This window comes from Bacillus sp. RCC_6_1 (assembly GCF_041360755.1).
In the GTDB taxonomy this organism is placed as follows: domain Bacteria; phylum Bacillota; class Bacilli; order Bacillales; family Bacillaceae_G; genus Bacillus_A; species Bacillus_A cereus.
Map to the genome: position 1 here is coordinate 1 of NZ_JBFUPV010000008.1, position 57,671 is coordinate 57,671.

The following is a 57,671-nucleotide window of genomic DNA, read 5'->3' on the forward strand; positions in this document are numbered from 1 at the left end:
AAAAATGAACTTCTTTCTATAAATGACACAAATTTTTCGTTTTGGGGGCATTATAAAATTTAAACTTGATAGCGATGTGCATTAATCCTTTTAATGCGCTATTTCGTACCAGAATCATATTTTTTATTTAATACAACTCTCGAAAAAACGATTGCTTCTACTTCTATTAATGTAGAAATGATTCAAAACATGCTCTTGTCGACGTTTGTATTATTGAAAAGCTTATTTACAATCGGCAATTTATTGAATCCTTCCTTTTGGTTATTTTTATTTATCGCCATTTGCATTTCCGCACATATCGCTTTAAGTAAACCAGATATTAAAGGATCAATAGACGGTGTTATCGTCATGTTTATCGTGTTATTTTTATTCAACATAATAGCAGGACTGTTTCAATACGACAGTAATCAGCTAATTGGACAGGTTATGAAATATAATATGTATCTCATTGCGTTTTCTAGTGTGGCACTGCTGTTCTCTTGTCTTTCTACACTCGTTAGTTTTTCGTTTTATAAAATAAGAAGAGGGCGTTCTTTTTGAACGCCCTCTTCTTATTAATTATTCCCCTTATAATCACAATGCTCAACAGGCACACGAGCATGCCCCTCTTCATCGGTACACCATGACTGTGATTGGAAGGCAAGAAAGATACCGATCCATTCTTCTTCCTTTTCAAAGTGAATGAGTATTCCTCCATCTTGCCATATGCCATCATCACCTTGCCATTTTTCTACATTCCCTTGATTCATATGAATATCATGTATACCGTTTCCTGGTTTGAAATGAAAATAGGAATCTGGTGTATTTTCTTCTGGTCCCCATCTTTCACCAAACGCGTAAATAATTGCTTTTTCTTCTATTGCTCGTTTTATATAACGTTCTATTTTTTCATTTAAATCATTATCTGCTCCTGCTTTTTCGGGAGGCAAAGGAATCATTTGATTTGAGTCAAATAGATTTCCTCTTACATAATCTAAAGCTACTTTCGGTTCATTGTTTTTTATTTCTGTAAAACCGAATGGTAATGTCGGTAAAATATGAATCGCCTCTGACTTAATATTGTTACTCGCAAAATATAAAACTTCTGACGGATAGCTTTGCGATTTTACGTTAATTGCAATACGATAATTTACTCCTGTCTCGCCCTGTAAATGAACTTGATAATGAGGTGTTTTCCCTTTTCCAATCTTTGATTGTATAACTGTACCTTTTAACACACCGTAGTTTTTTAGGGGCATACATTTCATCTCCTATTCATTTAGTAGAAGCTATTCATATTTAAATCATTATCCACTCATAAAAAAAATCCTCCTATGTTAGGAGGATTTTTAATTTCTCAACATATACCAAACAATAACTTCTACCACTACAAGCAAAACCGCACCAAAGATCATTAACGTCGTCTTCTTTAATAGTTCATTTTCACGGTAAGGGATATTACATAAGTAAGCACCTAGTGTAATCCGTGATGGACAAGCAATTGTCGCTACTGATGATGCGGTGTTTTGAAGTGTTGTGACATATTGCCACGGGAGTGCTACGTTTTGTGCGGTTTGCATTTGTAGTTTTATAAACATTGCATTTGATCCTGCGTTACTACCTGTTAAAAATCCACCAATAGCGCCAATAAACGGAGCAACGAAAACGAAAAAGGTTCCAAATGTTTCACCAGCTGTCTTTGCGAGTAATGAATGCATGCCAGATGCACCCATTAGTTCTGAAATGGCGATAAACATTGTCGTCGTAATAGCAAATGGAATCCATTGTTTAATCGTTTGTGAGAGTGATTGTTTAATAATATTAGACGGGATGCGGAAGAAAATAATAGTAAATAAGCAAGTCATACCGAGCCAAAATCCTGGTGAATATAGTAACTCTAGTTTGTAAGAGTATGATTTCAAATCAAGAACCGCATATGATCTGAACAAATCATGTAATGCTGGAACGAGGCGAGAAAGTAAAATACAAACTGTTAGAAATATATAAGGGCTAATAATTTTTATAATGGATACTTCTCTCTCCGTTGCAGCCGCATGTTCTGTTATAAGATTTTGTCCACTTTTTCCTTTTAATTTAATGATAAAAAAGCCAAAGGTAATCGTAACGATAGAACTTAATATCCCGGCTAGTTCAACACTTACGTACGCATTAGAAAGATAGATTCCGAGAGAAAATAATAGAAAGAACCCTACTCCTTCTTTCCACTTTTCTATAACCGCTTGCCAGCCGCCAACAACGTGTAAAGAAAGAATAACGAAGTAAGCAAACATCGGAATACTTAATAGCGCTGTATTTGTGCCAAGTGTTGTAAGAGGCATATTTATTAGCTGCGAACCGATAATCGTACCAGTTGCCATTGCGCCCCATGAACTAGCTAGTAAGCCGATGAATGAGAGTAGTACAGCTTGAAATGGTTTATATCCTAGTGAAAGAAAAATAGGTGCTGCAACCATAAAGCCAATACCGAATCCACTTACTGATTCAATAAGCGGGCAAATGCCAAAACACATAAGCAGCATTTGTAATAAGCGATCCTGAGTAACTGCTTCTAGAAAACGTGCTACTTGATCGATGTACCCCATTTTGTTCATGAGGTGAAATAAAAAAATACCGAAAAATAAAACGTACCCGACAATAAAACAAATTAACCATCCTTTAATCGTTGCGTGCACAGTTTCACTTATCCCTAATTGAAACATTGGCGAGAGTAAAACGATTCCAACAGACACAGCATAAGAAATTAACGAGGACCTTAATGACGTTTGTTTAAATAAAAATAAACAAATGAAAATCATCATAATTGGGATAAGTGCCAAAAATATGGCCATGTTATCATCTCTTTTCATTAAAAATACAATTTTTAACTATTATATAACAGATGTCATAATTTTCAATTGTTTTTACAACAGATTTAAAAAAGGAGCCAAATGACTCCTTTCACTCCCATTTTCTTTTATCCTGAAAAACGCTCTGCTGTCCGACTATTTTGTCTAACACAACAAACACAATATAAGCACATATTACTTGCAATACAACATTTCCAAATTTCATTAATTCGAATGAATGGATCCAGCGAAATAATTCGTTTAATAATACAATCGAAACGATACTAAATAATTCTATACTAATCGAAAATAGACATATTTCTAAAATAGACTGTTCTTGAATGCGATTTAAGTTGGAAAAGATGAATACATACCCTAAAAATAGAGCCATTAACTCTATTTTCGTCATGCTAATGAGCCAAGCGTATAGCGGTACAGTTAAAAATAGATATAGTAGTTTACGTCTTAGCATGCCTTCTCACCCTCTAAATTATATGTATTTTCTGTATATTTTAACATTTATTACGCAAAACAAAAAGAAGAGACTACGCCTCTTCTTTTTGTTTTGTTGCATATATTAATTCACATATTTCTTCTTGCTTTTCATTTTCTAAAAGCTCAATGATCTTACTTCCAACGACAACTCCGTCGCATATTGTAACCATTTCTTCTACATGTTCTTTTGTTGAGATGCCAAATCCAGCGACTACTGGTAAGTTGACGTGTGATTTTACTTTTTCTAAGTAACTATGAATCTCCTCTTTAAAGTTTTGACGTACTCCCGTTACGCCCGCTACTGTAACAGCATAAACGAACCCTTCTGATTCACTCGTAATTTTTTCAATTCTTTCAATAGGACTCGTTACGGTAACGAGTGGAATGAGCGCAATGTTTGCCTCTCGAAGTAACGACGCAATAATATTTTGTTCTTCATACGGTAAGTCTGGAACGATGATGCCGTCTACACCTGCTTCTATACAGTTCTCAATGAATCTCTCTTTTCCGAATGCAAGTACCGGATTTAAATATGTCATAAGAACAAAAGGCATTTGTACTTCTTTCCTTACCTCTGCTAACGCTTGAAAAATGCCTTTTAATGTTACGCCGCTATCTAGCGCTCGCTTTCCTGCTCTTTGAATCGTTGGGCCGTCCGCGACTGGATCTGAAAACGGAATACCAATTTCAACGATGCTTGCTCCAGCTTCATCTAGAAAACGAATTCTTTCTTTTAATTTTTCAAGGCCGCCATCTCCGCCCATTACGTACGGAATAAATGCTTTCTTGCCATTTTCAAACGCTGCTTTAATTTTTTCTACTGCCATTTTTTACACCTCTTCCATATAACGTTTTATACTCTCTACATCTTTATCACCACGGCCAGATAAACAAATAACAAGTCCTTCATCTTCCTTCATTTTCGGAGCTAATTTTAATGCATATGCGACAGCATGTGAACTTTCTAGCGCCGGGATAATGCCTTCTTTTTTCGTTAATAATTGAAATGCTTCTAATGCTTCTTCGTCTGTTATCGAATGATAAGAAACGCGGCCAATATCTTTTAGCAAGCTATGTTCTGGACCAACACCTGGATAATCAAGTCCTGCTGAAATAGAGTGTGCTTCTTGAATTTGTCCTTCTTCGTTTTGCAGAAGATACATCATTGATCCGTGTAAAACACCGACGCTTCCTTTCGTTAAAGTTGCTGCATGCTTTTCTGTATGAACGCCTTTTCCAGCTGCTTCTACGCCGTAAAGAGCAACTTCTTCATCGTGTACGAACGGATAAAACATCCCCATTGCATTACTACCACCTCCAATACAAGCAACGACTGCTTCTGGTAACTTTCCTTCTAACGCCTCATATTGTTTTTTCGTTTCATTTCCAATTACACTTTGGAAATCACGTACAATTTGCGGGAATGGATGTGGTCCGAGAACAGATCCCATAATGTAGTGCGTATCATGCACATGTGAAACCCAGTAACGAAGCGCCTCATTTACCGCATCTTTTAATGTACCACTACCTGCCGCTACACTTTCTACTTTCGCTCCGAGTAATTCCATTCGGAACACATTTAATTTTTGACGTCTTACATCTTCTTCTCCCATAAAAATGACGCATTCTAATCCGAGAAGAGCACATACAGTAGCTGTTGCAACTCCGTGTTGTCCAGCTCCTGTTTCAGCGACAACTTTTTTCTTGCCCATTCGCACTGCAAGTAGTGCCTGACCGATTGTATTGTTAATTTTATGAGCTCCTGTATGATTCAAATCTTCACGTTTTAAATAAATCTTTGCACCTCCGCAATACTTCGTCAGATTTTCAGCGAAATAAAGCGGTGTTTCTCTTCCGACGTACGTTTTTAAATAATGATTTAATTCCTTTTGAAATGCCTCATCTTGCATCGCTTCTTTATATGCTTCTTCTAGTTCTAGTACAGATTGCATTAACGTTTCTGGAACGTATCGTCCTCCGTATATACCGTAATGTCCTTTTTCATCTGGATATGCGTAGTTCATTTGGAACACTCCTTCGCTTTTATAATAAATTGTTTTATTTTCTCTACATCTTTCTTTCCTTCTGTCTCTACTCCGCTGCTCACATCGACCATATAAGGCCGAACAGTTCGAATTGCTTCTTCTATATTAAGAGCGTTTAATCCACCAGCTAATATCGTTTTCTTTCGCAATTCTTTTGGCATATGCCCAAGTAGTTCCCATGAAAATGTCTTTCCATTTCCTCCATGAAACTTTTCTTTCGGGCTATCAAATAATATATAATCCGTTTCATACCCTTGAGCGTTTTTCATATCACTTTCTGAAGTTACTCCTAGTGATTTTATAGACGGAATATTCAATCTTCTAATTTGATAATTATCTTCATCTCCATGTAGTTGTACATGTGTTAACCCGCACTCATCTGCAATTTTCTGGATCACTTCTACTGATTCATTTACGAAAACACCGATTTTTAACACGTTGGCTGGAAGCTCCTGAATGATTTCTTCCGCTCTCTTTGGAGTGATTTTCCGCTTACTTTCTGCAAAAACAAATCCGAGTGCATCTGCGCCGTATTCGCAAGCACGTTTTGCTGTTTCCATATCAGTGATGCCGCAAATTTTCACTTTCATATATTCACCTTACAGTCTTCAAAAAAGTTACTAATAGAAGATGATGTCATAAGTGCCTCTCCAATTAATACACCTTTTGCTCCTGCTTTTTTAACACGAATAATATCCTCTTTTAAATGAATCCCGCTTTCACTAATCCAAAGTAGTTTCTCCTCATTCAATCTTTTTCCAAGCTTTTCAGTTTGGCTTAAATCTACTTCGAACGTTTTTAAATTACGATTATTAATACCAATAACGTGCGGATTTAATACAATCGCAGTTTCTAATTCCTGTTCATCATGAACTTCAACAATCGCTTCCAATCCTTTTTCTAACACGTAGCTATACAACTCTTTTAACTTCTCTTTCGTTAACGCTGCTACAATTAGTAAAATAATATCTGCTCCCGCTTCATACGCTCTATCGATTTGAATCTTATCGATTATGAAATCTTTACATAAAAGCGGAATGTTACTTTCTTCTCTTGCTGTTTGTAAATCGTGAAACGATCCTTTAAAAAATTGACCATCTGTTAAAACAGAAACTGCTCCTGCACCACATTTCTCATATGTTCCCACTTGTTTTCGTACGTCAACGTGTAAATTGATATCTCCTTTTGATGGTGATGCTCGCTTTACTTCTGCAATGACAGTAAACTGCTGTAACGCTTCTACAAGTGAATGTGCCTTTCTTTTTGTTTTTACTGGTGTATATATTTCATATAACTCCGCAACTTCCTTTTTCTTCTGTTCTACAATTTTATCTAAAATCGTCCCCACTTTAGTTCACCCTTTCTAATTTTTCGTTGCTTGCTGCAATTAATAAGTTTAATTTGGTTAATGCTTTTCCAGAGTCGATGCTATGTGCCGCGAGTTTAATTCCTTCTTCAATCGTTTCCGTTTTTCCATTTGCGAAAAGAGCTAGACCTGCATTTAATAAAACGGTATCGCGGTAAACACTCTTTTCTCCGCTCAATACTTCAAGCGTAATCTTTGCATTTTCTTTTGAATTCCCCCCTCTAATTTCTTCATTTTTCACTCTTGAAAAACCATACTTTTCTGGATCAATACTCATTTCTACTATTTCATTATCTTTTAAAAGGACTACGTGATTTTCCCCTTGTAATGATGCTTCATCTAAAAAACCACTTCCATTTACGACAAGCGCTTGTTTCCGGCCTAACTTTTGTAATACTTGTGCAACTGGTAATAACATATCTCGTTTATAAATACCGACAAATTGTGTTTCTAAATTCACTGGATTTGTTAAAGGGCCAATTAAGTTAAAGATCGTCGGTACGTTTAATTCTTTTCTTATTTTCATAATGCGCCTTAGTGCTGGATGCATCACTGGTGCAAATAAAAATGCAATACCTACATGCTCTAGTAAATAATCAATTTCGCTTGGCGTACTACTAATATTTACACCTAGTTCTTCTAATAAGTCTGCACTTCCTGTTTTACTAGAAACAGCACGATTACCATGTTTTGCAACCTTTACACCTGCTCCTGCCAGTACGAATGCTGATGTTGTGCTAATATTAAACGTTTGAGCACCATCACCACCCGTCCCGCAATTGTCCATTGCTCCTTGTATATGGTTCGAAAACGGCAATGCCTTTTCGCGAAGAGCTCGAACGAGACCGTATATTTCTTCTGCAGTTTCACCTTTCGCTTTCAGTAAGACTAAGAAAGCTGCAATTTCACTTTCTAATATGTTTTCACTTAATAAAAGTAATCCTGCTTTATACATTTCCTCTTCTGTTAAATGTTGACCCTCCACTAATTTACGAAGATAGTTATTCATACTCTTTCCTCCTCTTTTACTTCTGTTAAAAAGGCACGTATTAACTTTCCGCCTTCTTCTGTTGCGATTGATTCCGGATGAAACTGTAATCCGAAGAGCGGATAATAATTGTGACGGACTGCCATTATTTCTCCGTCGTCCATCGCTGTCGCTAATATGTCAAAACACTTTGGCAAGCTCGTTTGCTCTGCAACAAGGGAATGATAGCGCATTGCCGTTAGCGGCTGTGTAGCGTATGAAAAGATTGACGTTCCGTTATGTTTCACACGCGATGTTTTTCCATGTTTAATACGTTCTGCTCTAACAATGTCTCCTCCAAATGCAGCTATAATCGCTTGGTGGCCAAGGCAAATCCCTAATATAGGAACGTTCTTATAAAAATGACGGATGACGTCGATACAAATGCCAGCATCCTCTGGTTTTCCTGGTCCTGGTGAAAGTACAATTCCTCTTGGATTCATCTCTTCTAACTGTTCTATCGTTATTTCATCATTTCTTACAACTACAATTTCTTCTTCATGTTCGCCTAACAGTTGATACAAGTTATATGTGAACGAATCGTAATTATCGATAAGTACAATCATTTCATTACCTCCAAAAGCGCTCTCGCTTTATTTAATGTTTCTTCATATTCAGCTACTGGATCTGAATCGTAAACGACTCCTGCTCCTGCCTGAACGTATGCTTTTTCATCCTTTACGACCATCGTTCGAATGGCGAGCGCCATATCAAGATTTCCTGAAAAACTAACGTATCCAACTGCACCAGCGTATACATTTCTTTTTTCATTCTCTAGTTCATTTATAATTTCCATCGCTCTAATTTTCGGAGCTCCAGAAACCGTCCCTGCTGGTAAGCAATACGCTAACGCATCAAATCCGCCCATTTGTTTTCGCAATGTTCCGTAAACTTCAGATACAATGTGCATAACGTGAGAGTATTTTTCTACTTTCATATATTTATCTATCGTAACCGAGCCGATTTCGCTCACTCTACCAATATCGTTTCGCCCAAGATCTACAAGCATCATATGCTCTGCTCGCTCTTTCTCATTGCCTAACAGTTCTTTTGCGATTTCCTCGTCTTCCCTCTTCGTTTTCCCCCTCGGCCTTGTACCAGCAATTGGATTCGTCATCACTTTATCCTCCCTTACTGATAGTAAACTTTCCGGCGAAGAACCGAGTACAACATAATCTTGAAAATCGATATAGAACATATATGGTGATGGATTTGCAATTCGAAGTTTTCGGTATAACCCGAATGGATCCCCAATACATTCACTTTGTAAACGCTGTGATAGTACGACTTGGAATATGTCTCCCGCTCTTATATATTCTTTCGCAATTTCTACCATCTCACAAAACTCTTTTTCCGTTATAGAAGAAGTAAATGATAATGTGGATTGTATTGCATTTACTTTAGCTTCTTCTCCTTGTAGCACTTCCTCTTTGTATACTCGCAGCCTTTCGTATACTTCCTCATAATCTGCTGAATCATCTTCCCTGCATACATATACAAACGACAACTTTTGGCGTAAATGATCGTAAACGATAAACTCACGATATAGTAAAAGATGTACTTCTGGAATATTTAATGGGTCGTGTAAATCCGTTCCAATGTTTTCATACTGCCGAATGACATCATACCCAATATAACCAACTGCTCCTCCGCAAAATGGAAATGGACTGTCTACTTGTGATGGTGCGATTACTTCTTCTAACACTTGTAGTACGTTACCTTGTAACTTTTCTGCCCGGCCGTAAATCGTTCGTTCCACTTCCGTACCAACGCTTTTCACTTCTCCATAAGGATTACATCCTAAGTAAGAATAACGCCCTTTATCTTGATGAAGCTGTGAACTTTCTAATAAGAATTTCTTCTTCCCTTTCATACGTCTATATAAAGAAATTGGCGTAATGCTATCTCCTTCTTCTTCAGCGATTACTAAAAATGTCTTTCTCTCTCTTTTTTGTTTTATAAATTCTTCTTTCGTCATCATGTCCTTCACCTCACCCTGAAAAATAAAAAAGTCCTCTACATATCGAAAATATGTAGAGGACGATAAATATACCGCGGTACCACCTCGTGTTGGATGCAAAAGCATCCCGCTTTGTTCAGGTACAAATTTTATACCTTATCCTTGTAACGGCGGAACCCGGGTTGCCTACTAAAAATAATTGTTCAGCATACCTCTCGTAAGCCCATTCCGTATATGGCACCGTACCGGGCTCCCACCTATTCCCGGCTCTCTGTAACGTCTCCAATATACGTACTCTTCTTACTTAAACGATTTCATTTATTTGATTTTTTATACACAAAAAGGGAGTACTCATCCTATAGAAAGGACGGGTACTCCCGTGGTGCCACCTTAATTCGTTACAAATGTAACGCACTTTACCGTATCAAAAGCAATACGTGTCTCTTGTATCGATGAGATCATGTCGCCAAAGCCTACTTCTTTCGTTTCGGTTTGGAAGCTCCGAAGCCCATTCCACATCAATTCCATACTGATTCGCACCAACCATCAGCTCTCTGACATGTTCATCATGTGTACTCTTCTTCATCAACGCTTGCATTTTTTTAAGTTGCACTCATTATAGACCTGACTTTTTTCACAAGTCAATACTTTTTTAAAAATTTTATTTTTCTTTCCTTTCAATATTATATTGACAAAACAACCTCTTTTTATGTAAATATAATAAATACTCTATTAAAAATAAGGTTTTTTGTATGAATATTATATATTAAAAAAGTAAAATGACATCAAAAAACGCTTACATTTCTGAAAATTCGTATTTCTATATGGATTTTTCAGAATAATCATGATAGATTATAAAGTGAAACTTTAATCAGTAGAGGGTGTTCATCCCCACTGATTATTAGTTGAATCAATCGGGCATTAACGGACAGTTGATCTCCCACCTAACTTCCTTGCCCAGCCAATTTTAAGGTGGGAGTTTTGCTGCCCGTTAATGCGGGATAAATATGCATAACGCATCAAAAGACCTGACAAAAGAAAGGGGAACTACATGAGTACGCAGATGTTAACTTTAACTTCTATCTCTATTTACATGCTCGGGATGTTAGTAATCGGCTATTTCGCCTACAAACGAACGTCCAACTTAACAGATTATATGCTTGGCGGGCGTACACTAGGCCCCGCAGTAACAGCATTAAGTGCTGGAGCATCCGATATGAGTGGTTGGCTTTTAATGGGATTACCCGGTGCAATGTTTAGCGTTGGATTAAGTAGTAGTTGGATTGCGATCGGCCTAACACTAGGCGCATACGCAAACTGGCTTTATGTCGCTCCTCGCTTACGTACCTACTCAGAAATTGCAAACAACTCTATTACTATTCCAGAATTTTTGGAACACCGTTTCCACGACAAATCTCATATGCTACGTTTAGTATCTGGACTTGTTATTATGATTTTCTTTACTTTCTATGTAGCTTCAGGATTAGTTTCAGGCGCTGTATTATTTGAAAATTCATTTGGCATGAACTATCATGTTGGATTATTCATTGTTGCAGGCGTTGTTGTCGCTTACACATTATTTGGTGGTTTCTTAGCAGTAAGTTGGACAGACTTCGTACAAGGAATCATTATGGTGGTCGCTCTTATTCTTGTTCCTATCGTAACAATTATGAATTCGAACGGACTTGGACCTGCATTTGATACAATTCGATCTGTAGATCCAACACGTCTAGATATTTTTAAAGGTGCCTCTACTTTAGGAATGATTTCTCTATTCGCATGGGGCCTTGGTTATGTCGGACAACCTCATATTATCGTACGCTTTATGGCAATTTCTTCTGTAAAAGAACTTAAAAGTGCACGAAGAATTGGTATGAGCTGGATGATTTTCTCTGTTGTTGGAGCTATGTTTACTGGTCTTATTGGTATTGCTTACTATTCACAACAAGAGTTGACATTATCTAATCCAGAGACAATTTTCCTTGAACTTGGGAAAATTTTATTCCATCCACTTATTACTGGATTTTTATTAGCAGCCATTCTAGCAGCGATTATGAGTACAATTTCATCACAGCTACTCGTTACTTCTAGTGCTGTAACTGAAGATTTATATCGTACATTCTTCAAACGTTCTGCATCTGATAAAGAACTTGTATTTGTCGGTCGTATGGCTGTACTTGTTATTGCATTAGTTGGGTGCGCATTAGCGTTTAAACAAAATGATACGATTTTAGCTCTTGTTGGATACGCTTGGGCTGGATTTGGTTCTTCATTCGGACCTGCTATTTTATTAAGCTTATATTGGAAACGTATGACGAAGTGGGGCGCACTTGCCGGTATGATTTCTGGTGCCGCTACTGTTATTATATGGACTCAATTCAAATTCTTAAAAGATTTCTTATATGAAATGATTCCAGGTTTCGCTATTAGTTTACTAGCCATCGTAATTGTTAGTTTACTAACACAACCTTCAAAAGAAGTTAAAGAGCAATTTGAGGATTTCGAAAAACAACATCGTCATAATTTATAAAAAAATCTCTGCTGTTATCATAACAGCAGAGATTTTTTACAGTTCGACAATCTTTTTATCAAATTTAACAAATTCTTTATGTTTCGTTAAATTTAACATAACACTACTCCTTTATAGTATGAGTATCAGCACTTATACAGAAAGGGGACTCCAACATGTTAGCAGCTTTCCAGCAACAACAAACACGAAAATTTTCACCTATCACAAATACTTCTGCGTCTTGTTTAAACATGCAACCTAACCCGCCTAAAATTTCAATTGCTCCTTCTGTTATTTCAGTCATCGGTGTTCATATGGAAAAACATAAATTAAAAATAAAAACGGGACAAAACATTGTGTTATCAGCTTCCATTTTACCAATACAAGCAACGAATAAAGAGCTTATTTGGTCAAATATGAATTCTGATATCATCACCATATATCCAAAAGGTGACACCGTGACGATTACTGGAAAAAGTGCAGGTAAAGCAGTCGTAATTGTCACAACTGCTGAAGGCAAATTTCGTGACCTATGTGTCATTCATGTACAACCTTATATGACAAATCCAAAGTAAAAGAGTGGCTTCGTAGCCACTCTTTTACTTGATTTCAATATTTGAGTTTTTACTTTTTACAAGGTTAATAAAAAATTGGATATAACCATACATTTTTTTTGATGGAAATTCTACTAAACTTTCCCCGTCTTGATTTAAGTCAATGAATCTCCTCCTCTTCCCTATTACAATGAAAACAATATTAGAAAAGGAGGACATATTATGACTGAACGAAAGTACGCCTTATTTGCTAGCACATCTCTTCTTGTTATGGCATTCATTGCATTTTTCTCTTACGGTTTTGTTCATGGAAACCTCGTTATACAAGGAGATGCGAGTACAACATTCCATAATATCCAAAATTCAAATTCACTTTTCAAAGCGGAAGTTTTTGGGTGGATTATCATTTTTATCACTGATATTGTCGCTGCGTGGGCTCTTTATTTCTTTCTAAAACCAATTCATACTAGCCTCTCATTACTAGCCGCTTTGCTTCGTCTTATGTATACAGCTATACTTGGGATTGCTATATTCAATCTAATATTGGCATTATTGCTTTCAAAAAATACAATTGCAAATCCAGAAACATATACAATGTTGTTTCTCAGTGCATTCGAATACATTTGGTCTGTAGGATTGATCATTTTTGGATTGCATCTTTTCGTTTTAGGCTATGTAGCTTTTCTCTCTAAACAGATACCAAAGTTTATTAGTATACTGCTGTTCATTGCTGCTACCGGTTATATGCTAATTCACGTCATGAATACAATGTTTACACAATACGATACAATGATTTCACTCATACAATCACTATTCCAATTACCTATGATTGCAGGTGAATTAGGACTTGCGATATGGCTACTATTGAAAGGTGGTAAACACTCTAATTAAGCCGTTTCTTAATTCTACTTAATGATTCTGGTGTCATGCCAAGATAGCTTGCTAGCTGATATTGTGGAACGCGATGAATTAAATACGGGCGTTTTCGTAACAATGTTTTATATCGCTCTTCTGGTGTCGATGAGATAAATACAGCAAGTTCATCTTGTACTTCACCGAAATTGTACTCGATCATTTTACGCGTCATTTCTTCTAATTGTGAATACTTATTATACATGTCCTTTTCACTATGTAGATCACCAACAACTACAGTACAATCTTCTAAACACGTTAACGTATATGATGAAGATTTATCTTGTTTATGATGGTTGAAATTCGAAATTGCCTGCTCTTCTGTATAAAAATTTGATGTAACTTCTTTCCCTGCTTCATCTATACTATGTTGCCTAACGCATCCTTTTAATACAAAATAACATTTTAACGGAACATTTCCTTGTCTTAGGAGCACTGTTCCTTTTTTATATTCTTCAATTTGTAATTCCCTGAGGATCATTTGCTGCTCTTCTTCACTTAGTGTTGTAAATCTATTCATATACTTCTTTAATATCTCTTCCATTTTCCTCCCCCTTCTACGCCCGCATTTCTATAAAACAAAAAGAGAAGTATCATAACTTCTCTTTTCTCCCCTAACACTATAATTCCTGTGTATACACTGGCTCGTTTACGACATTTTTTGCTGTTCGCTTTTGTTGCTGCATTAAGAAAACAGATACACCAAACAATACGAGCATGCTACCGATCATTTGCATTGCATTTAATTTTTCTCCAAGTAAGAAGAACGCAAGTATAGATGCTCCAACAGGTTCTCCTAAAATACTCATTGAAATTGTCGTTGCATTTACATAATTTAATAGCCAGTTATTAATTACATGTGACACTGTCGGCACAACCGCAAGTAAAAGAAAAACAGTCCAATCCCACTTCGTATAACCTGTAAAGGGTACTTGTAATATAACATTATAAATCCCCATAAAAAGACCTGCGAACGCAAAGACTGTAAAGCTATAAATCCAGTGCGATACTTTCTTCACTGTCGTTTGCCCGATAAATAAATAACCGACAACCGCTATTACACTTAGAAAGGATAATATGTCACCATAAATTGCTTGCTTACTTAAACCTAAATCTCCCCAACCAATGCACATTACTCCTAAAATAGCGATTCCCATCGTTGCAATGGCTGAATATGTTGTTCTTTCTTTAAATAGAAAAAAACCTCCAACTAAAGATACGATTGGTTGAAGTGCCAAAATAATTGTTGAACTAGCAACTGTTGTATGCTTTAAAGATTCAAACCATAAAAGAAAATGCAGTGCTAAAAAGAAACCAGATCCAATTAAAAAGCCCCAATCTTTCATTTGAATCCTATTAAATTCCTCTCTTTTTTTCCATACGATAGGCAGCATAATAAGTACGATAATCCATAAGCGGTACATACTTAATATTGAAGATGGTGCTGAGGACATCTTTACAAAAACTGCTGCAAAGGAAATGGCAATTATAGAAATTGCTAATGGTAGTGCGATTGATTTTTCTTGTTTCAAATCCTGTCTCCCCTCTCACCTGTCAAAAATCCCACTTCATTATATCCGTTTTCTTTCGCAACTTAAATACTAATTTTTTAGATTCTTCGTACCATTATGGTAAAATAGAAATTAAGGCACCAATTAGTGAATATTTCTTTCCTTTTCACTACAAGAGTCGCTCTTACAATCGTTACAGTAAATTTTTATTTAGGGGGATCTACATGAGTCAAACAATAGGGAGAATTGAAGAAATTTCATTTTATAGCGCATCACTTCAAGAAGATGTTACACTTCTCGTTTATTTACCAGTAAATTACACACCACTGCACAAACATACAGTTGTAATTGCACAAGATGGTAGAGATTATTTTCAGCTTGGTAAAGCGCACCGTGTAATTGAGCGCCTTCGTGAAACCGAAGAAATTGACCGTACAATTATTGTCGGTATTCCATATAAAAATGTACATGATCGTAAAGAAAAATATTTCCCAAATGAAGTAAAAAATGCTGCATATATTCGTTTCCTTGCTCATGAACTTGCACCATATATTGATGAAAATTATCCAACGTACCAAATGGGAAAAGGTCGTGTTTTAATTGGTGATTCTCTTGGCGGAACAGTTTCCTTTATGACTGCACTTATGTATCCGCATACATTCGGTAAAGTCGTTATGCAATCACCATTTGTGGATGAGACAGTGATGAACTTAGCAAAAGAATTCAAAGATCCACAAGCGTTAGAACTGTATCACGTCATCGGTACAGAAGAAACGGCTGTAAAGCGTACTGATGGACAAGTATCTGATTTCGTAGGGCCGAACCGTGAGTTAAATACGCTTCTTACAGATAGAAACTTCATCACGCATTATGAGGAATTTGAAGGTAATCATACTTGGAAATATTGGCAGACTGATTTACCGAAAGCCTTCTCTCATATTCTATCAATGAAATAATAGAGAGCAGTATTCAGAATAATTTGATATAATAGATAAAGAGATTTATTTATCTCAAAATCTAACTAGACTTACAAAGGGAGGAATTGGAACATGAAATTAGGCATTGTAATTTTTCCATCTAAAATGATTCAAGATAAAGCGAACGGATTGCGTAAACGTTATGACCCGCACTACGCATTAGTTCCGCCACATATTACATTGAAAACACCCTTTGAGGCGCAAGATGAACAATTAGAGTCGATTGTAAACGAGTTACATACAATCGCAAGTAAAACGAACCCTTTCACCCTTCATGTTGGGAAAGTTGGTTCATTCGCACCTGTTAATAACGTCCTTTACTTTAAAGTAGAAAAAACACCTGAACTTACTTTCTTAAATGAAGAAATGCATAGCGGGTTATTCACGCAAGAACGCGAATATGCTTTCGTACCTCATTTAACAATCGGACAAGGCTTATCAGATGCAGAGCATGCTGATGTGTTGGGCCGATTACGTATGAAAGATTTCTATTACGAACAACCAATTGATCGTTTCCATCTTCTATATCAATTAGAAAATGGAACATGGACTGTACACGAAACATTCCGTCTTGGAAAGGGGAACAACTAATTTGCACGCACAGATTGTACAAACGGACGAACAACTAAGAGATGCATTCTCTGTACGTAAACAAGTGTTTGTAAATGAACAACGTGTCTCTGCTGAAGAAGAGTACGATGAGTTTGAAGAAACTTCAACACACGTTGTTATATATGACAATGATGTTCCAGTTGGTGCTGGACGTTTTCGCACCCTTGATGGTATAGGAAAAGTGGAACGCATTTGCGTGCTAAATTCCCATCGCAAAAAAGGGATTGGAAAAATTGTTATGGATTCTCTTGAAGCGTATGCAAAAGAAAATTCGCTACCGAAATTGAAACTTCACGCTCAAACACATGCCGAAGATTTCTATAAAAAACTTGGATATGTAACAAGTTCTGATGTATTTATGGAAGCGAATATCCCGCACGTCGTAATGATAAAAGAATTGTAATTTGAAAGCAGGAGGTGATCCCTCCTGTTTTTTTACATTGCTATTTTCTTTTTCTTCCGCTAAAGTTAAATGTTGATGCTATAGTTTTGAAGGTGAACATATGACACAAGAAAAATTTTCACAAAAATCGTTAACACACGCTGATATTCCGCGTGCGACATATCATATTCCGAAAACATCTACCCATTTAATTATGGAAGAAGATGTAGATGCGGCTTATTTCCGCGCTCTTGAACAACAAAATGTTTTTTTAAACGAAAAACAATTAGAAGCCGTGCGCACAACAGAAGGTCCTGTTCTTACACTAGCTGGTGCCGGAAGCGGGAAAACATCTGTTTTAACAACTCGCGTTGGTTATTTAGTAAATGTAAAACAAGTTCATCCACGAAATATTTTATTACTTACATTTACACAAAAAGCAGCTGAAGAAATACGAAGTCGTGTTGCGAAGTTACCAGGTATGAATCATGCAGCAAGTAGCTACGTAGTTGCTGGTACATTCCACTCTGTTTTCTTAAAATTACTTCGTAGTCAAGGTTATAATCAGCAAATTTTAGCAAATGAAAAACATAAACAAATTATGATAAAGAAAATCTTAAAAGAATTGCGTTTAAAAGACGATTATGATGCTGAAACGATGCTCGCGATGATTTCACTTGAGAAAAACAAATTAAATCGTCCGAAAGATGTAAAAGCGAAAACACCAGTCGAACAAGAATTTAAAGAAGTATACGAACGTTTTGAAGAGGTAAAACAAAGATACAATTATATTGATTTCGATGACATCTTATTGGAAACATATTATATGTTAGAAAATAATGCTCCTTTACTAACTCAATTACAACAACGTTTTCACTACATTGAAGTAGATGAGTTTCAAGATACATCGTATGCACAATATGAAATCGTAAAATTGTTAGCCACGCCAAGAAATAATTTATTTATCGCAGGTGATGACGACCAGGCGATATACGGCTGGCGAGGAGCAAGTCACCAAATTATTTTATCTTTTCCAAAAGAATTTGATAACACAACAATCATTGCACTAAATACGAATTATCGATCCAATCCCTTTATCGTCGGGCTTGGAAATGAAGTTATAAAATTAAATCAAGAACGTTTTGATAAAGAGCTATACTCTGTTCGTGAGGAAGGTGTACAACCTTTTTATGCAAGACCTGCTACGACTCTTGATGAAGCAAATCAAATTTTGCAGCTTATTCAAGAAAAAGTAGAGAGTGGTGAACGTAACTTTAAAGATTTTTGTTTACTGTATCGCACACATTCTGTAAGTCGTTCGTTACTTGATCAGCTTACCATTCATAAAATCCCGTTTATTAAACACGGAGCGAGCCAATCATTTTATGAACATTCTTTAATTAAGCCTGTATTAGATCATTTAAGACTCGTGATTGAGCCGTTTCGACTAGAATCACTTTCAAACATATTGCCGACGATGTATATCGGACGTGATGATTGTATTTCATTTATTGAACGTGAACAATGGAAATATGGTGAGGGGCGCTTCCCTTCTCTTCTTCATTTCTTACTATTAAATCCAAGCTTAAAACCTTTTCAAGTGAAAAAGGTAAATGAGCGCATCGATTTTATTAAGTTTATTAAAGAATTAGAACCGAAAAAAGCATTAAAAGAAATCATTCATGGTAAAGGAAAATATTTAGAGTACTTACAAAGTAACGATCGTTCTTCCTTTACAATGCATAAAGACATACAAGAAGAAATGTTGGAAGAATTAATGGAGTCTGCAACTCGTTTCACCGATATTCCAGCTTATTTACAATTTATCGACGAGGCGATTCAAGGTCAAAAAGAAATGGAAGCATTAAAAACAATGCCGCAAAAAGATGCCGTTTCACTTATGTCAATTCATAACGCAAAAGGCCTTGAATTTCCATGTGTCTTTTTACTTGGAGCGAGTGATGGAATCCTGCCTCATACTTCTTCTTTAAAAGATGCAAATGATCGTGTTACGGAAACTTCTGAAGCGTTAGAAGAAGAACGCCGATTACTTTATGTTGCCATTACACGTGCGAAAGAAGAACTTTACATTTCTTCTCCGCAATTTTTCAGAGGAAAGAAATTAGATATATCTCGTTTTTTATATACTGTGCGAAAAGATTTACCTGAAAAGACATCCACTAAATAAGGATGTCTTTTTTTATATCACGTTATGTACATCCCTCCTATATAAATTCCTTGTTTTTATCGTGAGAATTAACGTAATATCAGCCATATCCCACTCATATTGTAATAGTGTATGTCAGAACTCACGAGAAGGAGTGAACATAATGAGCTGCAATTGTAATGAAGATCATCAACATGAGTGTGATTTCAACTGTGTATCGAATGTTGTTCGTTTTATACATGAACTACAAGAATGTGCAACGACAACATGTGGATCTGGTTGCGAAGTTCCATTTTTAGGTGCACATAACAATGCATCAGTAGCGAATACACGTCCTTTTATTTTATACACAAAAACTGGAGAACCTTTTGAAGCATTTGCACCATCTTCAAGCCTTACTAGCTGCCGATCTCCTATTTTCCGCGTAGAAAGTATAGATGATGATGACTGTGCTGTATTGCGTGTATTAACTGTAGTTTTAGGTGATGGTACCGCTGTACCACCTGGTGACGACCCAATCTGTACGTTTTTAGCTGTACCAAATGCAAGACTAATATCAACCTCCACTTGCATTACTGTTGATTTAAGTTGCTTCTGCGCTATTCAATGCTTACGTGACGTTTCTATTTAAAACTAAATAATGAGTTAAGCATGGATTGGGTGGCAGAGTATTCTGCCACCCAATCCATGCTTAACGAGTATTCTTATGTAAATTTCTTAAAATTGGGAACTTGTCTAGAACATAGAACCTGTCCTTTTCATTAACTGAAAGTAGAAACAGATAAAGGAGTGAAAAACATGTTCTCTTCTGATTGCGAATTTACTAAAATCGATTGTGAGGCGAAGCCAGCTAGTACACTACCTGCCTTTGGTTTCGCTTTCAACGCGTCTGCACCTCAGTTTGCTTCACTATTTACACCACTATTATTACCTAGCGTAAGTCCAAACCCAAATATTACTGTTCCTGTAATAAATGATACAGTAAGTGTCGGAGATGGCATTCGAATTCTACGAGCTGGTATTTATCAAATTAGTTATACATTAACAATTAGTCTTGATAACGTACCTACTGCACCAGAAGCTGGTCGTTTCTTCTTATCATTAAATACACCAGCTAACATTATTCCTGGATCAGGTACAGCAGTTCGTTCTAACGTTATTGGTACTGGTGAAGTAGACGTATCCAGCGGTGTTATTCTTATTAACTTAAATCCTGGTGACTTAATTCAAATTGTGCCAGTTCAGTTAATTGGAACTGTAGACATTCGTGCTGCAGCATTAACAGTTGCACAAATTAGCTAGTAAAAAGCGGTATTTCTAATACAGAAATACCGCTTTTTATATATAATAAAAAACACTCACAGTAGCATGAGTGTTTCATTCTTCATATTGTTTTATTGTGTTCTTCTTTTTCCCACAATTGCATCCCTTTTTCTTCACAAATCCTTGTTGTTGTAATTGTTCTTGATATGCCTGTTGTTGTGCTTGGTGTTGTTGCTGTATATGATACCACTGCTGCAGGTCATATGAATTCTGCCTTAGATTATTGCTCACAGCAAACATCTCCTCTACTGTCAATTCTGTCTATTTACTATATGAACAACTCTTTATTTCCGTTCCCTCATTCTTTTAAACTCCGCTTTTTCTCGTATTATGAAAATATATTATTCTCCCATAAAATATCCTGTAATTGTTTCAATGATTGCTGCCGCTCCTGCAATAGCTAATAATGCAAGTAACGGTTCCGCAACGATAGGGATCCAATTATATAAGACTAATAAAAAAGCACTAACCCATACACCTGTACACCAATAACAGCTTAATAATTCGCCAATCCACTTTCTTAATCCATTACCTTTCACTTTTGTAAACGTTGATACACTTCCATCCGGCTCCGTAATCTCTAATTCATCAATAAATGGTCTTCGCAAAAAGGCTGTAATTTTATCATAAACAATTAAACGAGTGAGCCTAAAAGCAGCTAACGCAAAAATAAAAAATAAAAGCCAGCTTGTAAACAGCATAATTCCACCTACCCTTATCCTCTTTCGCCTATTTAAAAAAAAAGGTCTTGAGATTGTGACCAAATCTCCTCGACTCCAATATCTTATTAATGTAAATACAAACAAGAAGATAAGGAGTGACATTAATGAGTTGTAACGAAAATAAACACCATGGCTCTTCTCATTGTGTAGTTGACGTTGTAAAATTCATCAATGAATTACAAGATTGTTCTACAACAACATGTGGATCTGGTTGTGAAATCCCATTTTTAGGTGCACACAATACTGCATCAGTAGCAAATACACGCCCTTTTATTTTATACACAAAAACTGGAGAACCTTTTGAAGCATTTGCACCATCTTCAAGCCTTACTAGCTGCCGATCTCCAATTTTCCGTGTGGAAAGTGTAGATGATGATAGCTGTGCTGTGCTACGTGTATTAACTGTAGTATTAGGTGACGGTACTCCGGTACCACCTGGTGACGATCCAATTTGTACGTTTTTAGCTGTACCAAATGCAAGATTAATATCTACAACTACTTGCATTACTGTTGATTTAAGCTGTTTCTGTGCGATTCAATGCTTACGCGACGTTTCTATCGTAAAGTAAACTAAAAAACTATTGGGGTGGTAGAAGCTTTCTACCACCTTTACATATTTAAAAACCGGCCATACTAATCGATTGGATATCATCTATAGACAACCTAATATCTCTCATACTATTTTGCGGCATAATAGATACAATGCCATGACGATACGATATGATCGATCCAACATATGAGACTGTAGCTGTTTTTATTCTGCATCTTACTTTCGGAATGTAATGAGGGCGGTTTAGTAAAAAATGAATTTTTTCATCATTATTCATATCCTTAAATGATTTATTATACGGGACAGTTCTTACTGGTTCTGGTTCTTGCTCTTCTTGTTCTATGTGTTCTTCTTTTTCTTCTTCTATTTTTTCTTCCACTTGCTGCTCTTCTTGTTGTTCTTGTTCTATTACCTCTTCCACAGCACTTCTTACAATATTTTCTTGTCTATTACTTTTCTCTTTTTGATCTTCATTTTCAAAGTTTGTCAGGATAATCCTTTTTATTTTCGGTGCAGCAAGTTCTAAACTTACTTGCGTGATATATAACAACGGTTTTCCAACTGTTGAACTTTTATTTTTATTCTTCACACTCGTCCCTCCCACTTCCATACGTAGCTAAATAAATCGTGTACTATTATAGTTATATTCATCACGTGGTAAGAACTTTCGTTAAAAATCGTTCTTTCTAAGAACAAATAAAAAGGACAATCTCAGCATTTAGAGATTGTCCTTTAAAAATTAATATTATATTTATCCTAGGATATGATACCCTGAATCAACATGAATGTTTTCTCCTGTTACACCGCGTGCTAAATCACTGAATAGGAATACTGCTGTATCGCCAACTTCTTCTTGCGTTGTTGTACGACGAAGTGGTGCGCGCTCCTCAATTTCTCTTAAGATTGAGTTGAAATCGCCTACACCTTTTGCAGATAACGTACGAATTGGTCCTGCAGAAATAGCGTTAACACGAATACCGTGTTGACCTAAATCGTTCGCTAAATATTTCACGCTCGCTTCTAATGAAGCTTTCGCAACACCCATAACGTTATAATTTTTCACAACGCGCTCGCCGCCAAGGTATGTTAATGTTAAAATATTTCCGCCTTCTGTCATTACTTTCTTCGCTTCTCTTGCTACAGCTGTTAAAGAGAATGCGCTAATATTTTGTGCAAGTAAAAATCCATCGCGAGAAGTATCTACAAATTCACCTTTTAAGTCATCGCGATTTGCAAAAGCAATACAATGTGCTACACCGTGAATAGTACCTACTTCTTGTTTAATTGTTTCAAAGCAAGCTGTAAGTTCCTCATCATTCGTTACATCACAAGGTAATACAAGTGATTCTTGTCCTTCTAATGTGTCCGCTAATTCACGAACGTTTCTTTCTAAACGTTCTCCTGCATATGTGAATATTAATTTTGCACCTGCATTATGCAAAGAGCGAGCTATTCCCCATGCAATACTTCTTTGGTTCGCAACGCCCATAACAACAAATGTTTTCCCTTGTAATAGTTCCATGATATATCCTCCCAGAAATACTTATACTTGTTATTAGTACCTGATACTATAATTATAGTACCATAAAACCGCTTAAAGGCAAACAAAAAAGTCATTAACAGAAATTTGTTAATGACTTTTGGTTTCTATAAAAAACCGCTCTAATCCTTCTTCCCAAGACGGCATTTGTGAAAAACCATTTAATCGTAGCATGTTATGTTGAAAAATAGAATATTTGGGCCTCGCAGCCGCAGCCCCGAATTCTTCCGTTGAAACAGGTAATACATTCACTTTCATATTGGCGTACGAAAATATCTTTTGTGCAAATTCAAACCAAGAGCATGAGCCTCTGTTTGATACGTGGTATGTACCGTATAAAGAAGTATGAATGAGCTTATTAATAACCATATTCAAATCCGCCACATACGTAGGAGAGCCAACTTGATCCGCTACAACAGATATTTCATCTCTTTCTTTTCCTAATCGCATCATCGTTTTCACAAAATTATTCCCATATTTACCATATAGCCACGATGTGCGAACGATAAAATATTTATTATGTAACTCTTTGACGAACTGCTCCCCCGCATACTTAGAGGCCCCATATATATTTATCGGCGCTGGACTATGAAATTCGTCGTATCCATCTGGTCTGGCGCCTTGAAATACATAATCAGTACTAATATAAACTAGCTTCGCCCCTACTAATTGTGAAGCAACCGCTACATTTCGAGCTCCGATTGCATTTATTCTATATGCAAGATCCTGTTCTTTCTCCGCATGATCTACTTTCGTATAGGCAGCACAATGAATAATTATATGTGGTTTTATTTCTTGTACCACTTGTTGTATTCGGGATATATTTGTCACATCTAATAATTTTTTATCAAATGGATATATATCATATTCTTCAGAGTCTAACTCTTCAAATAGTTGCTTTCCTAATTGACCGTTTGCTCCTGTTATGATAACCCTCTCTTTCATTTAACATGCCCCTTACTAATCTTTTAGTGGTTTCCACCATTCCTTATTCTTTTCATACCATTTCACCGTCTCTTGTAATCCTTGTTCAAACGTATATTTCGGTTCCCAATCAAATTCATTCTTCATTTTCTCTGCATCAATCGCATAACGACGATCGTGCCCTAAACGATCTGTAACATATTCAATGTCTTTTTTTGTTTTTCCTAAAAGAGTAATAATTTGTTCCACAACTTCTACATTTGTTTTTTCATTATTTCCACCTATATTATATACTTCTCCGACACGTCCCTTATGCAAAACAACGTCAATCGCACTGCAATGATCCGTTACATGTAACCAATCTCTTACATTTAAACCATCACCATATAACGGTAGTTTTTTTCCTTCTAGTGCATTCGTAACCATTAATGGAATTAATTTTTCAGGATACTGGTACGGTCCATAATTGTTAGAACAACGCGTTACTATAACCGGTAATTGATATGTTTTATAGTAAGATAGAGCTATCATGTCCGCGCTCGCCTTACTTGAAGAATATGGACTATTTGGAGCTAACGGCGTTTTCTCTGTGAACTTCCCTGTTTTTCCTAAAGAGCCATACACTTCATCCGTTGATACTTGCACAAGTTTTATATGCGAATATTTTTTAACTAGTTCTAATAAAGTGACCGTCCCAATTACATTTGTATCATAAAAAGGAATCGGATTTTCAATACTACGGTCCACATGTGATTCAGCTGCAAAATTTACAATCACTTGTACATCCCGCTCTTTTATAACGTGTTCTAATAGCTCTCCATTTTGAATTTCTCCCTTTACAAAAGAGTAATTCGGGTGATCCAGAAGAGATTTTACGTTATTTAAATTCCCGCTATATGTTAAGGCATCGTAATTAATAATTTTATATGTTTCATAACTTTGTAGCATGTAATGAACGAAATTACTTCCAATAAATCCAGCCCCACCTGTTACTAATATATTCATAAACAACGCTCCTACTTAAAAACTATCTTCATATTCCTCTAATAATGGTAATATCTGATCCTTATCGGACAATATAGGATCGGTTACTGGCCAAGGAATTGCTAAATCTTTATCTTCCCAAAGTAATCCTGAGTCATGCTCTGCGCTATAATATTCATCTACTTTATACATAACGATAGTATGCGGAACAAGCGTGCAAAATCCATGCGCAAACCCTTTTGGCACTAGTAATTGCCGATGGTTATCTGCACTTAAAATATATCCTTTCCATTGTTTAAATGTTGGTGATTTTTTTCGTAAATCAACGATAACATCATAAATTGCCCCTTGCATAACTTGAATGAGTTTCGTTTGTGCTTTCGGTTTTTTTTGAAAGTGTAGTCCCCGAATCGTTCCTGCCTTAGCCGAATAAGATACGTTATCCTGTACAAATGAATACGTTATCCCTAATGTTTCTAGCACCTGCTTATTATAACTCTCTGAAAAAAAGCCACGCTCGTCTCCAAACAACCTCGGTTCTAACAATTTTGCATCGGTAAAATTTGTTTCTACAACTTTCATATTCTCACCTATTCTCCGTTAAACTGTTTCCCAAAATTAATATCACGCGCTAACGTATTCGCCTTTTGAAGCGAAGCATGAGTTCCCGCATCAGTCCACCAGCCGCTCATTTCATTATAAGTAAGTACCCCTCGTTTTAAATACCAATTATTTATATCTGTAATTTCAAGTTCTCCCCGTGCAGAAGGTTTTAATTCTTTAATATAAGAAAAGACTTTCGAATCATACAAATAAATTCCCGTAACCGCATAAGAACTTTTCGGCTCTTTCGGCTTTTCTTCAATTTCAACTATTTTTCGGTTTTGAATATGTGCTACGCCAAATCTTTCGGGATCTTCTACAGATTGCAATAGCACTTTCGCACCTTCTTTTTGATTTGCAAACTCTTCAACATACGGAAGAATATCATCTGAAAAAATATTATCCCCTAATATAACTACCATACGATCATTCCCGACGAAATCTTCACAAAGCCCTAACGCCTGTGCGATCCCGCCCGCTTTATCTTGCACACGATACGTAAAGGACACTCCAAATTCATGACCACTCCCTAAAAAGCTAACAACATCCCCCATATGCTCTTTACCCGTAATAATCATAATATCTGTAATATCGCATTGTTTTAGCTTATATACCGCATGATAAATCATCGGATACCGACCAACAGGAAGTAAATGTTTATTCGTTACTTTCGTTATTGGATATAATCTCGATCCAGTACCACCTGCTAAAATAATTCCTTTCACTTTTCATCTCTCCTTTATGATGGAGATAATATATCTTTGTAATGTTCTACAAACACTTTCCGGTACTTCTCATATGTATCCGCATCAAACTCATCCCCGTTGTAATGAATACACCATAAATTTGCTTGATTTGGGATACCAATTAAATAACCAGCCCTTTGAAACTCTAAAGACTGTGACACATCATAAAAGTGAAACCCTTGAAACAAATCTTCTCGCCACGGAATATCATACTGCGTTGCCATGAATAAACCATCAATTGCCTGAACTGACAAAAATGGTTGATTACCATAAAAAACCTGATCTAAATTTAATAATTGATAATTCCGTCTTCTATACTCAATCACTTTCCCTACTAAATTTTTTCCTTCCCACCATATCCCGTTATTCGGTAAAAACTGAGCCCCAGCGACTCCTATTAAACCAAGCTTTTCATTTTCTTTAAAAAGAGATATAAGTGTAGAAAACATGTCTCGATTAATAAGATATGTATCTTGATGTATATACACTTTGTATTTCGCTGGATATGAAAGGGCTCGGTTGTATGCACTTGCCATACTTTGCGCATCTCGTATCGGAAAAATTTGCACGACATAACCAGAGGGAACAAAAATGTTTCTTATTTGGCTCTCACATTGTTTGAAAAGCTCCTCATTATTTACACAAACAACGACTAATATTGTATGATCTTTCATTTTTGTCCCCCCTTTTATTCTTCCTTATTTACATCTGACATATAGTGTTCCACAAATATTTTCCGATACTTTTCATAGTTCGTCATATTCACATCAAAATGATAATGGATACACCAAGCATCGCGCTGTACAGGTACACCGACTGTATATCCTGCTTTTTTAAATTCAAATGATTGAGATACATCATAAAAATCAAATCCGTCAAATAAGTCTTCTCGCCACGGAACATCATATTGTGTCGCCATTAATAAACCATCAATACATTCTACAGGAATAAATGTTTTTGATTCATGATACGGTTGTTCTAAACTTGCCATATAAAACAAATCATTCATATAACCAATGACTTTTCCTACAATTCCACGCCCTTCGTTCCATACGCCAGTCGGAGGAACATATTGCGCTCCAACCATCCCAATCATCCCAAGGTTTTCATGTTCCTCAAATAATTGAAGTAATCCGTATAAAAAAGCCCTATTTATAATAAAAACATCTTGATGTAAATACACTTTATACTTCGCTGGATGCGAAATGGCTTGATTGTATCCACTCGTCATACTTTTCGCATTTCGAATCGGCATAAATTGGACAATATACCCTGGCGGTACTAACAATTGCAATATATGTCGCACGCAGTTTGCATACAATTTCCGATCATTTATGCATGTAACAAATAATATTGTTTTGTCTGCAGCACTCATAATTGTGATTTTTCAGCTTCAATAATATACTGAAATACAACTGTCTCAGCCATGAAGCCACTTCCAAGACGATATTTTTTACAAATTCCATATAACTCCTCAATAAGCGGCTCATACATTTTATGATCAACATATACACGATCTACTTTACTAATTGAATATCCTGCTTTTAAAAACATTCTTAGCATTTCATTGAATGTAAAGAAACGAATATGTGTTTTATCTAATAAACCATATTCTGTATACGTCCAATTTCCAGCAAGTAAGGGAGCTAATACTGAAATATGAGCAACGTTTGGTATACTTGCTAAAATCACACCATTTTGCTTTATATATGGCTTAACCTTTTCAATCACAGCCCACGGATCAAATAAATGCTCTAATACATCCCCAAATAGGACGCAATCAAATTGCCCCTCCTCATAAGGAAGATCTATTTTTTCTATATCCCCTAAAATAACATGATCTAGTCTTTCCTTCGCTTTTTCTGCCGCCTCTGGAAATGCCTCTATTCCTGATACACGTGTACCGTTTTCTTTAATAGCTGCTCCCAATGCACCGCTCGAGCAACCAATATCAAGAACTTCTTTCCATTCCTTTTTTATATGCTTTAATAAATTCGGATTCGCTGCATTATAATAATGCTCGGATTTTTCTTCATATAAAGAACTTTTTTCGCGATTCATTTCACACACTCCTTATGCAAATTGAATTAGAAATATAAATCTCATATGAATTCTATAAAGTGCAGATTTTGTTCATCCCCCAATGATTATTAGCCCGCAAATAGCAGTATAAAATCTTTTATTTATATTGGTTACGTTACTGATACTCTAATATATAACCAATCTATTAGAGTTAGAATAGCGATAAATCATTTCTAAAAAACGAAACCTATTACACTTTATATGGTTTATCAAAAACTCCCCGAAAATATTTACGGTTATATTCAATTGCAGCATTATTCGGAACATAAGAAGCTGCTAATTCATTGTAATAATACGCTTTATCCTGCTCCCCTAACCTGCTATAACAAATACACATTTGTAAATAGGGTAGCCATGTGTAGCTAGCTGGACTATGGAAAGGACTTTCCGTTGCCATTGGTACTTCCGTGGCAAGTTTAAACCAAAATATCGCTTCATTATATTTTTCTTGTTCCATATATATATATCCTATTCTTGTACAATTCTCTCCTCTAGGGACGTCATACCGAAACGACTTCACACAAGATTCGATTGCCTTCTCCCACATTCCTAGCTTTGCATAGCAATCTCCTAACTTACCACATGCATAAATTTTCTCTTCATACCATCCTTCGTCTTGATTAAGAAATGTTTCATATAGAAGAACTGCATCATCATATTTTTGGTTATCCGTAGATTCATTTGCGTAATAAAATAAATCTCTCGGACTTAATTCTTCACCTGCCGCTACAGTATTTTGAAAAATTTTCAAATTACGATTTGTTACTTTTTTTTCTTTTTTATGTGTAATAGCAACATTACTACTAAAAACCTCACCAGAAATAGCTAAATACTCATGAACCTTTCCAAACCATTGAAATTGTTTTTCACGCTTTACAAGTCGATTTCTTTTTGTACAATATAAAGGTTTCCCGTTAGAATCCATTGCAAGATGATAAGGCATCGAAACAGCATCAATTTTAGGATCTAATTCTCTTTTTAAAAGTTTCAATGCTTCTTGAGCATCTTCTAATAAGACATCATCTGCATCTAGCCACAATATATACTCTTGCGTCGCTTTTGAAAAAGAAAAATTTCTTGCTGCTGCAAAATCATCAATCCACTGGAAATCATATATGTTAGAAGTGTATTTCTCTACGATTTCTTTCGTTCGATCGACGGAACCTGTATCAACTACTATAATTTCATCCACAATTTTTTCAACTGTTTCTAAACAACGGGCTATTGTCTCCTCCTCATCTCGAACAATCATACATAAACTAATTGTAATTCCTTGCTTGTTCAACATAATCACCCTCTTCCAAATCAATCATATGTTATACATATACTAAACTTTCCATTTTTTTAAATTGTTCAAGTAGTTTAAGATTTCTTTTCAATAATTCAAATGTCCGTGTCATTTTCTTTCGGTTTTGCATCTACTATATAATGAACGCTTTATGGAGGTGAATTTATGTCAAATAATAATTATTCAAATGGATTAAATCCCGATGAATCTTTATCAGCTAGTGCATTTGACCCTAATCTTGTAGGACCTACATTACCACCGATACCACCGTTTACCCTTCCGACTGGGCCGACCGGGCCGACCGGGCCGACTGGACCTACGGGGCCGACTGTACCTACCGGGCCAACTGGACCTACGGGGCCAACTGGACCTACGGGACCTACAGGACCTACAGGACCGACTGGTGGCACTGGGACTACTGGACCTACGGGGCCGACTGGTGGCACTGGGACTACTGGACCTACGGGGACTACTGGTGACACTGGGGCTACTGGACCTACAGGGCCGACTGGTGACACTGGGGCTACTGGACCTACGGGGCCGACTGGGGCTACTGGACCGACTGGACCTACGGGACCATCTGGACTAGGGCTTCCAGCAGGATTGTATGCATTTAACTCCGCTGGGATTTCTTTGGATATTGGACTTAATGCTCCAGTACCATTTAATACTGTTGGATCTCAGTTTGGTACAGCAATTTCTCAATTAGATCCTGATACTTTCGTAATTAGTCAAACTGGATTCTATAAAATTACCGTTATCGTATACACTGCAGCAGTAAGTCTATTAGGAGGACTTACAATCCAAGTAAATGGGGTATCTGTTCCAGGTACTGGGGCCACTTTAATCTCAGTTGGAGCACCTATCGTTGTTCAAGCAATTACGCAAATTACGACAACTCCATCATTAATTGAAGTAATCGTTACAGGGCTTGGGCTATCATTAGCTGTTGGTACAAATGCATCTATTATTATTGAAAAAATCGCTTAATTTTTTACTTAGCAGTAAAACTGATATCAGTTTTACTGCTTTTTCAATTTCAAATTCAATCATGAAACATTCGCTATCTACATAATCATATTGTTGTATGACATTTTGCAGGAGGCACAAATATGGAAAGTAAATCTGCTGTTCAGCTTTATCTCGAATTGCTAAAGAAGACCATTTTATTTGAAATATGGTTAGAATATGAGGCATACTTACCCGCATCTCTACATATTTCAAAAGAACTAGAATTCGAGCCAGTTACAGTCCCCCTCCCTTTATTCATTAAGCAATATGCTGAAAACCATAACTTAAAAATTGTAAAACCAAATGTTTCAAAAAGTGAACGCCATGATGGAATGGATTGGCCAAGAGCAGCACATAGCATGATCGGTCGAGAACGTATGAACCAATTACAAGAGGCAATGGAAACCGTTGTTCGTGAAAATATAGAGGGAGATTTTATTGAAACAGGTGTATGGCGCGGAGGATCGTGCATTTTTATGAATGGTTTTTTACAAGCAAACAACATTACGAATCGTAATGTGTGGGTCGCTGATTCATTTGAAGGTTTGCCAGCACCGAATCTAGAACAATATCCAAAAGATTACGGTGATTATTTGCACACATTCGATTACTTACGCGTCTCTTTAGAACAAGTACAAGAGAATTTCAAAAAATATGATTTACTAAATGATCAAGTGAAATTTTTAAAAGGCTGGTTTAAAGATACTTTACCAACAGCACCAATTGAAAAAATAGCAATTGCACGGCTTGATGGTGATATGTACGAATCCACAATGGATGGTCTCGTGAACTTATATGATAAAGTTTCTAAAGGTGGCTATATAATTATCGATGACTACGGGCTACCGCCATGTGCTGAGGCTGTGACAGACTTTAGAAACCAACGAAATTTAAAAGCCCCTATTACTAAAATTGATGTATTTGGCGTTTATTGGAGAAAAGAATAAAAAAGATTTAATCTATAGGAGATTTCATTTTCACTCATCCTTCTCTCACTTCTAATCCAATTAAGTATTCTTTTTCGGAATCTCCTTACATATAACAATTGTTTTCCTGTGTTCTCTCAATACAAATTGAAAATTTTATTAATAGACTTACTGCATCTTCTCATACAAGAAAGGGGTATACTCATGAGTGAACTTAACAAAGAAATGACTTTACTCCCCCCTCCTGAACTCGTCCAATATGTAGGTGGCGACTTCAAAAAAGTTGGAAAAGAGTTCCTAAAGCATTTTATTCAAATTGGCGCTTTAAAACCAAATGAAAAAGTATTAGATGTAGGCTGCGGCGTCGGTCGAATGGCTGTACCATTATTGAATTACTTAAATGATGATGGAGCGTATTATGGATTTGATTTGTTTAAAGATGGAATTACTTGGTGTCAAAATAACATTTCAACTATGCGTAATAATTTTCACTTTGAACATGTTGACATATACAATCAATTCTATAATCCAGAAGGAAAAGAAGATGCCTCTCAATATCGTTTCCCCTATGAAGACGGGACATTCGATTTTATCTTTTTAACTTCTGTATTTACGCATCTTCTCCCAAAAGAATTAGAACATTACGTATCTGAAATTGTACGTGTATTAAAAAAAGACGGGAGATGTTTCATTACATTCTTTCTTATAAATCCTGAATCGTCCTATTATTTAAATGCAGGACAAAGTACATTAGGTTTTTATCATCGAATCGAAAATTGCTACGTTGTAAATAAAGATATTCCGAATTTCGCAGTTGCTTATCCTGAGACAGATATTTGCAATCTATTGAATAAGTACGGCCTAGAAATAATCAATAAGCCGCATTACGGTTTATGGTGCGGCAGACATGAATATACAAGTTACCAAGATATTGTTCTTACAAAAAAAAGCTTCTGAAAGGAAGTTATGTATGATGAATGAAAAAAATCCACCTCTCGTTTCCATCCTTATTCCCACTTATAATCGGCCTCATTATTTCAAAATTGCTCTAGAAAGTGCATTGGCACAAACTTATTCTAATATTGAAATCATCATCGGAGATGATAGTACAAATGATGAAACAGCAACTTTAATACGCGAACAATACTTACCAAATTATAAAAATATAACATACATTCGAAATATCCCTACTCTAGGACAATTTCACAATGACCTTATGCTCATAGAAAAATCAAATGGTGAGTATATAAATTTTTTAATGGACGATGACGTGTTTTATAAGCATAAAATACAAAAAATGATGACCTATTTTGAGCAAGATCCCAATAAAAATCTTGCTCTTGTTACTTCTTATCGAGTACGCATTGATGATCATGGAAATCTAATAGGTGATTCCCATCCAACACAAAGGTTATATAGTGAAGACACCCCATTAAACGGGATATTTTTAGGTAATTGGATGTTAAAAGGTGGACACAACATTATCGGTGAGCCTACAACTACCTTGTTCCGAAAGGAATTGCTCACTGAACCTTTTGGCACCCTTAAAGAGCGACAATATTCTTGTAGTGTTGATATGGCCTCATGGATTTCTTTACTTTCTAAAGGAAATGCAATATACATTTCTGAGCCTTTAAGTCAATTTCGCTACCATGCTGGACAACAAATACACAATAAGCTCCTTCAAGGTTGTGAAGATTTCACACACCTCGTTATAACAGCAAAAGAATATGGCTTTTTACAAAATACTACAGACTATAGAGCAGCTCTACTTAGTGCTTACCAATGGTGTAAAAGTTCCTTAAAATACTATCTTCATCAACTAGATATTTTTCCTGACGCACATGTACGTCTTTCCCATTGTTTGGATATAATTATTAAAGAGTTAAACAATTAAACTACTCTGCAAAATTAAAAGTGTATGGACTATATGTGAATCATTCGTATAGTTCATACATTCTTTCTCATACTATAAAGTGAAACTTTAATCAGCTCTCACCAATCGGGCTTTTACGGGCAGTTGATCCCCCACCTAACTTCTTCGCTTTCGCTGAATTTTGAGGTAGGGGTCTTACTGCCCATTAATGCGGGATAAAATCCATTACTATAAAGAGCAGTAGAAAGGAATACCTACATTGAAAGATCCAAATTCTCAATATCAAATAGACTACGTATTACTATTTATTTTATTTGCCATTGGGATTGTTAGTTGTTGTGCTATTGCAAGTGCGCAAGCCTCTTTACCACCATTTTTACAAAACGTCAATTTTGTACTAAAGCAAATCCAATGGTATTTCATTGGATTTATAGCCATTGGTGTTATTATGATTATCGACTTCGATCGTTATCAAAAAATTGCTTGGTATTTGTACAGCTTTGCAATGGTACTACTTATTGGACTAGAACTTCAAGTACCAGGTGCCGTTACAATTAAAGGCGCTACCGCTTGGTACAGGCTCCCAGGCATCGGAAATTTTCAGCCTTCTGAAATTATGAAATTATTTTTAATTATCGTCATTGGACGAATTATAGCAAACCATAATGAGAAATATTTTTCCCAAACAATACATGACGATTTTTTACTACTTGGAAAAATATTTGCAACAAGTTTGCCACCACTACTACTCATCGCAAAGGAACCAGATTTAGGAAATACAATGGTCATTTCAGCGATGCTTGCAGCAATGATACTAGTTTCTGGCATACGATGGCGTTTTATTTTCGGATTAGTTTCAGCTACTTTCGTTGCTGGAACTACATTAATATATATTTTTTTTACTCACACAGATTTCTTTAAAGCACACATTTTAAAAGAATATCAATTAAATCGCTTCTACGGATGGTTAGCACCTTACAAATATGATGCACAAGGCTATCAATTAAGACAAGCATTCTTAGCGACTGGATCCGGAGAAATGCAAGGAAAAGGGTGGGAAAATGGACAAGTATATTTTCCAGAACCACATACAGATTTTATTTTCACTAATGTCGCTGAACAATTTGGATTTCTAGGCGCAAGTGTCATTATTTCTCTTTTTTTCTTACTCATTTTTCGAATGATTCATATTGCTTTAGAAAGTAATGACCCTTTCGGTAGTTACATTTGCGCTGGTACAATCGGAATGTTTACTTTCCAAGTATTCCAAAATATCGGGATGACAATCGGATTACTTCCCATTACAGGGATAACATTACCTCTTATGAGCTACGGAGGAAGTTCACTGCTTACATACATGATTGCGATTGGATTCATTTTAAATGTTCGCTCAAGAACGAAAATCTTTATGTTTAAATGAACAACACAAAAACGCTATATTTTTATCTCTATCCTTTTTTAGATATACTAATGAAAAATACGATGGAGGTTTAAATATGAAATATGACATTATAGGAGATATTCATGGATGCTTCCAAGAGTTTCAAAATTTAACAGAGAAGCTAGGATATAACTGGAGTAGCGGTCTACCGGTTCACCCTGACCAACGTAAACTTGCATTCGTTGGCGATATTACAGACCGTGGTCCTCATTCATTACGTATGATTGAAATTGTATGGGAACTTGTCATACATAAAAAAGAAGCTTATTACGCTCCTGGAAATCACTGTAATAAACTATATCGATTTTTCCTTGGGCGTAATGTAACAGTCGCTCACGGACTTGAAACAACTGTTGCTGAATATGAGGCACTTCCTCCTAATAAGCAAAACATTATAAAAGAAAAGTTTATCACTCTTTATGAACAATCACCGCTCTACCACATACTAGATGAAAAAAGAGTAATCGTATGTCACGCTGGGATTCGGCAAGATTACATAGGAAGACGAGATAAAAAAGTACAAACCTTTGTATTATATGGCGATATTACAGGAGAAAAGCATGCCGATGGCTCACCGGTCCGTCGCGATTGGGCGCAAGAATACAAGGGGCAAGCTTGGATTGTATATGGACATACACCAGTAGCAGAACCTCGATTCGTCAATCAGACAGTCAATATTGATACTGGTGCTGTATTTGGTGGCAAATTAACCGGATTACGTTATCCTGAAATGGAGACTATCTCTGTCCCTTCTTCTTTACCTTTTGTCGCTGAGAAATTCCGTCCAATTTCATAACTACCTTACTTAGCATTATTTAGGCAGATCTCATATAAAACTAGGTAAAGTAATTAAAAAAAGATGCAATAAAGTGCATCTTTTTTTAATTACACTACATATAATGTCGCAGGAGGTGACAGAATGAAGAAAAAATCTTCTAAACAAAAAAGAAAATTCCCCCCTTTATATCTGCCCATGTACGGAATTAACAACTGGTGTAGTATTCGGGCTGCAGCGATAGAAGAACTGGAAGAACAAGAGTCATCAAAAAAAAGCAAAGTAAAACCAACATATGTCTCTTTAGAAAATGCTGTGATGAGCCGCATAATCGATCGCAGAAAAATAAAGATGCAACAAAAAAATAAACAGCTTTCAAATCAAGATGAACAGATACTACATTCTAACCAAACAGAAGAAAAGACGGAAGAAAATATTTCTGTAGCAATGAATAAAAAAGTGGAACCAGAAATTCCAGCTGCTATTATAAACAAAGTAAAAAAAATAAAAGAAGCATTAGCTTCATCGAATGATATACAAATTGAAAAACCACTCATAATTGAGACACCTACACCTGAAAATACAAAAGTTAAAAGGGGCGGCCGATATGCATATGCAGAGGGGCTTCACTCTCATGCGGAGGGCATGGCAGCACATGCGGAAGGCTTATTAACACACGCAAAAGGTTCTTTCTCTCATGCAGAAGGATCAAACTCAAAAGCAACTGGACATAGTTCGCATAGTGAGGGAAGTGAAACGACAGCAGGCGGGGCTTATTCTCATGCGGAGGGTAAACAGACAATTGCTTTAGGCGAAGCAGCACACGCAGAAGGAAACGCAACTATCGCTAACGGATCCTCTTCTCATGCGGAAGGTCATCATACATCAACAGCTCATTTTGCAGGTAGCCATATTATGGGGCGCTTCGGCACTGCAGAAGAAGCTTATTCTTGGTTTATTGCAAATGGTGTAAGCGACACCGACCATAATATCGGGGCTAAATGGCTTGCTCATAATGGAGAAATGTACATTGAGGGCGCGTCTTACAATGCAAGCGGAACGGATTTTGCACAAATGTTTGAAACCGAAGGTTATAAACCTATTGATGTCGGTTATTTCGTTACATTTAGTAACGAAGAAAAAATTCGGATAGCTACTTCACGCGATTCGTTCATTTTAGGAATATCTAGTGCAACCCCTGCCCTTATAGGAAATAGCGGGGCTTTAAGTTGGCAAAAACGTTATAAAACAGATAACTTTGGAAAACGCCAATATGTATGGACGGAAGCCGAAGAAATACAACCTCTTTTAAATACAGAATGGGATCCAACTTGCAAATATGTAGCAAGAAAAGATCGCGCCGAGTGGCTTCCTGTCGGATTAATTGGACAAATGTTAGTACGTGATGACGGCACTTGCGAAGCACATGGATATTGTCGTCCAAATGACAATGGCATTGCTACAAAAGCCGAAAGTGGATTTTTCGTTATAAAGCGTACGGGTGAAAACCAAATTTTAATATTATTCCGCTAAGAAAAAAGGGAACAAAATTCTTTATAATATAAGAATTTTGTCCCCTTTTTAAGTATGCCGCAACACTTCTTGCATATCGCTTGGAAGCTTTATAGTGAAAGACATCTCTTTCTCTAAAATAGGATGATAAAACGTCAAAGATTTACTATGAAGTGCTTGCCGTTTCATTTCATCCCTTCTCCCTCCATATAAGCTATCACCAAGTAACGGATGTCCTATATGAGCCATATGCACACGAATTTGATGCGTTCTTCCTGTCTCAAGCTCAAGCGCTACATGTGTCTTATGATATGTACTATCAATTACCTTAAAATGAGTAACTGCCCTTTGTCCATCCTCACAAACCGTTCGCTCAATAATGCTATCAGATTTTCGACCAATTGGTGCATCAATCATTCCTTCTCGTTCTACAATCTTTCCGTGAACAATTGCTTCATACGTTCGTTTCACAGCTTTTTGTTGATGCTGCTTCGATAAAAGATGATGCACGAAACGATTTTTTGCAATAAGCATAAGCCCCGAAGTATCACGATCTAAACGTGTTACGATGTGCACTGTACTTGCAAGGTGCTGCTTATCATAATGAGATAAAAGCGCATTGGCAACACTCCTTGTCGGATGTTCTCTAGACGGAATCGTTGACATGTTCGCCTCTTTATTAATGATAAGAACCGCGTCATCTTCATATACAATGCTTAAAGGGATATCTTCTGCCATCATCCCTTCACTTCTTTCCTCAACTGGAAAAAAGACACGTAATTCTTCACCAGCACGCAACTGATGACGAACACTCGCATGTTGACCATTTACTTCAATTGCCCCGCCGTGAAACTTTATATCCGTTAAAGCGGCTTTAGAAATACATTTCGTTTTCAAAAATTCCCTAACTAAAGTTCCCTCTTCAGCCGGACCTATATCCCATTTCAATGTAAATCTATTCAAATATATAACCCTTTCTATTTATCTGCAACAAACGAGTCACGAACTCGTTTCCAGAACGGGAATGGACGGAAACGAACAAATCGTACTTTCTCGTTTGCGACGCGATACTGGATTGATTTCACATCTTGATGAACCATCGTTAAATGATCCACTGTAATTTGTAAGTTCATTCCTGCAGCTGGCTTTAACACACATGTATGATGCTTCGGCAATACGAGCGGCGATCCTACAGTACGAAATACACGATTGTTAATGGACGCCATTTCTGCAATTTGTATCGCTTCAATAGATGGGTGAATAATCGCTCCGCCAAGCGCTTTATTATACGCGGTACTTCCTGAAGGAGTAGAGATACAAAGGCCGTCTCCGCGGAATGTTTCAAAATATTCTCCGCGTATTTCTACTTCTGTTACTAATGTACCTTCTGCACTTTTTACAGTCGCCTCATTCATCGCTAAATACTGTGACTCTTTACTTCCATTCACATAGCGAATAATAACTTCTAAAAGCGGATATTCCACCACTTGGAATGGTGTTTTCGCAATTGCAATTACTAATTTCTCTACTTCTGTCGGTAACCAATCTGCATAGAAACCTAGATGTCCTGTATGTACACCAACAAATGCTGTTTCATCCAATCGATTATAATAACGATGAAACGCATATAAAAGCGTTCCATCTCCCCCAACAGAAATTACAATATCGGGTTCCTTTTCATCCATTATAAATCCAAAATCTAGCAAGTACTCTTTCATCGTGCTTGCCAGTGTATCTGATGATTGATCTCCCTTTGACATAATTGTAAATTTCATCGCCCAACACCCTTTAGTTTATGATTCAGAATCTTTCGTTTCTTGCTTTCTTGAAAAAGCCTTTTGCGCTTCTTGAATTTCAAGACGAATAGAAGACATTTCTTCATCTAATAAAAACGCCGCTTCAGCTGCACGTTGCAACCTTATTTTAATATCTTCAGGAAAACGTCCACTATATTTATAATTTAAAGAATGCTCAATTGTTGCCCAAAAGTTCATTGCTAGCGTGCGTATTTGGATTTCTACCAATACTTTTTGTTCACCCTGAATCGTTTGAACAGGATAACTAATGACAACATGATAAGAACGATAACCGCTATCTTTCTTTTGCGTAACATAATCACGTTCTTCCACGATTTCAAAGTCATTTCGTTTTCGAAGATATTCTACAACAGGCTTAATCTCATCAACAAATTGACACATCATTCTAAGCCCAGCAATATCCTGCATATCTTCTCTCAATCGGTCTAGCGGTACATTTCTCTTCTCCGCTTTATCAATAATACTTGCAACCGACTTTACCCTTCCTGTTACAAACTCAATTGGAGAATGCTCTGTTAACATTGCAAATTGAGTACGCATTCCTTTTAGTTTCACTTTCAGCTCTGCCACCGCTTGGTGGTAAGGTGCTAAAAATTCTTCCCAATTTCGATTCATTTCAACCACCACCAAAATCAATCCATTTGCTTATAGAAATACTTTTTCTACAGCAGTTACTAGTTCTTCTCCGTAATTTGCATTACCTTCAATATTTTCAACTAAATATTCTACTTCTTCTTTTAATCCTTCTAATTCCATTTCAATGTCATTCACGCGAACGAACATAACCACATCGTTATTCATCGCTTCATGCATTGCTTCCCAGCATGTGTGCGGAATACTTACATAAATGAAAGATGATTCATTTTCTAAGATATATAAAAATGATAAATTGTCTGAGTCTACAAGTACGTGATTACGCGCACTTAACTCCTTTACCTCTATTTCACTATTTTCCGCACAAAAAATAAGAGCATTCTCTCTCTTTTCTACGCTCTTAACTTGGATTTTATTTTGCATGCTCTAACTCCTCCATCTCAACTTCCTGTCTTACTTAACAGTATTATTGTATCATAACATGGACGCAAACAAATAAAACATTGAACCAAATTTATGAAAAAGCGATAATGTGTAAAGAATTATTTTTCAAAAGGAGATTATACAATGACACAAGAAATTGAAATTGAATTCAAAAATATCGTTACAAAAGAAGAATTCGATACATTATGTAAATCGTTTTCTATTGAAGCATTTACAAAACAAGTGAATCACTACTTTGAAACACCTGACTTCTCGTTAAAAGAAGCTGGCTCTGCACTTCGTATTCGTCATAAAGGAGAAACTTATACGTTAACGTTGAAACAACCTGCAGAAATCGGTTTATTAGAAACGCATCAAGTCGTAACAGAAGACGAAGCAAAAATGATGATGGAAACAAACACAATCATTCAAGGAGCAGTAGTAGATCAATTACACAAATTACAAATTCCTGTTTCTGCTTTAACATATATGGGTAGTTTAACAACAGAAAGAGCAGAAACATTATTTAAAGGCGGAACGCTTGTCTTTGATCATAGTTTCTATTACAATCACGATGATTATGAAATTGAATTTGAAGTGCAAGATGAAGAAACAGGAAAAGCTGCATTTATTGATTTATTAACGCAACATAACATACCTGTTCGCCATACAAATAACAAAGTAAAACGCTTTTTCCTTGCCAAACAAAACAAAGCACGCTAAAGTGAAAATTCCACTAGTGAATATGTTTCACTAGTGGATACATCTCACTAAAAAAGGTTACACCCGTAGAATAAGCAAAGAATCTTTGAGAAGGCTGTTTATTTGCCCTCTCGAACATTCCATTGCTACAATAGATATACATTTCATGGAAAAAGGAGTTTATAAAGGATGAGCAAGCAACCGATGACACCATTTGAAGCAATTGGCGGTGAACAATGCATTGCAATATTAGTAGATACATTTTATTCCTATGTCAGTAAACACCCTGACTTATCTCCCATCTTCCCGGAAGATTTAACAGAAACCGCTAGGAAGCAGAAGCAATTTTTAACCCAATATTTAGGTGGTCCTAATTTGTACACTGAAGAACATGGTCATCCTATGTTAAGAGCACGCCATCTCCCGTTTGAGATTACTCCAAAACGAGCAGAGGCTTGGCTATCATGTATGGAGCAAGCAATGGATGATACTGGAGTGCATGGTCATATAAGAGAGTTTGTTTTTGAACGTTTAGCATTAACCGCTCAGCATATGGTTAATACTCCAAACGAAACAGGTGAAGTGTAATGGATAAGCAGGAAGCAAAGCATATAAATATGCCATCTCCTTCCGCATGCGAGCATAAGTCTGTAGAAGCATATTTATTTATTGATCCACTTTGTAAAGATTGCTGGGAAATTGAGCCTTTTATTATTAAACTATGGCTTGAATACGGGAAATACTTCTCTATTCGTCATATCGTAACAGGGAAAGTGGATGGAACGAACGCTTCCTCACACAAATGGAATAAACCTGCTAATATTCGATTTGTGTGGGAAAAGACAACCAGTTTACAAGGTTTTTCATGTGATGGAAAGGTACATATGCAAGAAGCATCGTCAACACCATATTTAGTTTCGATGGCAATTAAGGCAGCGGAGTTGCAAGGCCGAAAAGCAGGTTCGAAGTTTTTGCGAAAACTCCAAGAATACATTTTCCTTGAAAATGTATCAAACCCTGATTGCGAACTATTACTTGCATGTGCGAGAGATAGCAATATTGATGTAGAAGAATTTAAAAAAGATCTACATTCTGCTAGTGCAAAAAAAGCTTTCCAATGTGACTTGAAATTCACGAATGAAATGCATATTACAGAAATACCTTCCCTCGTCTTTTTTCATGCGAACTCAGATGAAGAAGGTATTAAAATCGCTGGAAATTATTCCTACGATGTATACGTACAATTATTGAAAGAACTTGTAAAATGTGAAATTGAGCCAGAACCATTACCACCTTTAGAAGTGCTACTAGAAGCAACACAATTTATATCTTCAAAAGAAGTAGCATTTATTTATGACTGTCCGCAACAAGAAATTGAACGCGAACTAAAAAAATTACAACTGAAACGAAAAGTACAAATGATAGAAGTAAAATGCGAACGTTATTGGAAATGGATAGCAAAAGAAAAAGACCTGGTGTAAACACCAGGTCTTCTTCTTTACGGCTTATAAAAATATTAAAGGGGATGGGAGAAATTTTCACGTTCAAACAAAGGGGTATATGTTTGTATGTGAATTCGTTCACGCTTATTATATTACAAGATTCGACGTCAGATGACAACCCCTTTTGTCGAATTTCACACTTTTGTCACATTCTAAACGTTTTCATTTTTGAATAAGCTATAAAAAAGGTCATTTAGGGGGTTTATTTATGAAAAAATCTTATATTGCTCTTCTCTTTCTAGCTGTCATCGTTTCTTTTTTCTTGTACATCCTCTCTCTACTACAAGCTTTTCCTAAAATTATTGCCTTACCTCTTTTATTCGGAATCATCGTTATCACACTCTCTTATTTCAATTATAAAAAACGATTCAAAGGGTTTTAATTTCAAAAATCAGCCGTCAAGCTATCCTTTCAGTTAGAAAAAACAAAAAAATCCACCTTTCTCTTCAACAAATATCGACATTAAATCTATTCAACAAAAAAGACGAGGATACAATCCCTCGTCTTTTTTCATTACTTTTCTTCAAATAATAATGCTTCTAATTCATTTAATTTCTCTTCAAATACTTGTAGCGCCTCTTTTACTGGTTCAGGAGATGCCATATCTACTCCTGCTTTTTTCAGCACTTCAATTGGATAATCAGAGCTTCCTGCTTTTAAGAACTCGTTAATATAACGTTCTACTGCTGGTTGTCCTTCTTCTAAAATCTGTTTAGATAGAGCTGTCGCTGCACTAAATCCTGTTGCGTATTGATATACGTAATAGTTGTAGTAGAAGTGTGGAATACGAGACCATTCTAAACCAATCTCTTCGTCGATTACTAAAGCGTCACCGAAATATTTCTTATTTAAATCGTAGTAAATTTCCGTTAGCATGTCTGGCGTGACAGCATGTCCTTCTTGTACTTTCTTATGAATAATATGTTCAAACTCTGCAAACATCGTTTGACGGAATACAGTACCACGGAACCCTTCTAAATAATGATTTAATAAATATAGACGCTCTTTCTTATCTTCTGTCGTTTTTAATAAATAATCATTTAGAAGCGCTTCATTACAAGTAGATGCCACTTCTGCTACGAAGATGGAATAATCACCATATACGTGCGGTTGTGTTTTTCTTGTATAGTAACTATGCACCGAATGACCAAACTCATGAGCAAGTGTAAATAAATTATTTACATTATCATGCCAGTTCATTAAAATATACGGATTTGTTCCATATGCACCAGATGAATATGCCCCGCTTCGTTTTCCTTTATTCTCATACACATCTACCCAGCGATTTTCATATGCCTCTTTCAAAATATCAACATATTCATCACCAAGTACGTTTAAAGATTTTAATAAAAGGTCTTGCGCTTCTTCGTATTTCACATTCATTTTCACTTCTGGTACAAGTGGTGTATATAAATCATACATATGAAGCTCATCAAGTCCTAGTGCACGCTTACGAATATCGATGTAACGGTGTAATAAATGTAAGTTGTCATTTACTGTTTCAACGAGTTGATCATATACTGCTTCCGGAATATTATTATTGCTCAATGCAGCTTGGCGAGCAGAATCATATTTACGAACACGCGCATTGAAATTATTACGTTTTACTGCTCCACTTAACGTACTTGCGAATGTGTTTTTAAATTTTCCGTACGTTTCATATACAGCTTTAAATGCATCTTTGCGAACACGAGGATCATCACTTTCTAAAAACTGAATGTAACGGCCATGTGTAATTTCTATTTCTTCTCCGTCTTCCCCTTTAATAGATGGGAATTTTAAATCCGCGTTATTCAACATACCGAATGTATTGCTTGATGAACTCATTACTTCAGATGCTTCCGCTAATAAAGCTTCCTCAGCTTCTGATAATACGTGCGGGCGTTGACGTGTAATTTCTTCTAATGCATGTTCATATACACTTAAATCTCTATTTTCCTTCAAGAATGTTTGCAGTGTATCTTCTGAAATCGATAAAATTTCAGGAACAATATACGCTGTGCTACTAGATACTTGTGAATATAAATTTGTTGCGCGATCATTTAATGCTTGATATACAGAGTTTGTTGTATCTTGATCGTAACGCATATGAGCATATGTATATAACTTACCTAATCGCATTGAAATTTCATCTTCATATTGCAATGCCTCAAGTAAATTGTCCGCAGAGTCACTAAGTTTCCCTTTAAATTCAGTTAACTTCGGCAATAGCTCTTTAATAGCTTGGAATTCTTTTTCCCATTCTGCATCCGTTTGGAAAATATCTTCTAATCGCCACGTACTTGCTTCTTCAATCTCGTTGCGATCTGGTAATGCTTTCACTTTGTTTTGTTCAGACATTCTTTAAGCCCTCCTTTAAATATCTCTACTTAAGTACAATTCGTTTTTTCTTATGTAATTCCTTCACAATCATTCTTTATTATATCCCCTTTTCCTCCTCTCATGTTAAAATTTGCCTCAAATAAAGATAGCGCATGTATTAAGCAAATCTCATCATGTTTCATAATTTCCTCCTCTGTTTTTAACATCACGACATCCCTTATTTTCCGGTACGTATAAGTTCCCACTTTACACAAAACACCTATATAGCATAAAAATGTCATATATTCAGTAACTGCCACTTTCCATATGTGCTTTGAAAAGTACGGAAGTATCCGCCTTTTCGTATACCTTTTTACATAACTACACACGTATTGAAGAGAAATACACTCTCCCACTGCAAGCTTCCCTATACACTTCATATAGAGGAAAGCTTGCCATATAAATGGGTTTGTTTGTAAAGCAAATGCAGAAGGGAGTGGAACACCAATTTCAGAAGGAAAGCTTGCTGGGGTACATTTAAATTGATATAAGAGGCGTAATAATGACTTATAATTATAATTCCAAATCGGCAGGGCATTTTTGCGGAAGTAGTTCTTTCTCTTCTTCCACTCTTCACCCAATCTTTCTTTCCCGAAAGGAACGGGAGAAAAAAGCATTTCAAAAGTAGTCGTATCAGTTGGTAAATATATAGTATGTGAGAAAAAGACATTTGTAGAAAAGGGAGTGACAAATGCACATTTCATAAATGATTTTTGTTTCGGACAGAAGAAAATAAGAAGTGGCTGAGGATAAGATTGTAAGGAGAAAGCCATAAGTGAGGAAAATTTCATCCAATATGCAGATTGCTTTTTCAATTGATTTCCACCAACGATCCAAATGACCTGTATACCAGCTTGCCAATACGAATATGTTCTTTTGTACAGCTGCTCTATAGCGAGGTTTGCACATTGGTATTCAATTGCAATTTTTCTGCCCGCCCTCTCTACAAAAACATCTGGTCGTTGCTTAATTTCTGGAAGGTAGTACTCTATATCCACCTGAAAGTTTTGACGCTTGAACCATCTATATAACAATTCTTTACCGTGCATATGATACGTTGATTCCGCTTCATAAAAGGCAAGACATGAATTCACTTTTTTATGAGCAAAATGCCAACTTTTTTGTTTCCCTAATTTCATTTGCACTTCCTTTCCACAAGCTACACAAAAGAATCGTTCTTGTTGACGCATACGGCGCAAAAGCTTTTCATTACAATTATAGAGTAAATGAATTTTCTCTCCGTTTTCTCTTTTAGCGATAAATATCGTAATCACACCCTTTCAGCTCCTTATATTCTACAATTTGTTACAAATTCCTTTTAAAAAAGAGATGTCCCAATTTCGGACATCTCTTTTTATAATAAAGGTGATAATAAGCGGTATGTTGATTCAACAATTCGTCTATGAAGACGTCTTTTATGAAAATGATCAACATGAATTTCACTTGATTCTTCTAAATCATCTTTAAAGTCTTGAACAAGTTTTCGAATGCTATCTGTATCATATAAAAAGGCATTTACTTCAAAATTCAAATGAAAACTTCTCATATCCATATTAGCTGTCCCAATTGAAGCTAAATCAGAATCGACGATGACAACTTTACTATGAAGAAAACCTTTTTCATATTCATATATCTTTACACCTGCATCTAAAAGCTCTGGGAAGTAAGATCTCGATGCGTAAAAGACAGTACGCTTATCCGGTTTACTCGGCATTAATAAACGAACATCAATACCAGCAAGTGCAGCAACCTTTAATGCGGATAAAATATCATCATCCGGAATAAAATACGGCGTTGCAATCCAAATGGATTTCCGAGCAGAAGCAATCATGGCAAAATATAAATGCTTAATCGTTTCCCATTTATTATCAGGCCCACCTGCAACAAGCTGCACGCCTCCCCAATGCTCCCCCTCAACTGCTTTCGCTTGTAAATATTCAGGGGCTAGCACAGCCTCACCAGTCATATAAAACCAATCTTGAAGGAAAATAAGCTGCAAACTTTGTACAGCTTCACCACGCAAATATAAATGTGTGTCTCGCCAAAAGCCGAAGTACTTATCCTTCCCTAAATATTCATCACCAATATTTAATCCACCTACAAAGCCTTCATTTCCATCAATAATAACGATTTTTCGATGATTTCGATAATTAATTTTATCGTTTAAAATCGGAAAGCGTACAGGGAAGAACGGAATCATTTCGACTCCTGCATCGTTTAATTCTTCAATATACGATTTTGATAATTTAAAACTTCCAACCGCATCATACAAAAAACGAACGACTACGCCCTCTTTTGATTTTTGTATTAAAATATCTTTAATTTCCGTTCCAAGCTTATCATCACGCACAATGTAATATTCCATATGAATGTGATGTTTCGCTCGTTTTAATCCATCTAAAATGGCCTGAAACGTTTCATCTCCATTTGTTAATGTTCTCGTTTCAGTTTGAAATGAAATATTTAAAGCGCCTAAGCGATCCGCTAAACGAAATAACAGCTCTTGATGCTTATGATTGCGTAAAATTCGTTCTTCGTAATCTTCATGCCCTTTATATTGTAAAAAAGCCTGTTCATCAAGTAACGCCTTCTTTTGGAACATTCTTTTTCTCCGAAAATTTTGTCCAAATAATAAATAAGCAAAGAAGCCAAATACCGGGAAAATTCCTAAAACAATTAACCATGTAAGTGTTTTAGATGGATGTCGATTTTCTAAGAAAATAACGCAACCAATTAAAAACGCAGATACTGTAAATAAAATACTAATAATACCTAAAATCGAAACATCTTTTATCCCAATCACATCTGAATAAAATGCTACATCAATAAACATACGTAACGAAACAAATAATGCGAACAATAGCAGTATAAAGAAAATCAGCTTTAACGTATTTTTCATCTCTTACCTCCTAACTAAGAAAGCTTTCCTATTCTTCATATAAAAAGCCGATTTCATACTACAGAAATCGGCCTACGTTTTAGCAGGAAAATTATTGCGAATCGTTTCAAGCGCATGCTCTTTCACAATTTGTTTTCCATACTCACTTACACGATGAATTGTTAAAGTTGATTCTTCTCCATATTCTAAAATAATACTTAAAATACGATCGATTTCTTCTTCATCATGTAGCACTTCATCGAATTCCACATATACATAATAGCGGTTCTCAAATGAATACAGCTCATCTTTTATATCTTCAAAGATAAGACGATGACTTAATGAAATGACATCTTCAAAATCATTAAACTTAATTAAAAAGCCAAACGTACCATCTTCATTAAAGTTTGTTCCTGTTTGTTCTTCTACCTCTTCGACTAATTCTTGTTGGAATAATGATTCGATGCCTTCATCTAGAGGAATATCTATAATTTTGTCTACCCCTATCGGTAGTTCCAGCTTTTGTCCGTCCTTTGAAAGCTCTGCTTTCGTGACAAGTACTTCAATCCCTTTATCGACTGCTTGCACTTGAATCCATAACGGCCCATCAATAAAGAAATCGTCATGATCACGAGCTTCGTCCATCATCTCCCAAAAGAGCTCTTCACTTCGTTCGCGATCATACCAAATCTCTTCACGATTAAATCCTCTATCCTCTATATCAATGTACGTAATAAAAAATTTCATCGTATGATCATTAATTCTTTCAATATCCAAAATACAACTCTCCCTTCCTGCTTAGAATTGTTATGAAGGGATTCCCCACTCATATGACAAATCAATAGATTCTTGTACTCTCATTTTATGATAAGATTCTCCAGAATGGAAATAAAATCGATTTATTTTACAAAAATAGTTATATGCCTATCTTTACTCGATAAACTACATAAATATATTATTATAGCGATTTCTTACTTACAAAAAATTTGGACATACATTTCCACATTCCCCCGTACACTGTAATAAAGTGAAACTTCTATTAGAAGAGATTATTTAACAACAACTTTCTTCATCACATACATATAGTTCGCTTATTAAAACATCATAAATGGAGGCAGACGAATGGACTTAGAGTTTTTAACATCCGTACTAATGATTGTCGGTATCGATGTTGTATTAGGTGGTGACAATGCAATCGTCATTGCACTAGCTAGCCGAAATTTACCTGAATCGAAACGAAATAAGGCTATTTTGATCGGTACTCTTTTAGCGATTGTACTAAGAATTGTCCTTACTATACTAGCTGTCTATTTACTCGATATTCCATTTCTACAATTGATTGGCGGGGTTTTACTTACATTAATTGCAGTCAATTTATTAACCGATAATAGCAACGATCTTTCTTCTATTCAAGGAAAAACAACTTTATTTCAAGCTGTGCGGACAATTGTTTTCGCGGATCTCGTTATGGGGTTTGATAATGTTATTGCCATTGCAGGTGCAGCTCACGGGAGATTTTTACTCGTCATAATCGGCTTACTCATTTCTATCCCGATTATTATTTGGGGCAGCAAACTTATTTTAATACTTATGGAGCGATTTCCATTCCTCATTTATTGCGGTGCAGCGATTCTTGCCTATACTGCAGGAAAAATGGTTACACATGAAGACAGACTTGCAACCTTTTTTCATAACAATCCAAGTTTCACTGCAAGCATTCCTTATTTGTTCATCTTCACTATTTTATGCATCGGCTTTATTGTACAACAAGTTCGATTACGCAATGTGAAACATTAAAAAAAACCTTCTACTATATAATAAGTAGAAGGTTTTCATATTATTATAATTAATTTACAAGACGTTGTGCTTCACGTAATTGGAACGTTCTTACTGTACGTGGTAAGAAACGACGAATTTCGTCTTCGTTGTAACCAACTTGAAGGCGTTTCTCGTCAATCATAATTGGACGACGTAAAATCCCTGGATAGTCACGAATCATCTTATATAAATCTTGAAGTGGTAAAGACTCTAAGTTTACATTCAATTCTTGGAAAACTTTCGAACGAGTAGAAATAATCTCATCCGTTCCGCTTTCTGTCATACGTAAAATCTCTTTAATTTCCTCAATCGTTAATGGATCTGAGAAAATATTACGTTCTGTATAGGGAATATGATTTTCCTCTAGCCATAATTTCGCCTTTCTACAAGACGTACAGCTTGGAGAACTATATAATGTTACCATACAAAGCTCACTCTCCTTAAAGAGTACAAATTCTGTACTAAATACAGTTTTAATTTCTAACTTCAGCAATTTTTCGTGATAACTTGTCTTATTGAAAAGTACAAAAATCACATTTCATGTAAGCAACAACTTATAATAAACAACAATTACTTTTAATAAGTAACTTCTATAATCATTATACAATAGATTTTGCAAGAAATATACAGTAAATTTCCTGCTAGTTGAGAAAACTCTCCCGTGTATTTCACTGCTATGTAACATGATTACGCTCATTTCAGCTGTACTTTAACAATAACTTTCAACCCTTTTACTACTCACTTCCCATAGATTTTTCATATAATATATAGTTATTTATCTATAATCTTCCCTATGAAAAAGAGAACGTTTTCTTACTTTTTCTTGATAAATCAATTAAGAAATGTAAGACTATACAATTGAGAATGAAAAGGAACATTTGTTCTCATTTTAACAAATATCCTCCCTCCTGTCTACACGATTTCTAAAGTAAACAAAATATTTTTCTGACATTTCTTTCTTTTTCAATTTTTATCTCATACAATAAACATACAGACAGGCAAAGGGGGAGTTTTCAAATGATTGCTTTTTTTATTGATTTTATTACGGTTGCTGCCCTCATCATCGGAATAACAGCATTGATTGGTGTCATTACAAATAGCATCGGCGAAAAGCTCTTTGGTGGAAAAGAAAAAATGAAGTTTGTTAACAAAAGTTTGGATGTACAATCTGGCTGGAACCAAGTTGGTGGAAAAGGCATTTATAAGAAACGAACGTATTAAAAAAAGCAGGTGGTTAGCCTGCTTTTTTTATTTTCCTACGGATGCCCACTTAAAGCTTAATTCACCGCCATATTTGTGGATATACACATCTTTAATCGTTTCTCTTTCTAATATAGATCTGCCGCGTTGGAATACTGGCGCAATTGCTGCATCCTCAAATAAAATTTTCTCTGCTTTTAACAGTTCATTCCAACGTCCTTTTACATCTGAGCCTTCTTGCTTTGCCTTTTTAATAATGTCATCATACTGAGCATTAGAATAAGCCATTTTATTTTGTGAACCATCTGTTATAAACATATCAAGGAATGTGATTGCATCAGGGAAATCAGGTCCCCATCCAGTAAATGAAATATCAAACTGTCCACTATCTTCAAGTTTTAATTTTTGCGCAAATGGTTGCATCTTAATTGTTACTGTTAGACCTGGTAAGTTCTTTTCTAATTCTCCTTTTACATACTCACCAATTTTCTTAGATTCTTCATTATCAAAGTTTAAAAATTCTAGTTCTATTTTATCCTTACCTAATTCTTTCTTGCCTGCTTCCCAGAATTTTTTAGCTTCCTTCACATCGACTTTCGAAAGCTTTCCATTTTCTTTTCTGAAATCTTGCTTATCTGGTCCCTTAACAAAATCAGATGGTACTAAACCATAAGCTCCCTTAGAACCGTTGTTTAAAATAACCTCTCCAATACCATCTCGATCGTATGCACTAGAAATAGCTTTACGAATATTTTTGTTAGCTAATGCCGGATTTTTTTGGTTAAAACGCAAGAAAAATACAGTTGGATCATTAATTGTTTTAAAGTCTTTTTGTCCTTTATACTTATCAACTAACTCCGCTGATAAACCAACTCTGTCAATCGCATTCGTATTATACAAATTAACAGCTGCTCCTGTATCTTTTACAACATTAAAGTTAACTTCTTCTAACTTCACTTCTTTTTGATCCCAATAATTTGGATTTTTCTTTAATTGGAAACTTTGTTCATGTTTCCATTCATTTAATACAAATGGACCGTTATACAGAGTTGTATTTGCTTCCAAACCAAATTTTTCTCCCTGCTCTTTCATATACTTCTCATTTAACGGGAAAAATAGTGGATACACTGTTAAATCGAGAAAGTATGGAACTGGATTATCCAATTCAACTTCTAATGTATAATCATCTATTGCTTTAACACCTAATTGATCTGGTGATAGCTCTCTTTTATTAATTTTTTCTGCATTTTTTACATCTAACATAATATATCCTGATTTTGCTGCCGTATCAGGATTAACAGCTCTTTGCCATGCATAGACAAAATCTTTTGCTGTTACAGGGGCACCATTCGACCATTTAGCGTCTTCCCGCAATTTAAATGTATATTTTTTACCATCTTCTGATTTCGTATGAGATTTTGCCACACCTGGTACTAACTTATCGCCTTTCCCAAGTCGATACAGCCCTTCCATTGTATTATTCATAACTTTTGAAGAAGCAGCATCCGAGGCAAGTGTTGTATCCATTGTCGGAATTTCAGACACTTCTGTTAGATTAATAACTTGCTTCGCGCCGCTTTTTCCGCTATCCCCTTTAGCGTTTGCTTGCGATTCATCTTTTTGATAGCTACATGCCCCTAACATCATGCTCATCGCTACTGTTGATGCTACAAAAACTGGTATCTTTTTTTTCATACTTCCACCCTCCAAAAAAATGTTAACCCTTTCATTTTCAAACAAAAAGAAATATATATATGTTCTAATAATTCATATTATACACACAAATATATTTTTTGTATATTTATATTTCTATTTCATTAAAATTTTTCGTTAAAAAATATACCTTTGTAAACGTTTCATATTGCTGATTATTCATACTAAAGTGTTAAAAATAATATTTTTTATACTTTTCTAAATTATCAGAGAAAAATGAATTTTATATCTCATAATATTTTATGTATAATTATCCTTTTGTTTTTATCATAAAATAGCACTCTCTTCATAATAAAAATATGTAGGCTAAAATGAGTGCAAAGGTTAAGAAAGTATGTTACGATACATTTTGCTAAAAATAGATATCGGTAAAGAGGGGACGGACATGGCAGCAATTCAGGCAAAAAACGGGCCTACTGAGAAATTAAGTTTATTCTTATTAACATGGCCTATTTTTCTAGAAGTTTTTCTTTTTATGTTAATGGGGATCGCTGATACTTTCATGTTAAGTGCATTATCAGACGATGCTGTATCTGGGGTTGGTGCAGCGAATCAATATCTTCATATTGCGATTTTGGTATTAGAAGTCATCGGGAACGGCGCTGCTATCGTTGTATCTCAATACCTCGGTTCCAAACGCTTTATGGAAGCATCTAAAATATCAGCATTAGCCGTCACATTAAATTTAATAGTTGGGCTCGTTATAAGCGCTGGTTTTCTTTTATTTTCGAAACATATGATGCTCGCAATGAACTTACAAGGCGATGTACTAACGTATGCGCAAAACTACTTATCTATCGTCGGAGGAGCCATCTTCCTACAAGCTATTATTAACTCATTAGCCGCAATTATCCGTGTACACGGTTTTACAAAGCAAGCGATGTTTATTTCACTCGGAATGAATATGATTCATATCGCTGGAAACTACGTACTCATTTTCGGGAAATTTGGTTTCCCTGAGCTCGGTGTACAAGGGGCTGCAATTTCTTCCGCTATCAGTCGATTGATCGCACTTATTGTTTTCTTCTGGTTACTATACCGCGTTATGGAATATCGTGTGAAATTACAATATTACTTCACTTTATCCAAAGAATACATTGGGAAAATTTTAAAAATTGGCATTCCATCTGCATTTGAACAAGTGATGTATCAAGCTTGTCAAATCGTCTTCCTTTATTACGCAACGTACTTAGGAACGGAATCATTAGCTGCTAGACAATACGCTACTAACATTTCCATGTTCACTTATTTATTTGCAATTGCAATTGGTATGGGAACAGCCATTATTATTGGCCGCCTCGTTGGTGGTGGCGAAAAAGATGAAGCATACGAACGCTTGTGGAAAAGTGTAAAATGGGCAATTGGTGTAACTTTATGTATGGTCGCTCTCGTTATTACATTCCGTACACAATTAATGGGACTGTTTACAGATAATCCGCACATTATCGGGTTAGGCGCAAGTGTTCTTTTACTAAGTGTACTACTTGAAACGGGACGTACGATGAACATCGTCATCATTAATTCGCTTCGTGCAGCTGGTGATGCAAAATATCCTGTTTTAATCGGTGCATTCTCTATGGTGTTAATGAGTTTACCACTAGGTTACTTTTTCGCCTTTCATTTAGATATGGGGCTCGTTGGTATTTGGCTAGCAATCGCCATCGACGAATGGACACGTGCCATTATTATGTTCTTCCGCTGGAAAAGTAGAGCATGGGAGCGTTATGCGCTTGTTAAACCTGAAGAACAAGAGGAGAATGTTTCTGTTCAAGTGCAGTAATTTTGCATATGGATATCACTAATGATACATGAGATTTATATCGGCGATTCTTTAAATATATCGACTGACCGACAAATGTATACAATTCTTTTATATAGTAGAAAAAGAGCCATCCTTCCATAACAGAAGAATGGCTCTTTTTCTTATTGATAAATCTCTTTATATTTCTTGTACTCCGCTTCCGAACATAGTACGAAATGTCCTGGGCGAATTTCACGCATTGTTGGTGCTTCACTACCATAATTATGCTGTGATGGATCATATACGATACGTTTACGATTGCGCTCATAATCTGGATCTGGAAGTGGAATCGCTGATAATAGTGATTTCGTATATGGATGAATTGGATTCGCATATAATTCATCACTTGTTGTTAACTCAACGATTTGGCCACGATACATTACACCAATACGGTCACTAATGTATTTTACCATTGATAAATCATGGGCGATGAATAAGTATGTTAAACCTTTTTCTTTTTGTAGCTTTTTCAGTAAGTTTACAACTTGCGCCTGAATCGATACGTCAAGTGCTGAGATCGGCTCATCGGCAATGATAAATTCTGGGTCTACAGCAAGCGCTCGAGCGATACCGATACGCTGACGTTGTCCACCTGAGAATTCGTGTGGGAAACGGTTTGCGTGCTCTTTATTTAAACCAACTGTGTTTAATAGTTCATGAACACGGTCCATGCGCTCTTTTTTACTTTTCGCTAGTCCGTGAATATCGATACCTTCTGCAATAATATCCCCTACTGTCATACGAGGGTTTAATGATGCATATGGATCTTGGAAAATCATTTGCATTTTACGGTTGAATTTCTTCAGCTCTGCGCGTGATTTTTTACCATGTACATTTTCACCATCGAATAACACTTCACCAGCAGTTGCATCATATAAACGAATAATCGTTCTTCCAGTTGTCGATTTACCACAACCTGATTCTCCTACAAGACCAAATGTTTCTCCGCGGTAAATATCAAATGAAATATCATTAACCGCTTTGACAACACCACCACTCACGTCGAAGTGCTGCTTTACATTTTTTACTTCAATTAATTTCTCACGTTGTTTAGTCATGTTGTTCACCTGCTTTCATTTGAAGAATGCGTTTTTCAACGACTGCCGGCGGTTTTACTTCTGGAGCTTGCTCGTGAAGTAACCAAGTTGCCGCATAGTGCGTATCACTTACTTTAAATAAAGGTGGGTCCATTTCAAAATCAATTTTCAGTGCCTGTGGGTTACGTGGTGCAAAAGCATCTCCCTTTGGCGGCTTCAATAAATCTGGAGGTGTTCCAGGGATTGCATATAACTCTTCTTCTGAACCATCTAAACTTGGCATAGATGCGATTAAACCCCAAGTATATGGATGTTTCGGATTATAGAAAATTTCATCTACAGTTCCAATTTCAACAACTTTACCAGCGTACATAACTGCCACTCGGTCCGCAACGTTTGCTACTACACCTAAGTCATGCGTAATGAAAATGATTGCTGCTTCTGTTTTTTGCTGAATGTCTTTCATAAGTTCTAAAATTTGCGCCTGAATCGTAACGTCTAGCGCTGTTGTCGGCTCATCGGCAATTAATAATTTCGGGTTACAAGCTAACGCCATCGCAATAACTACACGCTGTCTCATACCACCTGAGAATTGGTGAGGATATTGTTTTAAACGAGCTTCTGGATTTGGAATACCTACAAGGTCAATTAACTCTAAAGCAACTTTACGTGCATCTGCTTTACTCATCCCTTGGTGTTTAATTAGACCTTCCATAATTTGATTTCCAATTGTCATCGTTGGGTTTAATGATGTCATTGGATCTTGGAAAATCATCGCAATATCTTTACCGCGTACTTGCTGCATTTCTTTTTCTGTTAATTTTGTTAAGTCACGACCTTCAAATACGATTTCACCATTTTTAATGCGTCCAGGAGGATTCGGAATTAATCCCATTAACGCTTTAGAAGTAACTGATTTCCCTGAACCAGATTCTCCTACAATCGCCAATGTTTCTCCTTTTTTCAAATCAAAAGTAACGCCGCGTACAGCTTGTACTTCACCTGCATGTGTATCAAAGGAGACTTGTAAATCTTTTACCTCTAACAATGTTTTCATCTTTGCCTCTCCCCTCTTTTACTTACGCATTTTTGGATCTAACGCGTCGCGTAATCCGTCTGCCATTAAGTTAAACGCTAAAATTAATATACTGATGACAACCGCAGGGATGAACATCATATGCGGATACGTTTGAATAGATTTATAACCATCATTTACAAGAGAACCTAGTGACGCAAATGGTGGCTGAATTCCTAAACCGATGAAACTTAAGAACGCTTCACCAAACACCGCTGATGGAATTGTAAACATCGTCATTACGATAATAGGTCCCATTACGTTTGGAATTAAATGTTTCACAATTAATTGTGTATTTGTTGCACCTAATGTACGAGATGCTAATACATATTCTTGGTTTTTTAACTTTAAGATTTGTCCACGAACAATACGCGACATCCCTATCCAACCTGTAATCGCCATCGCAAGTGTAATTGACCAAATACCAGATCCCATAATGATTACCATTAAAATAACGATGATTAAGTATGGAATACCGTTAATAATCTCCATAATACGTTGCATAATGTTATCTACTCTACCGCCGTAGAATGCTGAAATACCTCCGTATGCAACCCCAATTACTAAGTCAATTGCTGCCGCTAAAAGAGCGATATATAATGATACGCGTGTACCTTCCCATGTTCTTGTCCATAAGTCACGGCCAAGGTCATCTGTACCAAACCAGAAGTACTCTTTAATATCACGTTTTTCATATTGGTCAACACCATATTGATCTGTACCGTCAAATGGTAACCAATGAACATTTTCAATAACTGGAATTTTTGGTGGTAATTTCGCACGACCTAAATCTTGCTCTTTATACGAGTGTTTACTTACCATCGGTCCAAAAATCGCTAATAGCGCAATGATAACTAACAATACAAGGCCAAGCATCGCACCTTTATGTTGGAATAAACGTCTTCTTACATCTTGCCAAAACGTTAAGCTTGGACGGGCAATGACTTCATTATCAACATTATTTTGATTGGCTTGTTGAAATAAATCTGGAGATAATTTTTGTACATCTTTCATCATTTTTTCCCTCCCGCTAAACGAATACGAGGATCAATAATTCCGTATAAAATATCGACAATGAAAATAACTAAAATGAAGATCGCACTAT

At 36.1% G+C, this 57,671-nt stretch carries 62 protein-coding genes, 1 pseudogene and 2 other annotated features (1 of these 65 running past the window's edge); of the genes and pseudogenes, 25 read left to right on the forward strand and 38 right to left on the reverse strand.

Annotated elements, in window-relative coordinates; translation table 11 throughout:
- Positions 1-78: 78 nt before the first annotated feature.
- A pseudogene (locus AB6801_RS20540) lies at positions 79-540 on the forward strand (hypothetical protein); the annotation flags it as partial.
- Between the two features lie 14 nt (positions 541-554).
- Here AB6801_RS20540 and AB6801_RS20545 read toward each other — a convergent pair.
- From AB6801_RS20545 to trpE, 10 genes are all read right to left on the reverse strand, one after another.
- Entirely contained in the window at positions 555-1,238 is a 684-nt protein-coding gene (locus AB6801_RS20545; protein WP_001128613.1) for a DUF2278 family protein, read from the reverse strand.
- A 90-nt stretch (positions 1,239-1,328) separates the two neighbouring features.
- On the reverse strand, positions 1,329-2,828 hold the full coding sequence (locus tag AB6801_RS20550) for an L-lactate permease (RefSeq protein WP_097998886.1): 1,500 nt from the start codon (positions 2,826-2,828) through the stop codon (positions 1,329-1,331).
- Between the two features lie 109 nt (positions 2,829-2,937).
- Positions 2,938-3,297, reverse strand: coding sequence for a DUF4029 domain-containing protein (locus tag AB6801_RS20555; protein WP_097998885.1), 360 nt, complete (start codon positions 3,295-3,297; stop codon positions 2,938-2,940).
- 73 nt (positions 3,298-3,370) lie between these two features.
- Entirely contained in the window at positions 3,371-4,147 is a 777-nt protein-coding gene (trpA, locus tag AB6801_RS20560) for a tryptophan synthase subunit alpha (RefSeq protein ID WP_065704567.1), read from the reverse strand.
- A gap of 3 nt (positions 4,148-4,150) precedes the next feature.
- Positions 4,151-5,344: a tryptophan synthase subunit beta gene (gene trpB / locus AB6801_RS20565; protein WP_001105015.1), complete on the reverse strand. Its 1,194-nt coding sequence runs from the start codon at positions 5,342-5,344 to the stop codon at positions 4,151-4,153.
- On the reverse strand, positions 5,341-5,955 hold the full coding sequence (gene trpF / locus AB6801_RS20570; protein ID WP_000865118.1) for an N-(5'phosphoribosyl)anthranilate isomerase: 615 nt from the start codon (positions 5,953-5,955) through the stop codon (positions 5,341-5,343). The genes trpB and trpF overlap by 4 nt, the downstream gene beginning before the upstream one ends.
- On the reverse strand, positions 5,952-6,713 hold the full coding sequence (gene trpC / locus AB6801_RS20575) for an indole-3-glycerol phosphate synthase TrpC (RefSeq protein WP_000536696.1): 762 nt from the start codon (positions 6,711-6,713) through the stop codon (positions 5,952-5,954). The genes trpF and trpC overlap by 4 nt, the downstream gene beginning before the upstream one ends.
- Before the next feature lies 1 nt (position 6,714).
- Entirely contained in the window at positions 6,715-7,740 is a 1,026-nt protein-coding gene (gene trpD, locus AB6801_RS20580) for an anthranilate phosphoribosyltransferase (protein WP_016109557.1), read from the reverse strand.
- The gene (locus tag AB6801_RS20585) at positions 7,737-8,324 is read right to left on the reverse strand and encodes an aminodeoxychorismate/anthranilate synthase component II (RefSeq protein WP_016109556.1); all 588 of its coding nucleotides are present in this window, start codon (positions 8,322-8,324) and stop codon (positions 7,737-7,739) included. The genes trpD and AB6801_RS20585 overlap by 4 nt, the downstream gene beginning before the upstream one ends.
- A complete protein-coding gene (trpE, locus tag AB6801_RS20590) occupies positions 8,321-9,739 on the reverse strand; it encodes an anthranilate synthase component I (protein ID WP_141530613.1) in 1,419 nt (472 codons plus the stop codon). The genes AB6801_RS20585 and trpE overlap by 4 nt, the downstream gene beginning before the upstream one ends.
- Before the next feature lie 52 nt (positions 9,740-9,791).
- Positions 9,792-10,036: a binding site (T-box leader), on the reverse strand.
- 42 nt (positions 10,037-10,078) lie between these two features.
- Positions 10,079-10,316 (reverse strand) — a binding site (T-box leader).
- A 453-nt stretch (positions 10,317-10,769) separates the two neighbouring features.
- On the opposite strand from trpE, the gene putP reads away from it, so the two are divergent.
- From putP to AB6801_RS20605, 3 genes are all read left to right on the forward strand, one after another.
- Positions 10,770-12,248: a sodium/proline symporter PutP gene (gene putP / locus AB6801_RS20595; protein WP_000107211.1), complete on the forward strand. Its 1,479-nt coding sequence runs from the start codon at positions 10,770-10,772 to the stop codon at positions 12,246-12,248.
- Positions 12,249-12,403: 155 nt separating this feature from the next.
- Positions 12,404-12,802: an Ig-like domain-containing protein gene (locus AB6801_RS20600; RefSeq protein WP_000878734.1), complete on the forward strand. Its 399-nt coding sequence runs from the start codon at positions 12,404-12,406 to the stop codon at positions 12,800-12,802.
- Between the two features lie 201 nt (positions 12,803-13,003).
- Positions 13,004-13,672 carry a DUF4386 domain-containing protein gene (locus AB6801_RS20605; protein ID WP_097998884.1) on the forward strand — a complete coding sequence of 223 codons (669 nt, stop codon included), beginning with the start codon at positions 13,004-13,006 and terminating at the stop codon, positions 13,670-13,672.
- Here AB6801_RS20605 and AB6801_RS20610 read toward each other — a convergent pair.
- Both AB6801_RS20610 and AB6801_RS20615 read right to left on the reverse strand, forming a co-directional pair.
- Positions 13,665-14,237 (reverse strand): Crp/Fnr family transcriptional regulator, encoded by a 573-nt coding sequence (locus tag AB6801_RS20610; RefSeq protein ID WP_070757200.1) that lies wholly within the window; start codon positions 14,235-14,237, stop codon positions 13,665-13,667. The two genes, AB6801_RS20605 and AB6801_RS20610, sit on opposite strands and share 8 nt — an antisense overlap.
- A gap of 76 nt (positions 14,238-14,313) precedes the next feature.
- A complete protein-coding gene (locus AB6801_RS20615) occupies positions 14,314-15,225 on the reverse strand; it encodes a DMT family transporter (protein ID WP_000806941.1) in 912 nt (303 codons plus the stop codon).
- 203 nt (positions 15,226-15,428) lie between these two features.
- On the opposite strand from AB6801_RS20615, the gene AB6801_RS20620 reads away from it, so the two are divergent.
- The 6 genes from AB6801_RS20620 (at position 15,429) to exsF (ending at position 20,644) form a co-directional block, all read left to right on the forward strand.
- Positions 15,429-16,160 carry an alpha/beta hydrolase gene (locus tag AB6801_RS20620; RefSeq protein WP_000084013.1) on the forward strand — a complete coding sequence of 244 codons (732 nt, stop codon included), beginning with the start codon at positions 15,429-15,431 and terminating at the stop codon, positions 16,158-16,160.
- Between the two features lie 93 nt (positions 16,161-16,253).
- Entirely contained in the window at positions 16,254-16,772 is a 519-nt protein-coding gene (locus tag AB6801_RS20625) for a YjcG family protein (RefSeq protein ID WP_000765863.1), read from the forward strand.
- A 1-nt stretch (position 16,773) separates the two neighbouring features.
- Positions 16,774-17,196: a GNAT family N-acetyltransferase gene (locus tag AB6801_RS20630; protein WP_097998883.1), complete on the forward strand. Its 423-nt coding sequence runs from the start codon at positions 16,774-16,776 to the stop codon at positions 17,194-17,196.
- 100 nt (positions 17,197-17,296) lie between these two features.
- On the forward strand, positions 17,297-19,363 hold the full coding sequence (locus AB6801_RS20635) for an ATP-dependent helicase (protein WP_000191204.1): 2,067 nt from the start codon (positions 17,297-17,299) through the stop codon (positions 19,361-19,363).
- A gap of 142 nt (positions 19,364-19,505) precedes the next feature.
- The gene (cotY, locus tag AB6801_RS20640) at positions 19,506-19,973 is read left to right on the forward strand and encodes a spore coat protein CotY (protein WP_001277719.1); all 468 of its coding nucleotides are present in this window, start codon (positions 19,506-19,508) and stop codon (positions 19,971-19,973) included.
- Positions 19,974-20,140: 167 nt separating this feature from the next.
- Complete coding sequence (exsF, locus tag AB6801_RS20645) at positions 20,141-20,644, forward strand: exosporium protein ExsF (RefSeq protein WP_000492943.1); 504 nt, start codon at positions 20,141-20,143, stop codon at positions 20,642-20,644.
- 75 nt (positions 20,645-20,719) lie between these two features.
- On the opposite strand, the gene AB6801_RS20650 is transcribed toward exsF, so the two are convergent.
- Positions 20,720-20,905 carry a hypothetical protein gene (locus AB6801_RS20650; RefSeq protein WP_021727509.1) on the reverse strand — a complete coding sequence of 62 codons (186 nt, stop codon included), beginning with the start codon at positions 20,903-20,905 and terminating at the stop codon, positions 20,720-20,722.
- 101 nt (positions 20,906-21,006) lie between these two features.
- Positions 21,007-21,366, reverse strand: a complete 360-nt coding sequence (locus tag AB6801_RS20655; RefSeq protein ID WP_000899664.1) for a DUF1360 domain-containing protein — start codon at positions 21,364-21,366, stop codon at positions 21,007-21,009.
- Positions 21,367-21,491: 125 nt separating this feature from the next.
- Between AB6801_RS20655 and exsY the strand changes: the two genes are divergently transcribed.
- The gene (gene exsY / locus AB6801_RS20660; protein ID WP_001277743.1) at positions 21,492-21,956 is read left to right on the forward strand and encodes an exosporium assembly protein ExsY; all 465 of its coding nucleotides are present in this window, start codon (positions 21,492-21,494) and stop codon (positions 21,954-21,956) included.
- A 48-nt stretch (positions 21,957-22,004) separates the two neighbouring features.
- On the opposite strand, the gene AB6801_RS20665 is transcribed toward exsY, so the two are convergent.
- The 10 genes from AB6801_RS20665 to AB6801_RS20710 form a co-directional block, all read right to left on the reverse strand.
- Complete coding sequence (locus tag AB6801_RS20665; RefSeq protein WP_002196304.1) at positions 22,005-22,547, reverse strand: spore coat CotO family protein; 543 nt, start codon at positions 22,545-22,547, stop codon at positions 22,005-22,007.
- A 141-nt stretch (positions 22,548-22,688) separates the two neighbouring features.
- A complete protein-coding gene (fabI, locus tag AB6801_RS20670; RefSeq protein WP_000421886.1) occupies positions 22,689-23,459 on the reverse strand; it encodes an enoyl-ACP reductase FabI in 771 nt (256 codons plus the stop codon).
- A 108-nt stretch (positions 23,460-23,567) separates the two neighbouring features.
- The gene (rfbD, locus tag AB6801_RS20675) at positions 23,568-24,422 is read right to left on the reverse strand and encodes a dTDP-4-dehydrorhamnose reductase (RefSeq protein ID WP_000664653.1); all 855 of its coding nucleotides are present in this window, start codon (positions 24,420-24,422) and stop codon (positions 23,568-23,570) included.
- Between the two features lie 15 nt (positions 24,423-24,437).
- On the reverse strand, positions 24,438-25,406 hold the full coding sequence (gene rfbB / locus AB6801_RS20680) for a dTDP-glucose 4,6-dehydratase (RefSeq protein WP_001024160.1): 969 nt from the start codon (positions 25,404-25,406) through the stop codon (positions 24,438-24,440).
- Positions 25,407-25,421: 15 nt separating this feature from the next.
- Entirely contained in the window at positions 25,422-25,967 is a 546-nt protein-coding gene (gene rfbC / locus AB6801_RS20685; protein ID WP_000869415.1) for a dTDP-4-dehydrorhamnose 3,5-epimerase, read from the reverse strand.
- An 8-nt stretch (positions 25,968-25,975) separates the two neighbouring features.
- A complete protein-coding gene (locus AB6801_RS20690; RefSeq protein ID WP_000676160.1) occupies positions 25,976-26,713 on the reverse strand; it encodes a sugar phosphate nucleotidyltransferase in 738 nt (245 codons plus the stop codon).
- 14 nt (positions 26,714-26,727) lie between these two features.
- Positions 26,728-27,408 carry a glycosyltransferase family protein gene (locus AB6801_RS20695; protein WP_000651529.1) on the reverse strand — a complete coding sequence of 227 codons (681 nt, stop codon included), beginning with the start codon at positions 27,406-27,408 and terminating at the stop codon, positions 26,728-26,730.
- A gap of 14 nt (positions 27,409-27,422) precedes the next feature.
- Positions 27,423-28,109 carry a glycosyltransferase family protein gene (locus tag AB6801_RS20700; RefSeq protein ID WP_001271187.1) on the reverse strand — a complete coding sequence of 229 codons (687 nt, stop codon included), beginning with the start codon at positions 28,107-28,109 and terminating at the stop codon, positions 27,423-27,425.
- Positions 28,106-28,795: a class I SAM-dependent methyltransferase gene (locus AB6801_RS20705; RefSeq protein ID WP_001078432.1), complete on the reverse strand. Its 690-nt coding sequence runs from the start codon at positions 28,793-28,795 to the stop codon at positions 28,106-28,108. Before AB6801_RS20705 ends, AB6801_RS20700 begins: the two co-directional genes overlap by 4 nt.
- A 211-nt stretch (positions 28,796-29,006) precedes the next feature.
- Positions 29,007-30,104, reverse strand: coding sequence for a glycosyltransferase (locus AB6801_RS20710; protein ID WP_000932913.1), 1,098 nt, complete (start codon positions 30,102-30,104; stop codon positions 29,007-29,009).
- 165 nt (positions 30,105-30,269) lie between these two features.
- Between AB6801_RS20710 and AB6801_RS20715 the strand changes: the two genes are divergently transcribed.
- From AB6801_RS20715 to AB6801_RS20745, 7 genes are all read left to right on the forward strand, one after another.
- Positions 30,270-31,094, forward strand: a complete 825-nt coding sequence (locus AB6801_RS20715) for a BclA C-terminal domain-containing protein (RefSeq protein ID WP_098394834.1) — start codon at positions 30,270-30,272, stop codon at positions 31,092-31,094.
- A gap of 122 nt (positions 31,095-31,216) precedes the next feature.
- A complete protein-coding gene (locus AB6801_RS20720; protein ID WP_000444386.1) occupies positions 31,217-32,062 on the forward strand; it encodes a TylF/MycF family methyltransferase in 846 nt (281 codons plus the stop codon).
- A 183-nt stretch (positions 32,063-32,245) separates the two neighbouring features.
- Positions 32,246-32,998 carry a class I SAM-dependent methyltransferase gene (locus tag AB6801_RS20725; RefSeq protein ID WP_001292838.1) on the forward strand — a complete coding sequence of 251 codons (753 nt, stop codon included), beginning with the start codon at positions 32,246-32,248 and terminating at the stop codon, positions 32,996-32,998.
- 13 nt (positions 32,999-33,011) lie between these two features.
- Positions 33,012-33,938, forward strand: coding sequence for a glycosyltransferase family 2 protein (locus AB6801_RS20730; protein ID WP_002004643.1), 927 nt, complete (start codon positions 33,012-33,014; stop codon positions 33,936-33,938).
- Between the two features lie 238 nt (positions 33,939-34,176).
- Positions 34,177-35,337, forward strand: a complete 1,161-nt coding sequence (locus AB6801_RS20735) for an FtsW/RodA/SpoVE family cell cycle protein (RefSeq protein WP_000654700.1) — start codon at positions 34,177-34,179, stop codon at positions 35,335-35,337.
- Positions 35,338-35,413: 76 nt separating this feature from the next.
- A complete protein-coding gene (prpE, locus tag AB6801_RS20740; RefSeq protein WP_000872694.1) occupies positions 35,414-36,154 on the forward strand; it encodes a bis(5'-nucleosyl)-tetraphosphatase PrpE in 741 nt (246 codons plus the stop codon).
- A gap of 123 nt (positions 36,155-36,277) precedes the next feature.
- Positions 36,278-37,666 carry a peptidase G2 autoproteolytic cleavage domain-containing protein gene (locus AB6801_RS20745; protein ID WP_058839332.1) on the forward strand — a complete coding sequence of 463 codons (1,389 nt, stop codon included), beginning with the start codon at positions 36,278-36,280 and terminating at the stop codon, positions 37,664-37,666.
- A 48-nt stretch (positions 37,667-37,714) separates the two neighbouring features.
- Here AB6801_RS20745 and AB6801_RS20750 read toward each other — a convergent pair whose 3' ends face one another.
- From AB6801_RS20750 to AB6801_RS20765, 4 genes are read right to left on the reverse strand one after another with little or no spacing between them, the layout of a single operon-like run.
- Positions 37,715-38,608: an RluA family pseudouridine synthase gene (locus tag AB6801_RS20750; RefSeq protein WP_001079131.1), complete on the reverse strand. Its 894-nt coding sequence runs from the start codon at positions 38,606-38,608 to the stop codon at positions 37,715-37,717.
- 14 nt (positions 38,609-38,622) lie between these two features.
- A complete protein-coding gene (locus AB6801_RS20755) occupies positions 38,623-39,420 on the reverse strand; it encodes an NAD kinase (RefSeq protein ID WP_000673190.1) in 798 nt (265 codons plus the stop codon).
- A gap of 18 nt (positions 39,421-39,438) precedes the next feature.
- On the reverse strand, positions 39,439-40,077 hold the full coding sequence (gene yjbM / locus AB6801_RS20760) for a GTP diphosphokinase (protein ID WP_001081482.1): 639 nt from the start codon (positions 40,075-40,077) through the stop codon (positions 39,439-39,441).
- Positions 40,078-40,107: 30 nt separating this feature from the next.
- A complete protein-coding gene (locus AB6801_RS20765) occupies positions 40,108-40,479 on the reverse strand; it encodes a UPF0738 family protein (RefSeq protein WP_001180003.1) in 372 nt (123 codons plus the stop codon).
- Positions 40,480-40,623: 144 nt separating this feature from the next.
- On the opposite strand from AB6801_RS20765, the gene AB6801_RS20770 reads away from it, so the two are divergent.
- The 4 genes from AB6801_RS20770 to AB6801_RS20785 all read left to right on the forward strand — a co-directional run bounded on the left by AB6801_RS20770 (position 40,624) and on the right by AB6801_RS20785 (position 43,065).
- Entirely contained in the window at positions 40,624-41,202 is a 579-nt protein-coding gene (locus tag AB6801_RS20770; RefSeq protein ID WP_000191120.1) for a CYTH domain-containing protein, read from the forward strand.
- A gap of 168 nt (positions 41,203-41,370) precedes the next feature.
- Positions 41,371-41,769 carry a globin domain-containing protein gene (locus AB6801_RS20775; RefSeq protein ID WP_000043386.1) on the forward strand — a complete coding sequence of 133 codons (399 nt, stop codon included), beginning with the start codon at positions 41,371-41,373 and terminating at the stop codon, positions 41,767-41,769.
- Entirely contained in the window at positions 41,769-42,662 is an 894-nt protein-coding gene (locus AB6801_RS20780; protein ID WP_000360656.1) for a ClpXP adapter SpxH family protein, read from the forward strand. The genes AB6801_RS20775 and AB6801_RS20780 overlap by 1 nt, the downstream gene beginning before the upstream one ends.
- Before the next feature lie 229 nt (positions 42,663-42,891).
- The gene (locus AB6801_RS20785) at positions 42,892-43,065 is read left to right on the forward strand and encodes a hypothetical protein (RefSeq protein ID WP_000750355.1); all 174 of its coding nucleotides are present in this window, start codon (positions 42,892-42,894) and stop codon (positions 43,063-43,065) included.
- Positions 43,066-43,196: 131 nt separating this feature from the next.
- Here the strand turns inward: AB6801_RS20785 and pepF are convergent, their stop codons facing one another.
- From pepF to mecA, 4 genes are all read right to left on the reverse strand, one after another.
- Complete coding sequence (pepF, locus tag AB6801_RS20790) at positions 43,197-45,023, reverse strand: oligoendopeptidase F (RefSeq protein WP_000003366.1); 1,827 nt, start codon at positions 45,021-45,023, stop codon at positions 43,197-43,199.
- Between the two features lie 50 nt (positions 45,024-45,073).
- On the reverse strand, positions 45,074-46,318 hold the full coding sequence (locus AB6801_RS20795; RefSeq protein WP_087966109.1) for a competence protein CoiA: 1,245 nt from the start codon (positions 46,316-46,318) through the stop codon (positions 45,074-45,076).
- Between the two features lie 80 nt (positions 46,319-46,398).
- A complete protein-coding gene (locus AB6801_RS20800) occupies positions 46,399-47,943 on the reverse strand; it encodes a cardiolipin synthase (RefSeq protein WP_000799188.1) in 1,545 nt (514 codons plus the stop codon).
- Between the two features lie 72 nt (positions 47,944-48,015).
- Positions 48,016-48,699: an adaptor protein MecA gene (gene mecA / locus AB6801_RS20805; protein WP_000350716.1), complete on the reverse strand. Its 684-nt coding sequence runs from the start codon at positions 48,697-48,699 to the stop codon at positions 48,016-48,018.
- Between the two features lie 345 nt (positions 48,700-49,044).
- Here mecA and AB6801_RS20810 point away from each other — a divergent pair, with 345 nt between their 5' ends.
- Positions 49,045-49,719, forward strand: coding sequence for a TerC family protein (locus AB6801_RS20810; RefSeq protein ID WP_000362615.1), 675 nt, complete (start codon positions 49,045-49,047; stop codon positions 49,717-49,719).
- A gap of 49 nt (positions 49,720-49,768) precedes the next feature.
- On the opposite strand, the gene spx is transcribed toward AB6801_RS20810, so the two are convergent.
- Positions 49,769-50,164 (reverse strand): transcriptional regulator Spx, encoded by a 396-nt coding sequence (gene spx / locus AB6801_RS20815; RefSeq protein ID WP_000258267.1) that lies wholly within the window; start codon positions 50,162-50,164, stop codon positions 49,769-49,771.
- Between the two features lie 593 nt (positions 50,165-50,757).
- On the opposite strand from spx, the gene AB6801_RS20820 reads away from it, so the two are divergent.
- Positions 50,758-50,961, forward strand: coding sequence for a hypothetical protein (locus AB6801_RS20820; protein ID WP_000559971.1), 204 nt, complete (start codon positions 50,758-50,760; stop codon positions 50,959-50,961).
- 27 nt (positions 50,962-50,988) lie between these two features.
- On the opposite strand, the gene AB6801_RS20825 is transcribed toward AB6801_RS20820, so the two are convergent.
- The gene (locus AB6801_RS20825) at positions 50,989-52,635 is read right to left on the reverse strand and encodes a peptide ABC transporter substrate-binding protein (protein ID WP_000727251.1); all 1,647 of its coding nucleotides are present in this window, start codon (positions 52,633-52,635) and stop codon (positions 50,989-50,991) included.
- Between the two features lie 352 nt (positions 52,636-52,987).
- Here AB6801_RS20825 and AB6801_RS20830 point away from each other — a divergent pair, with 352 nt between their 5' ends.
- Positions 52,988-54,433, forward strand: a complete 1,446-nt coding sequence (locus AB6801_RS20830; protein WP_009327244.1) for an MATE family efflux transporter — start codon at positions 52,988-52,990, stop codon at positions 54,431-54,433.
- Positions 54,434-54,576: 143 nt separating this feature from the next.
- On the opposite strand, the gene AB6801_RS20835 is transcribed toward AB6801_RS20830, so the two are convergent.
- The 4 genes in view from AB6801_RS20835 to opp3b are tightly spaced (at most 18 nt apart) and all read right to left on the reverse strand, a layout consistent with a single transcriptional unit that may run on beyond the window.
- Positions 54,577-55,512 carry an ABC transporter ATP-binding protein gene (locus AB6801_RS20835; RefSeq protein WP_000166348.1) on the reverse strand — a complete coding sequence of 312 codons (936 nt, stop codon included), beginning with the start codon at positions 55,510-55,512 and terminating at the stop codon, positions 54,577-54,579.
- A complete protein-coding gene (locus tag AB6801_RS20840) occupies positions 55,505-56,548 on the reverse strand; it encodes an ABC transporter ATP-binding protein (protein WP_000854346.1) in 1,044 nt (347 codons plus the stop codon). Before AB6801_RS20840 ends, AB6801_RS20835 begins: the two co-directional genes overlap by 8 nt.
- Before the next feature lie 18 nt (positions 56,549-56,566).
- Entirely contained in the window at positions 56,567-57,583 is a 1,017-nt protein-coding gene (gene opp3C / locus AB6801_RS20845) for an oligopeptide ABC transporter permease (protein ID WP_000974106.1), read from the reverse strand.
- On the reverse strand, positions 57,580-57,671 hold the final stretch of the coding sequence (gene opp3b / locus AB6801_RS20850; RefSeq protein ID WP_000534172.1) for an oligopeptide ABC transporter permease. It continues 838 nt past the right edge of the window; the window shows 92 of its 930 coding nt (coding positions 839-930); the start codon falls outside the window, past its right edge; the stop codon is at positions 57,580-57,582. The genes opp3C and opp3b overlap by 4 nt, the downstream gene beginning before the upstream one ends.

Bases quoted from the DNA above. Each gene is read 5' to 3' on its own strand.
- AB6801_RS20745 (WP_058839332.1), top strand. From the start codon at position 36,278: ATGAAGAAAAAATCTTCTAAACAAAAAAGAAAATTCCCCCCTTTATAT.
- AB6801_RS20555 (WP_097998885.1), bottom strand. From the start codon at position 3,297: ATGCTAAGACGTAAACTACTATATCTATTTTTAACTGTACCGCTATAC.
- spx (WP_000258267.1), bottom strand. From the start codon at position 50,164: ATGGTAACATTATATAGTTCTCCAAGCTGTACGTCTTGTAGAAAGGCG.
- exsY (WP_001277743.1), top strand. From the start codon at position 21,492: ATGAGTTGTAACGAAAATAAACACCATGGCTCTTCTCATTGTGTAGTT.
- rfbD (WP_000664653.1), bottom strand. From the start codon at position 24,422: ATGAAAGAGAGGGTTATCATAACAGGAGCAAACGGTCAATTAGGAAAG.
- AB6801_RS20725 (WP_001292838.1), top strand. From the start codon at position 32,246: ATGAGTGAACTTAACAAAGAAATGACTTTACTCCCCCCTCCTGAACTC.
- AB6801_RS20835 (WP_000166348.1), bottom strand. From the start codon at position 55,512: ATGACTAAACAACGTGAGAAATTAATTGAAGTAAAAAATGTAAAGCAG.
- AB6801_RS20730 (WP_002004643.1), top strand. From the start codon at position 33,012: ATGATGAATGAAAAAAATCCACCTCTCGTTTCCATCCTTATTCCCACT.
- AB6801_RS20770 (WP_000191120.1), top strand. From the start codon at position 40,624: ATGACACAAGAAATTGAAATTGAATTCAAAAATATCGTTACAAAAGAA.
- yjbM (WP_001081482.1), bottom strand. From the start codon at position 40,077: ATGAATCGAAATTGGGAAGAATTTTTAGCACCTTACCACCAAGCGGTG.
- AB6801_RS20650 (WP_021727509.1), bottom strand. From the start codon at position 20,905: ATGTTTGCTGTGAGCAATAATCTAAGGCAGAATTCATATGACCTGCAG.
- AB6801_RS20765 (WP_001180003.1), bottom strand. From the start codon at position 40,479: ATGCAAAATAAAATCCAAGTTAAGAGCGTAGAAAAGAGAGAGAATGCT.
- AB6801_RS20620 (WP_000084013.1), top strand. From the start codon at position 15,429: ATGAGTCAAACAATAGGGAGAATTGAAGAAATTTCATTTTATAGCGCA.
- AB6801_RS20715 (WP_098394834.1), top strand. From the start codon at position 30,270: ATGTCAAATAATAATTATTCAAATGGATTAAATCCCGATGAATCTTTA.
- AB6801_RS20720 (WP_000444386.1), top strand. From the start codon at position 31,217: ATGGAAAGTAAATCTGCTGTTCAGCTTTATCTCGAATTGCTAAAGAAG.
- AB6801_RS20705 (WP_001078432.1), bottom strand. From the start codon at position 28,795: ATGAATCGCGAAAAAAGTTCTTTATATGAAGAAAAATCCGAGCATTAT.
- putP (WP_000107211.1), top strand. From the start codon at position 10,770: ATGAGTACGCAGATGTTAACTTTAACTTCTATCTCTATTTACATGCTC.
- AB6801_RS20825 (WP_000727251.1), bottom strand. From the start codon at position 52,635: ATGAAAAAAAAGATACCAGTTTTTGTAGCATCAACAGTAGCGATGAGC.
- trpF (WP_000865118.1), bottom strand. From the start codon at position 5,955: ATGAAAGTGAAAATTTGCGGCATCACTGATATGGAAACAGCAAAACGT.
- AB6801_RS20625 (WP_000765863.1), top strand. From the start codon at position 16,254: ATGAAATTAGGCATTGTAATTTTTCCATCTAAAATGATTCAAGATAAA.
- trpB (WP_001105015.1), bottom strand. From the start codon at position 5,344: ATGAACTACGCATATCCAGATGAAAAAGGACATTACGGTATATACGGA.
- AB6801_RS20755 (WP_000673190.1), bottom strand. From the start codon at position 39,420: ATGAAATTTACAATTATGTCAAAGGGAGATCAATCATCAGATACACTG.
- opp3C (WP_000974106.1), bottom strand. From the start codon at position 57,583: ATGATGAAAGATGTACAAAAATTATCTCCAGATTTATTTCAACAAGCC.
- AB6801_RS20585 (WP_016109556.1), bottom strand. From the start codon at position 8,324: ATGATTGTACTTATCGATAATTACGATTCGTTCACATATAACTTGTAT.
- rfbB (WP_001024160.1), bottom strand. From the start codon at position 25,406: ATGAATATATTAGTAACAGGTGGGGCTGGATTTATTGGAAGTAATTTC.
- AB6801_RS20710 (WP_000932913.1), bottom strand. From the start codon at position 30,104: ATGTTGAACAAGCAAGGAATTACAATTAGTTTATGTATGATTGTTCGA.
- AB6801_RS20840 (WP_000854346.1), bottom strand. From the start codon at position 56,548: ATGAAAACATTGTTAGAGGTAAAAGATTTACAAGTCTCCTTTGATACA.
- AB6801_RS20810 (WP_000362615.1), top strand. From the start codon at position 49,045: ATGGACTTAGAGTTTTTAACATCCGTACTAATGATTGTCGGTATCGAT.
- AB6801_RS20780 (WP_000360656.1), top strand. From the start codon at position 41,769: ATGGATAAGCAGGAAGCAAAGCATATAAATATGCCATCTCCTTCCGCA.
- AB6801_RS20695 (WP_000651529.1), bottom strand. From the start codon at position 27,408: ATGAAAGATCATACAATATTAGTCGTTGTTTGTGTAAATAATGAGGAG.
- cotY (WP_001277719.1), top strand. From the start codon at position 19,506: ATGAGCTGCAATTGTAATGAAGATCATCAACATGAGTGTGATTTCAAC.
- AB6801_RS20800 (WP_000799188.1), bottom strand. From the start codon at position 47,943: ATGAAAAATACGTTAAAGCTGATTTTCTTTATACTGCTATTGTTCGCA.
- AB6801_RS20775 (WP_000043386.1), top strand. From the start codon at position 41,371: ATGAGCAAGCAACCGATGACACCATTTGAAGCAATTGGCGGTGAACAA.
- exsF (WP_000492943.1), top strand. From the start codon at position 20,141: ATGTTCTCTTCTGATTGCGAATTTACTAAAATCGATTGTGAGGCGAAG.
- AB6801_RS20820 (WP_000559971.1), top strand. From the start codon at position 50,758: ATGATTGCTTTTTTTATTGATTTTATTACGGTTGCTGCCCTCATCATC.
- trpE (WP_141530613.1), bottom strand. From the start codon at position 9,739: ATGATGACGAAAGAAGAATTTATAAAACAAAAAAGAGAGAGAAAGACA.
- AB6801_RS20600 (WP_000878734.1), top strand. From the start codon at position 12,404: ATGTTAGCAGCTTTCCAGCAACAACAAACACGAAAATTTTCACCTATC.
- AB6801_RS20665 (WP_002196304.1), bottom strand. From the start codon at position 22,547: ATGGAAGTGGGAGGGACGAGTGTGAAGAATAAAAATAAAAGTTCAACA.
- AB6801_RS20700 (WP_001271187.1), bottom strand. From the start codon at position 28,109: ATGAGTGCTGCAGACAAAACAATATTATTTGTTACATGCATAAATGAT.
- AB6801_RS20830 (WP_009327244.1), top strand. From the start codon at position 52,988: ATGTTACGATACATTTTGCTAAAAATAGATATCGGTAAAGAGGGGACG.
- AB6801_RS20545 (WP_001128613.1), bottom strand. From the start codon at position 1,238: ATGCCCCTAAAAAACTACGGTGTGTTAAAAGGTACAGTTATACAATCA.
- trpA (WP_065704567.1), bottom strand. From the start codon at position 4,147: ATGGCAGTAGAAAAAATTAAAGCAGCGTTTGAAAATGGCAAGAAAGCA.
- trpD (WP_016109557.1), bottom strand. From the start codon at position 7,740: ATGAATAACTATCTTCGTAAATTAGTGGAGGGTCAACATTTAACAGAA.
- AB6801_RS20610 (WP_070757200.1), bottom strand. From the start codon at position 14,237: ATGGAAGAGATATTAAAGAAGTATATGAATAGATTTACAACACTAAGT.
- fabI (WP_000421886.1), bottom strand. From the start codon at position 23,459: ATGGAACTATTACAAGGGAAAACATTTGTTGTTATGGGCGTTGCGAAC.
- AB6801_RS20550 (WP_097998886.1), bottom strand. From the start codon at position 2,828: ATGGCCATATTTTTGGCACTTATCCCAATTATGATGATTTTCATTTGT.
- AB6801_RS20605 (WP_097998884.1), top strand. From the start codon at position 13,004: ATGACTGAACGAAAGTACGCCTTATTTGCTAGCACATCTCTTCTTGTT.
- prpE (WP_000872694.1), top strand. From the start codon at position 35,414: ATGAAATATGACATTATAGGAGATATTCATGGATGCTTCCAAGAGTTT.
- AB6801_RS20635 (WP_000191204.1), top strand. From the start codon at position 17,297: ATGACACAAGAAAAATTTTCACAAAAATCGTTAACACACGCTGATATT.
- pepF (WP_000003366.1), bottom strand. From the start codon at position 45,023: ATGTCTGAACAAAACAAAGTGAAAGCATTACCAGATCGCAACGAGATT.
- AB6801_RS20655 (WP_000899664.1), bottom strand. From the start codon at position 21,366: ATGCTGTTTACAAGCTGGCTTTTATTTTTTATTTTTGCGTTAGCTGCT.
- AB6801_RS20785 (WP_000750355.1), top strand. From the start codon at position 42,892: ATGAAAAAATCTTATATTGCTCTTCTCTTTCTAGCTGTCATCGTTTCT.
- rfbC (WP_000869415.1), bottom strand. From the start codon at position 25,967: ATGAAAGTTGTAGAAACAAATTTTACCGATGCAAAATTGTTAGAACCG.